The organism is Arthrobacter gandavensis, from assembly GCF_015355785.1.
GTDB lineage: Bacteria > Actinomycetota > Actinomycetes > Actinomycetales > Micrococcaceae > Arthrobacter_B > Arthrobacter_B gandavensis_A.
Genome location: NZ_JADKYW010000005.1, coordinates 1100586 through 1157504, shown reverse-complemented (window position 1 = coordinate 1157504; position 56919 = coordinate 1100586). Strand labels below are relative to the sequence as shown.

The 56919-nt window shown below is 66.4% G+C and carries 52 protein-coding genes and 1 pseudogene (2 of these 53 running past the window's edge); 35 read left to right on the top strand and 18 right to left on the bottom strand.

Going from position 1 to position 56919, the window contains the following annotated elements:
- The 14 genes from ITX31_RS10555 to ITX31_RS10490 all read left to right on the top strand — a co-directional run.
- A protein-coding gene (locus tag ITX31_RS10555) for an MFS transporter (RefSeq protein ID WP_194783315.1) crosses the window boundary here: on the top strand, positions 1-748 show its 3' portion. Its footprint begins 458 nt before the window's first position; 748 of the gene's 1206 nt are visible here — the last part of the coding sequence; its start codon lies off the left edge, out of view; it ends in the stop codon at positions 746-748.
- A 99-nt stretch (positions 749-847) separates the two neighbouring features.
- Entirely contained in the window at positions 848-1903 is a 1056-nt protein-coding gene (locus ITX31_RS10550) for an ATP-binding cassette domain-containing protein (protein ID WP_194783314.1), read from the top strand.
- Positions 1900-2736 (top strand): ABC transporter permease, encoded by an 837-nt coding sequence (locus tag ITX31_RS10545; RefSeq protein ID WP_194783313.1) that lies wholly within the window; start codon positions 1900-1902, stop codon positions 2734-2736. Before ITX31_RS10550 ends, ITX31_RS10545 begins: the two co-directional genes overlap by 4 nt.
- 30 nt (positions 2737-2766) lie before the next feature.
- Positions 2767-3714, top strand: a complete 948-nt coding sequence (locus ITX31_RS10540) for an ABC transporter ATP-binding protein (protein WP_194783312.1) — start codon at positions 2767-2769, stop codon at positions 3712-3714.
- Positions 3711-4562, top strand: coding sequence for an ABC transporter permease (locus ITX31_RS10535; protein WP_194783311.1), 852 nt, complete (start codon positions 3711-3713; stop codon positions 4560-4562). The genes ITX31_RS10540 and ITX31_RS10535 overlap by 4 nt, the downstream gene beginning before the upstream one ends.
- Positions 4563-4726: 164 nt before the next feature.
- Positions 4727-5683 (top strand): ABC transporter ATP-binding protein, encoded by a 957-nt coding sequence (locus tag ITX31_RS10530; protein ID WP_194783310.1) that lies wholly within the window; start codon positions 4727-4729, stop codon positions 5681-5683.
- Positions 5680-6555, top strand: a complete 876-nt coding sequence (locus ITX31_RS10525) for an ABC transporter permease (protein ID WP_194783309.1) — start codon at positions 5680-5682, stop codon at positions 6553-6555. The genes ITX31_RS10530 and ITX31_RS10525 overlap by 4 nt, the downstream gene beginning before the upstream one ends.
- Positions 6556-6717: 162 nt before the next feature.
- The gene (locus tag ITX31_RS10520) at positions 6718-7992 is read left to right on the top strand and encodes a M18 family aminopeptidase (RefSeq protein ID WP_194783308.1); all 1275 of its coding nucleotides are present in this window, start codon (positions 6718-6720) and stop codon (positions 7990-7992) included.
- Between the two features lie 212 nt (positions 7993-8204).
- On the top strand, positions 8205-8510 hold the full coding sequence (gene rpsF / locus ITX31_RS10515; RefSeq protein ID WP_091600910.1) for a 30S ribosomal protein S6: 306 nt from the start codon (positions 8205-8207) through the stop codon (positions 8508-8510).
- 68 nt (positions 8511-8578) lie between these two features.
- Entirely contained in the window at positions 8579-9127 is a 549-nt protein-coding gene (locus ITX31_RS10510) for a single-stranded DNA-binding protein (RefSeq protein ID WP_154579185.1), read from the top strand.
- A 103-nt stretch (positions 9128-9230) separates the two neighbouring features.
- Positions 9231-9470, top strand: coding sequence for a 30S ribosomal protein S18 (gene rpsR / locus ITX31_RS10505; RefSeq protein WP_003800144.1), 240 nt, complete (start codon positions 9231-9233; stop codon positions 9468-9470).
- An 18-nt stretch (positions 9471-9488) separates the two neighbouring features.
- Positions 9489-9938 carry a 50S ribosomal protein L9 gene (rplI, locus tag ITX31_RS10500; protein WP_194783307.1) on the top strand — a complete coding sequence of 150 codons (450 nt, stop codon included), beginning with the start codon at positions 9489-9491 and terminating at the stop codon, positions 9936-9938.
- A 569-nt stretch (positions 9939-10507) separates the two neighbouring features.
- On the top strand, positions 10508-11887 hold the full coding sequence (gene dnaB / locus ITX31_RS10495) for a replicative DNA helicase (protein ID WP_194783306.1): 1380 nt from the start codon (positions 10508-10510) through the stop codon (positions 11885-11887).
- Between the two features lie 45 nt (positions 11888-11932).
- Positions 11933-12556: a hypothetical protein gene (locus ITX31_RS10490; protein WP_194783305.1), complete on the top strand. Its 624-nt coding sequence runs from the start codon at positions 11933-11935 to the stop codon at positions 12554-12556.
- A 10-nt stretch (positions 12557-12566) separates the two neighbouring features.
- Here ITX31_RS10490 and ITX31_RS10485 read toward each other — a convergent pair whose 3' ends face one another.
- Entirely contained in the window at positions 12567-13163 is a 597-nt protein-coding gene (locus ITX31_RS10485; RefSeq protein WP_194783304.1) for a helix-turn-helix domain-containing protein, read from the bottom strand.
- A gap of 116 nt (positions 13164-13279) precedes the next feature.
- On the opposite strand from ITX31_RS10485, the gene ITX31_RS10480 reads away from it, so the two are divergent.
- Entirely contained in the window at positions 13280-14302 is a 1023-nt protein-coding gene (locus ITX31_RS10480; protein ID WP_194783303.1) for an NAD(P)/FAD-dependent oxidoreductase, read from the top strand.
- On the opposite strand, the gene ITX31_RS10475 is transcribed toward ITX31_RS10480, so the two are convergent.
- Positions 14299-16335 (bottom strand): APC family permease, encoded by a 2037-nt coding sequence (locus ITX31_RS10475; protein ID WP_323745646.1) that lies wholly within the window; start codon positions 16333-16335, stop codon positions 14299-14301. The genes ITX31_RS10480 and ITX31_RS10475 overlap by 4 nt on opposite strands.
- Positions 16336-16751: 416 nt before the next feature.
- On the opposite strand from ITX31_RS10475, the gene ITX31_RS10470 reads away from it, so the two are divergent.
- A complete protein-coding gene (locus tag ITX31_RS10470; RefSeq protein ID WP_194783302.1) occupies positions 16752-17465 on the top strand; it encodes a transglycosylase family protein in 714 nt (237 codons plus the stop codon).
- Between the two features lie 88 nt (positions 17466-17553).
- Here the strand turns inward: ITX31_RS10470 and ITX31_RS10465 are convergent, their stop codons facing one another.
- Both ITX31_RS10465 and ITX31_RS10460 read right to left on the bottom strand, forming a co-directional pair.
- Positions 17554-17847: a MoaD/ThiS family protein gene (locus tag ITX31_RS10465; protein WP_194783301.1), complete on the bottom strand. Its 294-nt coding sequence runs from the start codon at positions 17845-17847 to the stop codon at positions 17554-17556.
- Positions 17844-18947, bottom strand: a complete 1104-nt coding sequence (locus ITX31_RS10460; protein WP_194783300.1) for a WD40/YVTN/BNR-like repeat-containing protein — start codon at positions 18945-18947, stop codon at positions 17844-17846. Before ITX31_RS10460 ends, ITX31_RS10465 begins: the two co-directional genes overlap by 4 nt.
- A 147-nt stretch (positions 18948-19094) precedes the next feature.
- Here ITX31_RS10460 and ITX31_RS10455 point away from each other — a divergent pair, with 147 nt between their 5' ends.
- The 5 genes from ITX31_RS10455 to ITX31_RS10435 all read left to right on the top strand — a co-directional run bounded on the left by ITX31_RS10455 (position 19095) and on the right by ITX31_RS10435 (position 23709).
- Positions 19095-20012 (top strand): DUF4031 domain-containing protein, encoded by a 918-nt coding sequence (locus tag ITX31_RS10455; RefSeq protein WP_194783299.1) that lies wholly within the window; start codon positions 19095-19097, stop codon positions 20010-20012.
- Positions 20005-21255, top strand: a complete 1251-nt coding sequence (locus ITX31_RS10450) for an MFS transporter (protein WP_194783298.1) — start codon at positions 20005-20007, stop codon at positions 21253-21255. Before ITX31_RS10455 ends, ITX31_RS10450 begins: the two co-directional genes overlap by 8 nt.
- Positions 21252-22610 carry an MATE family efflux transporter gene (locus tag ITX31_RS10445; protein ID WP_194783297.1) on the top strand — a complete coding sequence of 453 codons (1359 nt, stop codon included), beginning with the start codon at positions 21252-21254 and terminating at the stop codon, positions 22608-22610. The genes ITX31_RS10450 and ITX31_RS10445 overlap by 4 nt, the downstream gene beginning before the upstream one ends.
- 52 nt (positions 22611-22662) lie before the next feature.
- Entirely contained in the window at positions 22663-23253 is a 591-nt protein-coding gene (locus tag ITX31_RS10440) for a hypothetical protein (protein WP_194783296.1), read from the top strand.
- 63 nt (positions 23254-23316) lie between these two features.
- Positions 23317-23709: a hypothetical protein gene (locus ITX31_RS10435; RefSeq protein ID WP_194783295.1), complete on the top strand. Its 393-nt coding sequence runs from the start codon at positions 23317-23319 to the stop codon at positions 23707-23709.
- Positions 23710-23722: 13 nt separating this feature from the next.
- Here ITX31_RS10435 and ITX31_RS10430 read toward each other — a convergent pair whose 3' ends face one another.
- The 3 genes from ITX31_RS10430 to ITX31_RS10420 all read right to left on the bottom strand — a co-directional run bounded on the left by ITX31_RS10430 (position 23723) and on the right by ITX31_RS10420 (position 27646).
- Complete coding sequence (locus ITX31_RS10430; RefSeq protein ID WP_194783294.1) at positions 23723-24127, bottom strand: hypothetical protein; 405 nt, start codon at positions 24125-24127, stop codon at positions 23723-23725.
- 187 nt (positions 24128-24314) lie between these two features.
- On the bottom strand, positions 24315-26873 hold the full coding sequence (locus ITX31_RS10425; protein ID WP_194783293.1) for a S1 family peptidase: 2559 nt from the start codon (positions 26871-26873) through the stop codon (positions 24315-24317).
- Between the two features lie 203 nt (positions 26874-27076).
- Positions 27077-27646 (bottom strand): CGNR zinc finger domain-containing protein, encoded by a 570-nt coding sequence (locus ITX31_RS10420; RefSeq protein ID WP_194783292.1) that lies wholly within the window; start codon positions 27644-27646, stop codon positions 27077-27079.
- A gap of 100 nt (positions 27647-27746) precedes the next feature.
- Here ITX31_RS10420 and ITX31_RS10415 point away from each other — a divergent pair, with 100 nt between their 5' ends.
- The gene (locus ITX31_RS10415; RefSeq protein ID WP_194783291.1) at positions 27747-28808 is read left to right on the top strand and encodes an EamA family transporter; all 1062 of its coding nucleotides are present in this window, start codon (positions 27747-27749) and stop codon (positions 28806-28808) included.
- 96 nt (positions 28809-28904) lie between these two features.
- Positions 28905-29834, top strand: a complete 930-nt coding sequence (locus ITX31_RS10410; RefSeq protein ID WP_194783290.1) for a cytochrome b/b6 domain-containing protein — start codon at positions 28905-28907, stop codon at positions 29832-29834.
- A gap of 23 nt (positions 29835-29857) precedes the next feature.
- Here ITX31_RS10410 and ITX31_RS10405 read toward each other — a convergent pair.
- Positions 29858-30826: pseudogene (locus ITX31_RS10405) on the bottom strand (IS481 family transposase).
- Positions 30827-30935: 109 nt separating this feature from the next.
- Positions 30936-32480 (bottom strand): long-chain-fatty-acid--CoA ligase, encoded by a 1545-nt coding sequence (locus ITX31_RS10400; RefSeq protein ID WP_194783289.1) that lies wholly within the window; start codon positions 32478-32480, stop codon positions 30936-30938.
- Positions 32481-32767: 287 nt separating this feature from the next.
- On the opposite strand from ITX31_RS10400, the gene ITX31_RS10395 reads away from it, so the two are divergent.
- Entirely contained in the window at positions 32768-33481 is a 714-nt protein-coding gene (locus tag ITX31_RS10395) for a ScbR family autoregulator-binding transcription factor (protein WP_228529277.1), read from the top strand.
- A gap of 463 nt (positions 33482-33944) precedes the next feature.
- Here ITX31_RS10395 and ITX31_RS10390 read toward each other — a convergent pair whose 3' ends face one another.
- The 5 genes from ITX31_RS10390 to ITX31_RS10370 form a co-directional block, all read right to left on the bottom strand.
- On the bottom strand, positions 33945-34826 hold the full coding sequence (locus ITX31_RS10390) for a manganese catalase family protein (RefSeq protein WP_194783288.1): 882 nt from the start codon (positions 34824-34826) through the stop codon (positions 33945-33947).
- A 1021-nt stretch (positions 34827-35847) separates the two neighbouring features.
- A complete protein-coding gene (locus ITX31_RS10385; protein WP_228529137.1) occupies positions 35848-36810 on the bottom strand; it encodes a glycosyltransferase family 2 protein in 963 nt (320 codons plus the stop codon).
- On the bottom strand, positions 36807-37862 hold the full coding sequence (locus ITX31_RS10380) for a glycosyltransferase (protein WP_194783287.1): 1056 nt from the start codon (positions 37860-37862) through the stop codon (positions 36807-36809). The genes ITX31_RS10385 and ITX31_RS10380 overlap by 4 nt, the downstream gene beginning before the upstream one ends.
- The gene (locus tag ITX31_RS10375) at positions 37859-38926 is read right to left on the bottom strand and encodes a glycosyltransferase (RefSeq protein WP_194783286.1); all 1068 of its coding nucleotides are present in this window, start codon (positions 38924-38926) and stop codon (positions 37859-37861) included. The genes ITX31_RS10380 and ITX31_RS10375 overlap by 4 nt, the downstream gene beginning before the upstream one ends.
- Positions 38923-39948, bottom strand: coding sequence for a glycosyltransferase family 1 protein (locus ITX31_RS10370; protein ID WP_323745645.1), 1026 nt, complete (start codon positions 39946-39948; stop codon positions 38923-38925). Before ITX31_RS10370 ends, ITX31_RS10375 begins: the two co-directional genes overlap by 4 nt.
- A 217-nt stretch (positions 39949-40165) precedes the next feature.
- On the opposite strand from ITX31_RS10370, the gene ITX31_RS10365 reads away from it, so the two are divergent.
- On the top strand, positions 40166-40645 hold the full coding sequence (locus ITX31_RS10365) for a CinA family protein (protein WP_194783284.1): 480 nt from the start codon (positions 40166-40168) through the stop codon (positions 40643-40645).
- Between the two features lie 81 nt (positions 40646-40726).
- Here ITX31_RS10365 and ITX31_RS10360 read toward each other — a convergent pair whose 3' ends face one another.
- From ITX31_RS10360 to ITX31_RS10350, 3 genes are all read right to left on the bottom strand, one after another.
- The gene (locus tag ITX31_RS10360; protein ID WP_194783283.1) at positions 40727-42376 is read right to left on the bottom strand and encodes a RecQ family ATP-dependent DNA helicase; all 1650 of its coding nucleotides are present in this window, start codon (positions 42374-42376) and stop codon (positions 40727-40729) included.
- Positions 42377-42447: 71 nt separating this feature from the next.
- The gene (locus tag ITX31_RS10355) at positions 42448-43332 is read right to left on the bottom strand and encodes a dihydrodipicolinate synthase family protein (protein WP_194783282.1); all 885 of its coding nucleotides are present in this window, start codon (positions 43330-43332) and stop codon (positions 42448-42450) included.
- A 69-nt stretch (positions 43333-43401) separates the two neighbouring features.
- Positions 43402-44079 (bottom strand): response regulator, encoded by a 678-nt coding sequence (locus tag ITX31_RS10350; RefSeq protein WP_194783281.1) that lies wholly within the window; start codon positions 44077-44079, stop codon positions 43402-43404.
- A gap of 173 nt (positions 44080-44252) precedes the next feature.
- Between ITX31_RS10350 and ITX31_RS10345 the strand changes: the two genes are divergently transcribed.
- From ITX31_RS10345 to ITX31_RS10330, 4 genes are all read left to right on the top strand, one after another.
- A complete protein-coding gene (locus ITX31_RS10345) occupies positions 44253-45728 on the top strand; it encodes a Na+/H+ antiporter NhaC family protein (RefSeq protein WP_228529136.1) in 1476 nt (491 codons plus the stop codon).
- A 7-nt stretch (positions 45729-45735) separates the two neighbouring features.
- A complete protein-coding gene (locus ITX31_RS10340) occupies positions 45736-47304 on the top strand; it encodes an N-acyl-D-amino-acid deacylase family protein (protein WP_194783280.1) in 1569 nt (522 codons plus the stop codon).
- A 70-nt stretch (positions 47305-47374) separates the two neighbouring features.
- Entirely contained in the window at positions 47375-48718 is a 1344-nt protein-coding gene (locus tag ITX31_RS10335; protein WP_194783279.1) for a diaminopimelate decarboxylase, read from the top strand.
- A 58-nt stretch (positions 48719-48776) separates the two neighbouring features.
- Positions 48777-49844: a serine hydrolase domain-containing protein gene (locus tag ITX31_RS10330; RefSeq protein WP_194783278.1), complete on the top strand. Its 1068-nt coding sequence runs from the start codon at positions 48777-48779 to the stop codon at positions 49842-49844.
- A gap of 574 nt (positions 49845-50418) precedes the next feature.
- Here the strand turns inward: ITX31_RS10330 and ITX31_RS10325 are convergent.
- Positions 50419-50997, bottom strand: a complete 579-nt coding sequence (locus ITX31_RS10325; RefSeq protein ID WP_228529135.1) for a GNAT family N-acetyltransferase — start codon at positions 50995-50997, stop codon at positions 50419-50421.
- Between the two features lie 142 nt (positions 50998-51139).
- On the opposite strand from ITX31_RS10325, the gene ITX31_RS10320 reads away from it, so the two are divergent.
- The 6 genes from ITX31_RS10320 to ITX31_RS10295 all read left to right on the top strand — a co-directional run.
- Positions 51140-52660: a SulP family inorganic anion transporter gene (locus tag ITX31_RS10320; RefSeq protein WP_194783277.1), complete on the top strand. Its 1521-nt coding sequence runs from the start codon at positions 51140-51142 to the stop codon at positions 52658-52660.
- A 160-nt stretch (positions 52661-52820) separates the two neighbouring features.
- Positions 52821-53705, top strand: a complete 885-nt coding sequence (locus tag ITX31_RS10315) for an amidohydrolase family protein (protein ID WP_194783276.1) — start codon at positions 52821-52823, stop codon at positions 53703-53705.
- Complete coding sequence (locus ITX31_RS10310; RefSeq protein WP_194783275.1) at positions 53702-54877, top strand: acyl-CoA dehydrogenase family protein; 1176 nt, start codon at positions 53702-53704, stop codon at positions 54875-54877. Before ITX31_RS10315 ends, ITX31_RS10310 begins: the two co-directional genes overlap by 4 nt.
- Before the next feature lie 14 nt (positions 54878-54891).
- Positions 54892-56337: an ATP-binding protein gene (locus tag ITX31_RS10305; protein ID WP_194783274.1), complete on the top strand. Its 1446-nt coding sequence runs from the start codon at positions 54892-54894 to the stop codon at positions 56335-56337.
- A 48-nt stretch (positions 56338-56385) separates the two neighbouring features.
- The gene (locus ITX31_RS10300) at positions 56386-56859 is read left to right on the top strand and encodes an RNA polymerase sigma factor (RefSeq protein WP_416354806.1); all 474 of its coding nucleotides are present in this window, start codon (positions 56386-56388) and stop codon (positions 56857-56859) included.
- Positions 56856-56919: the start of a methylated-DNA--[protein]-cysteine S-methyltransferase gene (locus ITX31_RS10295; RefSeq protein WP_194783272.1), read on the top strand. The gene runs 536 nt beyond the window's last position; only the first 64 of its 600 coding nucleotides appear in the window; its start codon is at positions 56856-56858; its stop codon lies beyond the right edge, outside the window. Before ITX31_RS10300 ends, ITX31_RS10295 begins: the two co-directional genes overlap by 4 nt.

Here is a 56919-nt window from a genome sequence, read left to right as displayed (position 1 = left end):
CGGTGCCGGCCTGTCCGCCCTGGACGTCAGCCTGCCCGTGCACCTGATCGGAATCGTGGTGATCGCCGTCGTGCTGGTCACGCTGGTTCCCCGCGCGTTCCTGCCGGATTCCCCGGAGATGCTCCATCCGCACGATGGAGGCGCACCGAAGCCTTCCAGTTTCAGCGCGTGGAAAGAGGGCCGTACGCTCCTGATTGGCGTCGTCGTCCTGGGGGCGGCACTGACCGAAGGCGCCGCGAACGACTGGGTGGCCAAGGCCACCGTTGACGGGCTCGACGCCTCGGAGGCGGCCGGTGCAGTGATGTTCGGAGTGTTTGTTGCCGCAATGACAGCCACCCGCTGGTTCGGTGCTCGCCTGATCGACCGCATGGGCCGGGTCCGCGCCCTGCGGCTGTGCATGGGCGCTTCGCTGGCAGGACTGATCCTGTTTGTGTTTGCCCCCACCCTCTGGCTGGCCGGGATCGGCGTCATTCTCTGGGGCATCGGCGCCGCACTGGGCTTCCCCATGGGGATGTCCGCTGCCGGCGATGATCCTGCCCACGCCGCGGGGCGCGTCTCCGTGGTCTCCACCCTGGGCTATACGGCCTTCTTCGTCGGACCTCCGCTGCTCGGTTTCCTCGGCGAGCTCTGGGGGCTGCGCAACGCGCTGCTCGTGGTCGGGGCGGCCATGCTGATGTCAATTGTCTTCGCGCCGGTTGCGGCCGAGCGCACGGAGGAGGACCTGGCGGCCGGAAAGCCTGTCTCTTAGGGCGCAATGGCAGCCAAAAGTCCGGCACTCCTGTCTTCAGGACCGAAACTGTCCGGATAACCTCTATCCAGCGGGTCCTGGCGGTCCTAACCTGTTCGCATGTCCCTTCCCTCAAATCCCAATGACCAAGTGCGTCCGGTCTCGGAAGGCCGGCGCGATCCGCTGATCCAGGCACGCGGCTTGAAGAAGATCTACAAGTCCAAGTCGGGTCCGGTACACGCCCTCGACGGTCTCGACATCGGCGTGCCGGAAGGCACTGTCACAGCGCTCCTCGGTCCGAACGGTGCCGGAAAAACAACGGCGGTCAAAGTGCTCACCACGCTCATCAGGCCCAATGCGGGGACCGCCTCCATCGACGGGATCGACGTCACCGCCAGGCCCAAGGACGTCCGCCGGATCATCGGCGTTTCCGGCCAGTACTCCGCGGTGGACGAAAACCTAACCGGAATAGAGAACCTCCGGATGGTCGGCAGGCTCTACCACCTCCCCGCGGCGCAGGCCCGGCAGCGTGCCGGTGAACTCATCGAGCAGTTCGACCTGGCAGATGCCGGCAACCGGCCGGTGAAGGGCTACTCGGGCGGCATGCGCCGCCGGCTGGACCTCGCCGGAGCGCTGGTGAACAACCCCCGCGTCCTCTTCCTGGACGAGCCCACCACCGGCCTGGACCCGCGCAGCCGCCTGGCACTTTGGGACGTGATCAAGTCCCTGGTGTCCGCCGGAACCACCCTGCTGCTCACCACCCAGTATCTGGAGGAGGCAGACCAGCTGGCGGACACGGTGGCTGTGATCGACGGCGGCAAGGTCATTGCCGAGGGCACCTCGGACCAGCTCAAGGCCAGGATTGGCGGACACCGGGTCGCCGTCGCGCTCGTCGAAGGATTTGATGCCGGCACGGCCCGCGAGATCCTGGCCCGCCACGGCAGCGGCGAGGTCCATGCCTCCGCTGACGGACGCGCCCTGGAAGTGGCGGTTACCGAGGGTCCTGCTGCACTCCAGCGGGTCCTTCAGGACCTCGGGGCGGCAGGAATACAGCTTCACGACGCCGGTATCCGGCGCCCCACCCTCGACGATGTGTTTCTGAAGCTCACCGGACACACCGCCGAGGCAGACAACGAAGAGGCAGAGGACGCCGGGAAAGCGAAGGCAGCACGATGAGCACCGCAACCGCCGCAGCCGGGTTCGGTTCCGGGACCACCGCAGGCAGCTGGATCTCCGACGGCTGGACCGTCACCAAGCGGAACATGATCAAGATCCGCCGCACACCGGACATGATCGTGTTTGCCGTGCTGCAGCCCATCATGTTCGTCCTGCTCTTCAGCCAGGTCTACGGCGGATCCATCCAGGTGGCGGGCACCAACTACACGCAGTACCTGATGGCAGGCATCTTCGCGCAGACAGTGGTGTTCGGTTCCACTTTCTCCGGATCGGCCATGGCCCAGGACCTGAAGGAGGGAATCATCGACCGGTTCCGCACGCTGCCCATGAGCCCTTCAGCGGTGCTGATCGGACGGACCAACTCCGACCTGGTGCTGAACGGAATCTCAGTGGTGATCATGATGTGCACCGGCCTGCTGGTGGGGTGGCGCGTCAACACGTCCTTTGACTCCTTCCTGGCCGGGGTGGGACTGCTGCTGCTCTTCTCCTACGCCTTCAGCTGGGTCATGGCCCTGCTGGGCATGTCAGTGCGCTCCCCGGAAGTGATCAACAACGCCTCCTTCATCATCCTGTTCCCCATCACCTTCATTTCCAACGCGTTCGTGCAGAGCTCCACCCTGCCGGAGCCCCTGCGGACCATCGCTGACTGGAACCCGGTATCCGCACTGGTCCAGGCGGTCCGGCAGCTGTTCGGAAACCTGGGATCCACTCCGGTGCCGGATACCTGGCCCATGCAGAATCCCATCGCCACCGTGCTGATCGGTTCCGCCGTCATGCTCGTGGTGTTCGTTCCGCTGGCGGTCCGCAAGTTCGAAGCGGTGAGCTCACGCTAGACCCCGCTCCTTCGACCCAGAGGACTGAGCATGATTGAGGCACATGAACTCTCCAAGCGCTTCGGCGGCAAGACGGCCGTCGACGGCGTTACTTTCAACGTCCAGCCCGGCAAGGTGACCGGTTTCCTCGGCCCGAACGGGGCGGGTAAGTCCACCACCATGCGGCTGATCGTGGGCCTGGACCATCCCAGCTCCGGGAGCGTCAGCGTCAACGGAAAGCCGTACGCCAGGCACAGGATGCCGCTGCATGAAGTCGGTGCGCTGCTTGAGGCCAAGGCCGCGCACCCCAGACGGTCCGCCTACAACCACCTGCGGGCCCTGGCGGCGACCGAGGGCATACCGGCCGCGCGGGTTAACGAGGTCATCGACCTCACCGGGCTGGGCCCGGCCGCCCGGAAACGGGTAGGCGGCTTCTCCCTTGGCATGGGCCAGCGGCTGGGCATTGCCGCGGCACTGCTGGGGGACCCGCAGACGCTCATCCTGGACGAGCCCGTCAACGGTCTGGACCCGGAAGGCGTTAAATGGGTGCGCTACCTGGTCAAGGGACTCGCCGCCGAAGGCCGTACCGTGTTCATCTCCTCCCACCTGATGAGCGAGATGGCAGTCACCGCAGACCACCTGATCGTGATCGGCCGCGGCCGCATCCTGGCCGATGCACCGATCGAGACCGTCCTTACCGGAGGACGGACTGAGCGCGTCCTGGTGCGGACGGACGACGCCGATGCACTGGCGGCCGCGCTGGCAGCCGACGGCGCGGAGGTCCGCAGGGAAGCGTCGGATGAGCTGACCGTCCTCGGCATGCCTGCACGCCGCATTGCCGAGGCGGCTTTCAGCAGGGGCATCCTCATCACCGGGCTGATACCGCAGCAGGAGACCCTCGAAGATGCCTACCTGGAACTGACCGGGGGCGAGGTCGAGTACCAGTCGCAGCAGATCGGCGCCCAGGCGCTCCCGGCGAATGAAGGACAGAGCACATGAGCACAGCGGCAGCCCCCCGGTCCCGGCCGCAGCGCATCCGGGGAGGTCCGGTCACGTTCGTCCGGGTGCTGCGCTCCGAATGGATCAAGACGGCAACGGTTCCTTCCACAGTCATTCTCCTGGCGGTGACTTTCGCGGTGACGATTGGCCTGGGTGCACTCGTCGCCTGGGGGCTGGTCCAGCTGGCCAGTGACCCTGAGTCCGGCCCGCCGCAGGGAATCGGCCAGTCCCTGCAGAGTGCGGCGTACGACGTCCCGGCCTCCGGCCTGCCCTTCGGCCAGCTGCTCATTGCATCCTTGGCGGTAGTTCTGATCGGCTCCGAATACACCACCGGAATGATCCGCTCCACCATGGTGGCCGTGCCCACGCGCGTCCCGGCGCTGCTGGCCAAGACGCTGGTCATCGCGGTCGTCTCCTTCCTCGTGGGCGTGCTGTCGGCTTTCGTGACGTATTTACTGGCACAGCCGATCCTCGCCGGTTCGGACCTGGACTTCGGACTGGACGCGGACTGGGTGCTGCCCTCCATCTTCAACACCGGCACCGTCCTGGCACTGATCGCCGTCATGGGCGTGGCCATCGGCGCCCTGCTGCGCAGCACTGCGGGGGGAGTGGTCACTCTGGTCGGTGCCCTCTTTGTGCTGCCGATCATCGCGGGACTCCTGACCGGACTGGCGGACTGGGTGGAGGACGCTGCGCGATTCCTCCCCAGCAATGCGGCGGCACAGCTGGTCGCCACCCGCATCCAGCCGGACGCCTTCAACCAGGTTGAAGGCGGCCTGATCCTCGCCGGGTGGGCGGCCGTGCTGCTCGCGGCGGCGGTGGTGGTCATTCGGAAGCGGGACGTCTAGAACCGGTCCGGGCGGCACCCGCGGCTAAGGGTCCTCCCTGAGTCATCCCTAAGGGGGACGCCGGTTTTGCCCTGATTCATCCTTTGGGCCGGTCCGCCGCAGACGGCGGACGCATAGTGTGGGACTACACCCCCGTACTCGTACGCTCCAAGATGAGGATCACCATGATCGAGGCACGCGGCCTCTCCAAGCGCTACGGCAGCAAAACCGCCGTCGACAATATCTCCTTCACCGTCGAACCGGGAAAAGTAACCGGCTTCCTGGGCCCGAACGGTGCCGGAAAATCGACGACCATGCGGATGATCGTGGGACTGGACCGTCCCACCTCCGGAAACGTGACCATCAACGGCCAGCCCTATGCCAGCCACAAGGCCCCGCTCCATGAGGTCGGCGCCCTGCTTGACGCGAAGGCGGTGCACACCCGCCGGTCGGCCTACAACCACCTTCGCGCGATGGCCGCGACGCACGGCATCTCCAATAAGCGCGTCAACGAAGTCATCGAACTCACCGGGCTGGGCACGGTTGCCAAGAAGCGTGTCGGCGGGTTCTCGCTCGGCATGGGCCAGCGCCTCGGCATCGCCGTCGCCATGCTCGGGGACCCCAACACCCTGATCCTGGACGAGCCCGTCAACGGTCTCGATCCCGAGGGCGTGCTCTGGGTCCGCAACCTGGCCCGCGGCCTGGCTGCTGAGGGACGCACCGTCTTTCTCTCCTCGCACCTGATGAGCGAAATGGCCGTCACGGCAGACCACCTCATCGTGATTGGGCGCGGACGCATCATCGCCAACGCGCCGATCCAGGAGATCATCGACGGCGGCGGCCGCCAGCGCACCCGGGTGCGGACGGACAACGCAGCGGACCTCCTGCCCGTCCTTGAAGGACAGGGCGCAGAGATCAACCGGCTCGAGGACGGACTCTTCGAAATCAGCGGCGCCGACTCACGGTCCATCGCGGAGATCGCCTTGGACCGCCGGATCCTGCTCACCGAACTGACCCCCATGCAGGTCTCGCTTGAGGACGCCTACATGGAACTCACCCGGGATGACGTCGAATACAAGTCCCACGGATTTAGCCAGGAACCGGCTGCTGCCGAGCCTGTTGTGGAAGGAACCCGCGCATGAGCACCACAACCGCACCCGCGCCGTCCCGCCGGACCGCCCGCACCGACGGCGGCGGTGTCAACTTTGCCCGGGTCCTGCGCTCGGAATGGATCAAGGTCACCACCCTGCCCTCCACCGTCATCCTGCTCTCCGTAACCCTTGTGGTGATGGTGGGGCTGGCGGCACTCGTGGCCTGGAGCTGGGCCACGACCGCCCAGATGCTCTCGGATGATCCAAGCATGGGACCCGCCGTGGGCGTTGGCCCCGGCATGGACCTGCAGGCCATGGTCTATGACACCCCGGCATCGGGCGCGCTCTTCGGCCAGCTGCTGATCGCCGCGCTCGCGGTGGTCCTCGTGGCCTCTGAGTACAGCACCGGCATGATTCGCTCCACCATGGTGGCTGTTCCCACCCGCACGCCGGCTCTGCTCGCCAAGGCGATCATCATCGCCGTGGTGGCCTTCGTCATTGGAGTCGCCGGAGCCTTTGCCAGCTTCCTGATCAGCCAGCCGCTGCTGGCACCGGAAAACCTGGACTTTGGCCTGGACGCCCCGTGGGTGCTGCCCAGCATCATCAACACCGGAACACTCCTGGCAGGCATCGCGATCATGGGTGTAGCCACCGGGTCACTGCTCCGCAGCACCGCCGGCGGTGTAGTCACCATCATCGGCGTGCTGTTCGTCCTGCCGGTAATCATCCAGCTGATCTCCGGCCTGGCGGACTGGATTCCCGACGCCGCTCGGTTCCTGCCGAGCAATGCAGGAACCCAGCTGGTGGCCACCAACATTGGCGACGGTGCCCTGAACCAGCTTGAAGGCGGACTGGTCCTGGGCGGCTGGGCAGTTGTCCTGCTGGTCGTGGCGCTGATCGTCACCAAGCGCCGCGACGTCTAGGCGCAAAAGACTTCGGTGAAGACGACGGCGGAAGAACGGCCGCCGCCGTCTTCACTGAAAACCCCTCCACAACCCCCGGTGCACGGCACCGGGGGTTGCTTGTCTCCACGGGCAGACGGCCGCCGGTTACGCGGGCGACCCCGGCTCTGGTTGAATCGGAGCATGTCTGACGCACTGGCCCACGTAAAAGACCTCGGCGAATATGTAGCCGCTTCCCCCTCCAGCTTCCACGCCGCCCGAACGGCAGCAAACCGGCTGCAGGCCGCCGGTTTCACCGAGCTGCACGAAGACTCGGACTGGCCGTCAGCCCCCGGCAGATACGTTGTGGTCCGCGACGGCGCATTCATTGCGTGGATTGTTCCGGAGGGTGCCGCGGCAGTCACCGGTTTCAACATCTTCGGCACCCACACCGACTCACCCACCTTCAAGCTCAAGCCCTCTCCCACCACAGGAAAGTTCGGCTGGCTGCAGGCCGGAGTGGAGGTCTACGGCGGGCCGCTGCTCAACTCCTGGCTGGACCGCGAACTGGAACTGGCGGGGCGGCTGGTGACGCTCGACGGTGTCGAGCACCTGGTTGCCACCGGTCCGCTGCTGCGCTTCCCGCAGCTGGCCATCCACCTGGACCGCGCCGTGAACGAAGGCCTGAAGCTGGACAAGCAGCAGCACATGAATCCGGTATGGGGGCTCGGTGACCCGTCTGCGGCAGATCTGCTCGGACTGCTTGCAGCCAGGGCGGGTGTGGACCGCGGGGACATCGGCGGGTACGACGTCGTTGCCGCCGATACGCAGCCTGCCCGGATTTTTGGTGCCGATGCTGAATTCTTTGCCTCCGGCCGGCTGGACAACCTTTCCTCGGTACACGCCGGAATCCGTGCGCTGGAGTCCGCTGCCGCGTCGAAGAGCGGCGGATCGATCGCCGTGCTGGCTGCCTTCGACCACGAAGAAGTGGGCAGCGGAAGCCGTTCCGGGGCGGCAGGCCCGTTCCTGGAAGACGTCCTCGCGCGCATCAGCGCTGGCCTGGGCCGGGGAGCGGCGGATTCCCAGCGTGCCTTCGCTGCCTCCTTCTGTATTTCCGCCGACGCCGGCCACGCCGTGCACCCGAACTATGCTGAGCGCCATGACCCGGCCAACCGGCCGGTGCTGAACGGCGGGCCCCTGCTGAAGATCAACGCCAACCAGCGCTATACGACGGATGCGCCCGGTGCTGCCTACTGGGCCGCGCTGTGCCGGGAGGCAGCGGTTCCCTACCAGGAGTTCGTCTCCAACAACTCAATTCCCTGCGGCTCCACGATCGGGCCGTTGACCGCGACCCGCCTGGGGATCCGCACCATCGACGTCGGGGTTCCGCTGCTCTCGATGCACTCTGCCCGCGAAATGGCCGGCGTCAACGACCCGTTCCACCTCTCCCGCGCCGCAGAAGCATTCTTCGTCCGCTAGCCGGTGTGGTGCGGGACCGGGCACTGTCCACTGGTGAACTTTGGAACCGGGAAAATCCGATAGGATAGTGAAGTCTGTGCTGTCAGCTTCGGCTGGCAGGCTTCCGGGCAGAACGCGGGTTCACCGCCGGCCCGGGACGCTAAGACAACGCTAAAGAACCTCCTGTTACGGAAAGACCGTGACCGTATAGCCCAAAGGAGGTGGGTTCACAAATGCGTGCTTATGAACTGATGGTAATCATCGACCCCGAGGTCGAAGAGCGTACCGTGGAGCCTTCGCTCGACAAGTTCCTCAACGTTGTCCGCAACGAGGGTGGAACCGTCGACAAGGTGGACATCTGGGGTCGTCGCCGCCTGGCCTACGACATCAAGAAGAAGTCTGAAGGAATCTACGCAGTGGTTAACTTCACCGCCAGCCCTGCAGCTGCTGCTGAGCTTGACCGCCAGCTTGGCCTCAACGAGACCATCCTGCGTACCAAGATCATCCGCCCCGAAGACCAGAAGGTTGTTGCCGAGTAATTTCGGTCCATCCTTTATTCGTCAACGAAAGGTCCGGGCACACCGGACCGAGACACCAGGAGGCATAAATGGCAGGCGAGACAACGATCACCGTGGTCGGCAACCTGACGAACGATCCGGAACTCCGGTTCACCCCGTCCGGTTCAGCAGTGGCGAACTTCACCATTGCCTCGACGCCGCGCACCTTCGACCGGCAGTCCAACGAGTGGAAGGACGGCGAAACGCTGTTCCTTCGTGCGTCGGTCTGGCGTGAAGCTGCGGAAAACGTCGCCGAGTCCCTGACCAAGGGAACCCGCGTCGTCTGCCAGGGCCGCCTGAAGTCACGTTCGTACGAGACCAAAGAGGGCGAAAAGCGTACCGTCATGGAGCTTGAGGTCGACGAAATCGGCCCCTCGCTTCGTTACGCGTCCGCTAAGGTCACCCGCACCCAGCGCTCCGGCGGTGGCGGCGGTGGCTTCGGCGGCAACGCCGGCGGCGGCTTCGGCGGCAACTCCAATTCAGGTTGGGGAGGCCAGCAGCAGCAGTCCGCACCCGCGGACGATCCCTGGGGTGCCCCCGCAGGCGGCAACTCGGGCGGCTGGGGAGCCGGTCCGGATTCCAACGATCCGCCCTTCTAAGCAATACCCAAGTGCCGCAAGGCACAACCTCTGACGGCAACCGCCGTCGAGCCCATCCCGTGGAATTGATCCACGGGCTCCACTAGACATAAGGAGCTCCACGATGGCTAAGGCTGAACTTCGCAAGCCCAAACCAAAGTCCAATCCCTTGAAGGCCGCTGACATCACTGTCATCGACTACAAGGACGTAGCATTGCTGCGCAAGTTCATTTCCGACCGCGGAAAGATCCGCGCTCGTCGCGTAACTGGCGTCACCGTGCAGGAACAGCGCAAGATCGCACAGGCAATCAAGAACGCCCGTGAAGTTGCCCTCCTGCCTTACTCCGGCGCTGGCCGCGGCTAAAGGAAAGGAACCTAACTCATGGCAAAGCTCATTCTGACCCACGAAGTCACCGGTCTCGGTGCCGCAGGCGACGTTGTTGAGGTGAAGGACGGTTACGCACGTAACTACCTGGTGCCCCGCGGCTTCGCTCTCACCTGGACCAAGGGTGGCGAGAAGCAGGTTGAGTCCATCAAGGCTGCCCGCGCCGCCCGCGAGCACGCTTCGCTGGAAGACGCCCAGAAGCAGGCTGCTGCACTCTCCGCCAAGCCGGTCAAGCTGACCGTCAAGGCCGGCGAGTCCGGACGCCTCTTCGGCACGGTCAAGCCCGCTGACGTTGCCGCTGCCGTTGAAGCTGCCGGTCTCGGCAGCATCGACAAGCGCAAGGTTGAACTGCCGACCCACATCAAGTCGGTTGGTTCCTTCCAGGCCAACGTCCGCCTGCACGACGACGTTGCTGCCGTCATCGACCTCGAGGTCGTTGCCGGCTAGCAGCGGTTGAACGCGAACTGCGGAATCAGCAGCGCCCCCTCCTCTTGCTGAGGCGGGGGCGCTGCTGTGTTATCCGGACCCCTTTGCGTAGCAAGCAAGCTGAGGGTTACGAGTAATTCCAAGTAGCTCACAAGTATGTGGATATCAGCTGTGGATAACATCCTCTGTATGCGTGATTTGGGAATCTGTCAACCTGAAGGTTGAGCCTGAAAGTTGACCAAAATAGGTGCCTTTGCACAGGTGTGGAGAAGTGAATCTCCTAGTCAGAGCCAGAATTTCCAAGAAACTAATTTCTTTTCCACAGTCTTATGCCCAACCTGTGCACAAGACACGCCGAGTTATGAACAGACTATCCACAGCTCCTGTGGATAACTCGTTTGTTGAGGGGCCCTTACGGGGCTACGGTTGCGGTGGACTCCCTCATCGGCGCCCCGAAGCATGGTGAGGGCACGGCGGGCAAATAAGCCCAGTGTCAGTGCCGCCGGCTAGAAATGCAGCGAGCCTTACACCTCTTTCGGGTTCTGCCAGACGGGACCCGTAGATAGAACATTCTTGGAAAGGGTGGCCTCGTGTCGCTTGCACATGCGGATTCCGCTGAATCAACCCGTACTCCCGATTTTGGCCGGACTCCGCCCCAGGACCTGGTAGCGGAGCAGTCGGTGCTTGGCGGCATGATGCTTTCCAAGGACGCGATCGCCGACTGCGTTGAGGTGCTGCGCGGCGTGGACTTCTACCGTCCCGCCCATGAGGCCATTTATGAGGCCATCATCGATTTGTACGGCCGCGGAGAGCCGGCGGATGCCGTCACCGTATCGGATGAGCTGACCAAGCGCGGTGAAATCACGCGCATTGGCGGTCCGGCCTACCTCCACACGCTGATCCAGTCCGTTCCCACGGCGGCCAATGCAGGCTTCTACGCCGAGATTGTCCGTGAGCGCGCCGTCCTGCGCCGCCTGGTGGACGCCGGCACGAAGATTGTCCAGCTGGGCTACTCCCATGACGGCGAAGTGGACGACCTGGTCAATGCAGCGCAGGCGGAGGTCTATGCCGTCGCGGAACGCCGTACGGCGGAAGACTATGTTCCGCTGAAGGACATCATTGAAGGCACCGTGGACGAAATCGAGTCCGCCGGACACCGCGGCGAAGGAATGACCGGCGTTCCCACCGGCTTCTATGAACTCGACGAACTGACCCAGGGCCTGCACGGCGGCCAGATGATCGTCATCGCCGCCCGGCCAGCCGTCGGCAAGTCCACCTTCGCGCTGGACTTTGCCCGCTCCGCTGCCATCAAGCACAACATGACCACGGTCTTCTTCTCCCTGGAAATGGGCCGGAACGAGATCGCGATGCGCCTGCTCTCTGCCGAGGCCACCATCGGCCTGCAGGACCTGCGCAAGGGCACCATCAAGGATGAGCAGTGGGGCAAGATCGCCACCACTATGGGCAGGATGAACGATGCCCCGCTGTTCATTGATGACAGCCCCAACATGTCCCTGATGGAAATTCGGGCCAAGTGCCGGCGGCTCAAGCAGCGGCACGACCTGAAGCTCGTGGTCCTGGACTACCTGCAGCTGATGTCCTCCGGGAAGCGCGTAGAATCCCGCCAGCAGGAAGTCTCGGAGTTCTCCCGTGCACTGAAACTGCTGGCCAAGGAACTTGAAGTACCGGTGATCGCCCTCTCGCAGCTGAACCGTGGTTCCGAACAGCGCACCGATAAGAAGCCGATGGTCTCCGACCTGCGAGAATCAGGCTCGATCGAGCAGGACGCGGACATGGTGATCCTGCTCCACCGCGAAGATATCTATGACAAGGAGTCGCCGCGCGCCGGCGAGGCGGACGTGATCGTGGCTAAGCACCGTAACGGTCCCACCAAGACCATCGTGGTCGGATTCCAGGGCCATTACTCGCGCTTCTCCAACATGGCCGTAGAAGGCGGCTCCGGCTTCTAGCCGCAGCCGTGAGCAGTTTCAACCCCAACTCCCAGGAGATCCGCCGTGCCGAAGTCCAAGCCACGCAAGAAGGCCGTCCACAAGAAGAAGCAGGCCCGCCGAGCGGAGCACGAAGTCAACGCGATGCTGCGTGGGGAGACCGCCTACTTCAGCGACGACGCCGATGCACTGCTGACCGCCCGCGGCTGGATCGGTGAAAGGACCCAGCCAGGCGGCGCTGACCAGGGCGATGCGTGGTACTGGATGCCCTCGCAGCTGCCCGCCTACCTGGAAGAGGGAGAACCGGTGCCCACCTCCATCTACCCCTCAACGGAGACCACCTTCGTCGCCCAGCTGGCGACGCCGGACGGTTCGGTTCCGCCCGAGACGCAGGTCGAATACGGTTCCCTGGCGGAATTGGAGGCGGACCTGGAGCGCCTCGAGGCCTACCGTGTGCCGGCCGGGAGCTGGACCGTCCTGCCCGGAGCGGAAGAGGGAACACCGGCCGATCTGATCGACTCGATCTCCGAGGAATGGGAGCTGATCGCCGAGCTCATCCACTACCCCTACCGCGACGGTGATGAGTCCCGCTCCTTCGCCGTCGTCGAGCAGGCGGCGAAGGACGGCCGGCTGACGGACTATGCCTACCGGTCCATCCTTGCCGGGCGCGGAGCCGCCCCCGCAGAATAGGGGCTTCAGGTCAGGACCGCTTCCGGGGATCCGCGGGCCTGGCCCGCAGGTGCGCCTTCTCGCCCTGCGGCCCGAAGAGCGCCAGGAACTCCACGGCTTCCGGGCCGGCGTTCCCCATCCAGTGCGGCACCCGGGTGTCAAACTCGGCGGCTTCCCCGGCGCCCAGTACGAGGTCGGATTGTCCCAGCAGCAGCCGCAGCCGGCCGCTGAGCACGTACAGCCATTCGTAGCCGTCGTGGGTCTTCGGGGTCGGGACGGCCGGATCCTTGGCCGCAGGGAGAATGAACTTGAACGCGCCGATTCCGCTGGCCTGCTCCGTCAGGGAAACGACGGTGGCCCCCTGGCGCCGGACTGACCGCATGTGTACACGCGGATCTCCGGTCCTGGGGCCGCCCACCAGCTCATCCAGGGTGACGGCGTAGATCCGGGCCAGCGGCAGCAGCAGCTCCAGCGTGGCCCGCCGCTGGCCGCTTTCCAGCCGGGACAGGGTGCTGAGGGACATCCCCGTGGCGTCCGCGACTTCCGTAAGGGTTTTTCCGCGGGCTGCGCGCAGGGACCGCAGCCGGGATCCGATCCCGGCTACGACGGATCGGTCGTCTTCGTTCATAGCCCGATCTTGCCATACTGGCAAAACTTGTTGTCCGCCCGCAGGGGTGCCCGGGAGACTGGCACGCAGAAGGCCGGTGCAGATGCCGGACGAACGGGCCAAGGAGTTTGATGATCATGCAGAAACCAGTGCAGGCAGCCACCCAAACCGCAGAGTACGACGTCGTCATAGTAGGCGGTGCCGCCGCGGGACTTAGCGCAGGGCTGGCACTTTCGAGGGCACGGCGGAAGGTGGCGGTGGTCGATTCGGGTGAACCGCGCAACGCTGCCGCGGGACACATCCACAACTATCTTGGCCGCGAGGGCGCCGCTCCCGGCGAGCTCTACGCGGCAGGCCGGGAGGAAGTCCGCAGCTACGGCGGAACCATCGTGCCCGGGCGGGCGGAGAACGTGGAACGTGACGGCGACGGGATGTTTCGAGTCATTCTGGAGGACGGCAGGACACTGGCCTGCCGCAAGGTCCTGGCCGCCAGCGGAGCCCTGGATGAACTGCCGGCAATACCGGGCCTGTCGGATTACTGGGGCACCGCCGTGCTGCACTGCCCGTACTGCCACGGCTGGGAGACGGATGGAAAGACGCTCGGTGTGCTGGCCTCGGACCCGGACGCCGCCGTGCACCAGGCGCTGATGTGGCGGCAGTGGTGCGCGGACATTGTACTTTTCCTCAACGGCACGGGCGCACCGGGCGAAGAACAGGAACGGCAGCTGTCAGCTCGCGGAATCCGGGTGGTGGACGGCCCCGTAGCCGCGGTGGGGGGTGACGGCGCCGGCCTGGCCGGAGTACGCCTGGTATCGGGGGAGTTTGTGTCCCGCCAGGCCCTCGTCGTGCTGGCAAAGCTGCGTGCCCGGGACGGTTACCTTGCAGGAGTGGGACTGGCCGCGGAGGAACAGTACTTGGGGGACCTGGCCATCGGAACTGCCCTTCCCGCAGAGCCCAGCGGTGCGACTTCCGTCCCAGGTGTGTATGCCGCAGGCAACCTGACGTCCCCCATGACGCAGGTCATCGGAGCTGCCGCCGCCGGGCTGGCTACGGCCGCGGCGATCAACGCCGAGCTCATGGCAGAAGACACGGCCGCCACCGTGGCAGCCGCCGGACAGGGAGCGCTGCACGGACACGGAAGCGGCCCGCTGCTGCGCTAGGTTCCGGGTGCCTTGGCCTCCGGGCCCGGCGGCACGCCAGGTGCCGGCGAGGCGCCCGGACGCGCTTCGCGCGGCGCGCCCGCTGCTTCACGGCTGGAAGCCAGCTGCCACGGAACACTGGCCACCATGATGCCCGGTTCAAAGTGCAGCCGCGCCTTGATCCGCAGCGCCGTCTGGTTGTGTACTAGCTGCTCCCACCAGCGCCCGACGACGTACTCGGGAATGTAGACCACGAACAGTTCACGCGGCGACGCGCGGCGGGCTTCCCGGAGGTACGCCAGCACCGGCGAGACGGTTTCCCGGTAAGGGGAAGAGAGGACGGTCAGCGGAACCGGAATATGCAGCCGCTCCCATTCCTGGACCGTCTTCTCCGTCTCGTCCGGATCGATGTCCACAATGATGGCGTTCAGGCTCGACGGGCGGGACGCGCGGGCATATGCCAGCGCCCGCAGGACGGGTTTGTGGACCTTGGACACCAGGATGACGGCATTGACCCGGCTCGGAAGGGCCAGCACGGAAGGATCTTCTTCAACCCGGAGTTCATTGGCCACGGCTGCATAGTGCCGGCGGATGCTGTCCATCACGACGTAGAGGAATGCCATGGCTAACAGGGCAATCCAGGCGCCATGCTCGAATTTGGTGACGATCACGATGACCAGTACCAGGGCTGTCATGCCGAACCCGCACGAATTGATCAGCCTGGAACGGACCATCCGGTGCCGGTTCTCAGCTTTCCGCTCGGTGCGCAGCTTTGCCGTCCAGTGCCGGATCATGCCCAGCTGGCTGGCTGTGAAGGAGACGAAGACGCCGACGATGTAGAGCTGGATCAGCCGGGTCACATCCGCGTTGAAAATCAGGATCAGGACCAGTGCTGCCAGCCCGAGGACGATAATTCCGTTGCTGAAGGCAAGCCGGTCACCGCGGGTTCGCATCTGGCGGGGAAGGTAGCCGTCCTTCGCCAGCACGGACGCGAGGATGGGGAAACCATTGAAAGCCGTGTTCGAAGCAAACACCAGAATCAGGCCGGTGGAAGCAACCACAACGTAGAAGAGCAGCGAGCCGTTCCCGAACACGGTCTCGGCCAGCTGGCTGATGACCGGATGCTGGATGTAGTCCTGTACGGGTGACCCGTCCAGCAGCAGCTGGGTGGCCGGGTCCTGGACGAAGTGCACTCTGGTGAGGGTTGCAAGGGTCAGGATGCCGGCTAGCATGGCGGCTGCCAGACCGCCCAGCAACAACAGGGTCGTGGCCGCGTTCCGGCTCTTGGGTTTCCGGAAGGTTGGCACCCCGTTGCTGATGGCCTCCACGCCGGTGAGGGCCGCGGCCCCGGAGGAGAAGGCGCGCAGCAGGAGGAAGGCTCCGGCCAGGCCGGTCAGTCCCGCATCGAGTCCGGCCTCCGGAACCAGTTCGAAGTCTGCCGAAGGCGCCTGCGCCAGGGTGCCGGTGGCGGATTGGAAAAGCCCGATGGCGCACATTCCCAGGACCGAGGCGAGGAAGAGGTAGGTCGGCACAGCGAAGACGGAGCCCGCTTCCTTCACTCCGCGCAGGTTGATGAGCATGAGGATAATCACGCCGGCAGCGGCGAGCAGTCCCTGCCGCCCGTGCAGTGCCGGTACGGCGGTGACCAGGTACTGGGCGGCTGAGGACATCGAAACTGCGACGGTGAGGACGTAGTCCACCAGGAGTGCGGAACCTACCGTCAGCCCGGCCCGCCGGCCCAGGTTTTCGCTGGCGATCTCATAATCGCCTCCGCCGGAGGGGTACGCATGGACGTTCTGGCGGTAGGAGGCAACCACCGTCAGAAGGACGACGATGACGGCGAGCCCCACCCAGGGGGACAGTGTTACCGCGGCAACTCCGGCGAGAGCCAGGGTGAGGAGGATTTCGTCCGGGGCGTAAGCGGCGGAGGAGAGTGCATCCGAGGCATACACAGGCAGGGCCACGCGCTTGCGCAGCCGGGTGTGGGAGAGCTGCTCATTACCGTAGGGACGCCCCACCAGAATGCGCTTGAGCGCATTGAAGAATGTGAGCACGAGGACAAACCATAGACCGGTTGCCGGACCAAGTCCAGACAGTCTGAAACCTGTCTTTTCACGTCCTGTGGCCAAGTGCACAATGTGCCGCTCGATCCGCATGAGCAAGCGGATCACGCCGGTGGTTTCACCCCTCCAACGAAGGTCTCAATTTGATATCGATTTGTGTCTTCCCTAGGTTGGATGAGTGCCCGATACACGGGCGGTAGCCGGGTCCCGAAAGAGCTGAACCTGATCCGGCCGGTACGCACCCATCCGATGGTGCTGCCGAGACAAATTGCACCGTGCCCCACGCCACCGCGCGTCGCCGCTGTGGGAGCACTGAACCAGACCTCTAACAGTCGGGGGTAGGCGACGGCGTTATGAAGCCCGGGGACGGGCGGAGCGCAGGTGGGCCTCAGGAGCAGATACAGCTAATGAAGAACTCGAAGATCACCCGTTACGTCCGTCGTGGACTCGCTGCCGCTGCCATCACTGGCGCCGGCGCTGCCGGCCTCGCCGGCATGGCCGCTCCGGCCAACGCAGCCTCAATGGACTGGGATGCCCTCGCACAGTGCGAAAGCGGCGGTAACTGGGGCATCAGCACCGGTAACGGATTCTCCGGCGGCCTGCAGTTTACGCCCAGCACCTGGGCGGCATTCGGCGGCACCGGCGACCCCTCCAACGCAAGCCGTGAGCAGCAGATCGCTGTTGCCGAGCGCGTGCTGGCCGAGCAGGGCCCCGGCGCCTGGCCTGCCTGCACTGCCAAGCTGGGCATGACCGGCGCTACTGCCAACCCGCAGGCTGCGGCTCCGGTGCAGCAGGCACCCGTTGCCGAAGCCCCGGTCCAGACCTACTCGGTTCCGGCGGAAGCCCCTGCCGCACCGGTTGAGACCTACGTTGCTCCGGTTCAGCCTGAAGCGGTAGCACCGGTAGAGGTTCCGGCTACGTCGCAGGGCCCTGCCGCTGCGGTTCCGGCTCCCGCGGTCAGCGGTGAGACCTACACCGTCCAGGCCGGCGACACCCTGTCCACCATCGCCGAGAAGCTCGGCATCGAAGGCGGATGGCAGGCTCTTTACGCAGCCAACTCCGGCACCGTAATCCACCCCGACCTGATCCTCACCGGACAGGCCCTGCAGCTCCCGGCCTAACCGGTACCTGCAGCGAAAACGGCCGGACACCCCGCAGGGGTGTCCGGCCGTTCTTCCGTTAACGTCCGCTAGGCGCTCAGGAGGATCCTCAGCCGCCGGCGATGGACTGCAGGATCAGCACTTCGGCCCCGGGGCCCACCTCACTGTGCTGGCGCTCGAGGCCGCGGATGTCCTCGCCGTCCACGTATATATTGACGAAACGCCGAACATCTCCCCGCTCATCGCGGATGCGTCGTTCCAGCACGGGATAGCGGATGCCCAGCCCGTCCAGCAGCGAACCAACCGTCAACCCCGCAGCCCCGGGAACGCGGAGCTCCCGGGTACCGCCCGCTGCAGCTGCCAGGACATCCGGAAGCAGGACCCGGACTTCAGCGCCGCTCACGGTCCCGCAGTTCCGACGGCGGCGGCCCGGACACAGAGGACGTCCGGAAGGTTGGAGGTCACAAGGGCAAAGGTGTCGCCCTCGTCGGCGCTGGCGTATACGTCGCCGGCCCGGGTTCCGAAGTAGACCCCGGCCGTCGTGGCCGTATCCACCGCTGCGGCATCGCGCAGAACAGCGTTGTACTCGGAGGAGGGCAGCCCGGTATCCTGCCGGGTCCATGAGTCCCCGGCATCCGTGCTTCGATAGACGGCCAGCTCGCCGCCGGGCGGAATGCGCTCGCCGTCGGCAACCAGCGGAATGGTCCAGAGTGTGCCGCCGGTTTGCGGATGGGCCAGCATGACGAATCCGAAATCCGCAGGCAGGCCGCCGGCAATCGATACCCAGGTGTCCCCGGCGTCGTCACTGCGGTAGACCCCGTGATGGTTCTGCGCGTACAGGCGGGCCGGATCCGCTGCGTCCCGCGCCACCTTGTGCACGCACTGGCCGAATTCGGGCTCCGGATCCGGCAGGAAGTAGGCGGAGATCCCCTGGTTGCGGGCGGCCCAGGACCCTCCGCCGTCGTCGGAGCGGTAGACTCCGCCGGAACTGATTGCCACGTGCACGCTCTCGTCAGCCGGGCTCGGAAGAACCGTGTGCGCCGCCGCGCCGCCGTAACCCTCGCCCCAGTCCGGGCGGTGGGGATGGTTCCACAGTGCTTCATTCAGCTCGAAGCTGCTACCGCCGTCGGTGGACTTCCACACCGAGATCGGCTCGCAGCCGGCCCAGATGACCCCCGGCCGGTCGGCCGAGTCCGGCTGCAGCTGCCAGATGCGTCCCAGTGCCTCCCCGGTTTCGGGCGGAAAGGTAATGGCTCCCGCCTCGGGCTCGGTCCAGCTTTCGCCCAGGTCCTCGGAGATCACGACGGTTGGTCCCCAGTGGGGGGAGAGCAGCCCGGCCAGGATGCGCGGCGGAGAATGCCTGGTGTCCAGGGCAATGCTGGCTACCTCGTTCATGAGGAAGAAGGGCCCGCTGAGCTTCCAGGCCGTGCGGTCGCTGCTTCGTGCCAGCCACAGGCCCTTGCGGGTGCCGATGGCAAGGAGGGTGTCCCCGGTCTGAGTCATGGCAGATATTGGACCACCCGGGAGACAGCTGGACAAGGGAATTCCGAAGCCGGCAGGAGCGCACCGGTTAGGGGCCGGATGGAAAATGCGCGGCCGGTGGGCTAAGGATGGAGGAATGGTTGCTCCTGAATCCCTGGACGTGCACGCTTGATCTACATCGATCCGCCGCTCTGGCCCGCCCATGGGACGTACTTCTCCCACCTGGTCTCCGACTCCTCACGGGAAGAGCTCCACGCGTTCGCCGCCGCAGCGGGAATTCCGCGCCGTGCCTTCGACCGGGACCATTACGACGTACCGCAGCAGCGCCATGCGGATCTGGTGGCCGCCGGAGCCACACCGGTTGACGGCGCCACGCTGGTCCGTGCTCTGATTGCCGGCGGACTGCGGATTCCGGCCCGCGAACGGGCAGCATCACTGGTGCATCCGCTGCGCCGGCGCTGGGACTCACTCGTCCCCGGCGCGGAGGACCTGGGTGCAGAACTGCTGAACCGCTGGGGTGAGCCACACCGGCAGTACCATGACCGGCGGCACCTGTTGCAGGTGCTGGAAGCACTGCACCGGCTGGGCTGTTCAGACCGTCCGGTGCTCCTGGCCGCCTGGTTCCATGACTCTGTATACGACGGCATGCCGGGCGTCGATGAGGAAGCCTCGGCGGTGCTGGCGGAAGACCTGCTGCCGGCTGCCGGAATACCGGCCGCCGAAACCGCGGAGGCGGCCCGGCTGGTCCGGCTGACGACTGCGCACGATCCGGGACCCGATGACGAACGTGGGAGGATGCTCTGCGATGCGGACCTTGCAGTGCTGGGCCGGGCACCGGCAGCCTATGACCGATACGTGGCCGACATTCGGCGCGAATACCGTCATGTCGGGAATTCCGCCTTTGCTGACGGGCGGCGGAGGATAGTTGAAACGCTGTTCTCCCGGGGGCGCGGACTGTACCGGACCCCCCGCGGCGAAGAGCTCTGGGGGCCGGCGGCACGGGCCAACCTCGCCCGTGAGCTGGCCGGTCTGCGGGGCAGTTCCCCCGCCGGGACCGGCAGCGGATCCGGAGCTGACCGTGGCTGAACCAACAGGCTTCGCCGGGCACCTGCGCGGAAGCTCCGGATACCGGAGGGTACTGGTGGGTCTGGCGGCTGCGGGGTTGGCGACCTTCGCGCAGCTCTATTCGGTGCAGGGACTGCTGCCCCAGATCGCTGCGGACTTTGAGGTAAGTGCAGCGACGGCGGCGCTGAGCGTCTCGGCGGCCACGCTGGGACTGGCCGTTGCCGTCATCCCCTGGTCAGCCGCAGCGGACCGTTTCGGCCGCCTGCCCGTCATGCGCGCAGCGATCATCGCTGCCGTCATCCTTGGGCTGCTGGTTCCGCTGTCCCCTGATTTCCCCGTCCTGCTGGTCCTGAGGTTCGCTGAGGGTACGGCGCTGGGCGGCATTCCCGCCGTCGCGCTCGCCTACCTGAGCGAGGAAGTCAGCCCAGTCCACGCGGCAGTCGCTGCCGGCACCTATGTTTCCGGCACCACGGTCGGCGGGCTCTCCGGGCGCATTTTGGCGGCCCCGGTGGGTGAATATTCCACCTGGCGCATAGGTGTCGCGGCGGTGAGCCTGCTCGCCGCCGCGGCCGCCGTCGTGTTTATGCTCGCCGCTCCGCGGCAGCGCGGCTATGTTCCGCGTCGAAGGGCCGACGGCGGGACTTCACTGGCCTTACGCCTCGCCGTGAACCTTCGCACGGGACGCCAGCTGGTGCTGTACGCACAGGCCTTCCTGCTCATGGGCGGGTTCGTGGCCGTCTACAACTACCTGGGATTCCGGCTCGGGCTTGCACCCTTCAATCTGCCACAGTCGCTCGCCAGTTCACTCTTCCTGGCGTACCTGGCCGGCACCTGGTCTGCCCGCTTCGCAGGCAAGGCCTCAGGGTGGGTGGGCGGAGGGCGCCGCACCGTGCTGCTGGCGTGCACGGCAGTCATGGCAGCCGGCCTGCTCCTGACCTTGCTTGAGTCCCTTGCGGCCGTGATCGCGGGCCTGGTGATCTTCACCGCAGGTTTCTTCGGAGCGCATGCGGTTGCCTCCGGCTGGGTGCCGGTCCTGGCACCGGACGGCCGGGCCCAGGCGTCCTCCCTCTACAACCTCGCCTATTACACCGGTTCCAGCGCGGTGGGCTGGGCGGCTGGACTGTTCTTCGAAAGTGCAGGCTGGAACGGGCTGGCCGGATTCGTGCTGGGCCTGATGTGTGTTGCCGCGGTCCTGGCGTCGACCCTGCCCGGAGGTCTGAAGCGGCCGGGCAGCAACCGCGCCGGCCGTAGGCTGGAAACGTGAAAACCCGGACCACCGCGCAGAACCGGACACTAGGGCGGCAGATTCTTGCCCTGGCACTCCCGGCGCTCGGCGCACTTATCGCCGAGCCGCTGTTCCTGCTCGCGGATGCCGCCATTGTGGGCCATCTGGGCGTCGACCAGCTCGCCGGAGTGGGGCTGGCCTCCACCGTGCTCCAAACTGCCGTAGGGCTGATGGTGTTCCTGGCGTATTCGACCACCGGAACGGTGGCCCGCTTCCTCGGCGGAAACCGGATCCGCGAGGCCGTCGCCTCGGGCAGGGACGGCATTGCCTTGGCAGTCCTGCTGGGTGCGGTGCTCTCCACGGCGGGAATCCTGCTTGCGCCCTGGCTGACCGGCGCCCTCGGGGCGGAGGGGGACGTGCAGCAGTTCGCAGTGGACTACCTGCGCTGGTCCATGCCTGGGCTGACAGCGATGCTGGTGGTACTGGCAGCGACCGGCGTGCTGCGCGGCCTGCAGGACACCAGGACGCCGTTGGTTGTTGCGGTTGCCGGTTTCAGCGTGAACATTGGACTGAATTTCCTGCTGGTCTACGGCTTTGACCTGTCCGTCACCGGCGCTGCCCTGGGCACCAGCATCAGCCAGTGGGGCATGGCAGCGGCCTACCTGGTAATGGTGGCGCGGATGGCCAGAAGGCAGGGGGTCTCCCTGAGGCCTGCGATTGCCGGCATCACCGCGGGCGTGCAGGTTGGTTCCTGGCTGATGCTGCGCACCGCGAGCCTGCGTATTGCGGTCCTCGCCGCCGTCGTGGTCGCCACATCCCAGGGGGCGGTCTCCCTCGCAGCCCACCAGCTGGTCATGACGTTCTTCACTTTCCTGGCGTTCGCGCTGGATGCCCTGGCAATTGCGGCGCAGGCAATGATCGGCAAGGAACTGGGCGCCGGCAACCGGGCGACGGCACGGGAGCTGACCCGAAAGATGTCAGTCTGGGGAGTCGGTTTCGGGATCATCACCGGCGTGCTGCTTGCCGCCGCGGCACCATTCGCCGGCTGGATCTTTACCACCGATCCCTCGGTGGTCCGTGCCCTTGCCGCAGGCCTGTGGGTGCTGGCTGCGGCGCAGCCGGTCTGCGGTCTGGTTTTCGTCCTGGACGGTGTGCTGATCGGTGCCGGCGACGCCAAATATCTGGCACTGACCGGCGTGCTCAACCTGCTAGCCTACCTCCCGCTCCTTTGGCGGGTCCATGCCTCCGGCCTGGAGGGCAGCTCCGGAATTGCCTGGCTGTGGGCGGCCTTCGGCCTCGGGTATATGACGGCGCGCGCGGTGACGCTTTACTGGCGGGCGCGCTCGGATGCCTGGATGGTGACTGGTTCGGCAACAAACAACACGAACGACTAAGCTAAGAATCGGCCGGACCGGCCGTCAAGCAACCTGAAAGCGGAGGCTCGCCGTGGGCGCACCCCACCCCAAAGCACCCTGGGTTCCGATTCTTCTCCGTTCCGTGATCGCCGCGGTCTACGGCGGAATAACCATCTTCTGGCAGGAACCCACACTTGCCGTGCTCGCATTCGCGGGAGGACTGTACTTCGTCCTGACGGGCCTGAGCCTGTGGCGGATGTCCACGCTGGCCCGTTCCTGTTCGATCCCGCAGGTGCCGGGAGCGCTGCTGGCATCCGCAGCGCTATACGCCGCGGCGGGCATTGTTGTTGCGCTGGCCCAGTCCACCACAGTCTTTGCCTACGTGGGCGGTGCAGCCCTGCTGGTTGGCGGCCTCATCGAGTTCGCGTTCTGGTTCCGGATCCGCAAGGACTTCACGCCGGCACGTGACTGGCTGATCACCGGTGGCGCCGCGATCGGCGCCGCGGCGCTGATGCCGGCCTTCCTCGCCTTGGCAGAAAGCAGCCACGTCCGTGCGCTGCTCGGGGTCAGCGGCGGCTCTGCCGTCATCATCGCAGTGGTTCTCGCTATCTCCGGGCTGGGCCTGCGCCATGACGCCAGCCTGGCACCGGAAAGCAGCGAAGCGTCGAAGGCCGTAAACTAGTACCATCCGCGGCTTCTACCGAAGGTAGAAAACCGCCCAGCCGACAACGCAGGAGGACAAATAGTGGCGAAGAGCCAGCCCGGCGGGACGCAGAAACGGAACTCCGTGAAGGCCCCGCTGGTTTTCTCCGCAGTCCTGGCCGTCATTGCCGGCATTACCACCATGATCTTCGCCACTGGCGGAGCCACCAAGGATCTGCGCTTTGACCTGGGTCTTACCGCCGCAGGGATCGCGTTTATCGCCTCCCTGCTGATTTCCTCGCTGCTTCTGATGACCGAGAAGCCGAACCCGGATCACCTCAGTGAAGGTTCCGGTGTTAACCGGAACTCCGCCAAGATCCCCGGCGGTGCAGGCAGCGTCGGGGCACCGGCCCCTCGCAGAGGAAAGGCCTCTGCTGAAGACGGCGGCCCCGCAGGGTCGGAGCCGAACGACACCAAGGACAACGGCGGCCACTAGGCCAGCCTGCGAATCAGCGTTTCCGGCCCTTCCCGGACTGGTTTCTCTTAGCCCTCGCGGCGGCGGTCCCCGCCGCCTGAGCGGCCGGCGGGGATGCCGGTCCCTCCAACAGCTGGTCAAGGCCAGTCTCCTCCGCCAGGTCCAGCAGGGAGGCAGGCGCCTGCAACCCTTCCGGCTCTTCCGGGTGACGGCGGAAGCGGCGGTGCAGCAGCAGGGCCGCGGCTGCGGCAGCCGCAGCCAGCGCACTGGCCAGGGTTGCCAGCGCGTTGAGGTACAGCCACAGGAACATTAGTACCGAAGGTACTGATGAGGGCAGCTGCAGCAGGCCAAGGGCTGAGAGCAGCCAGAAAAACGCACAGATTCCCAGGACGCTCCATGCAGTCCGGGCGGGCAGGGCAGAAAGCAGCTTTTGCTCCATCAGTGGCTCCTGGAAGCTGGGGTGCCGTACTGCTCGACCCGTCAAGTCTAGTTTTCCGCCGCTGCCCGCTGGACCCCATCCGCGCAAAAGCGTCCTGTGGAAGCAAAACATTCCCCGCCGGCGCTGCCCACCGGAAGACCGGGTGCGCCGGGGGCCAGCACCGTGAGCCGGCCCCCGGAGGCACTACCTACCGGGCAGCACCTGCCGATCCGCGGGTACGACGGCGGCTGACGCCAATTCCGGCGGCGCCGCCGGCCAGCAGGACTCCAGCGGCGGAAAGCAATGCAGTCAGCGATCCTCCGTCAGCACCGGTAGCGGCCAGTCCGCCCGGCGTCCGGGTAACAGCCGCGGCCTGCAGTGCCGTCACCGCGAAGGTGGCGGAGGCAGGGGCCGAGCCCACGCCGTCGAGCTCCTGCACGGCCGTGACGGTGAACTCTCCAGGTGTCCAGCTTCCGGCCTCAACGCTCCAGGTCCCGTCCGCGGCGACCACGGCGGCGAGTGTCGCCGAGCCGGTGTCCACCTTCAGCGCCGCCCCGGCGATCCCGGTGCCGGAGATGGTCTTCGGCGCAGAAGCCTCCGTGAAGACTTCACCGTCGCGCAGCGACGTAATGCCCGGTGCGGGGTGCAGCACGGTGAAGGCTGCAGCTGCGGCGGCAGACCGTGCCTTTCCTGCAACGCCGTCCTGCGCAGCGGCCAGCGTGTAGTTGTCCGGCGCCAGCGCTTCGTCCAGGGTGGCGGAAAAGAAGCCGGAGCTGTCGGCGGTGGCCGTGAGCGTCCCGGCCGCTGCCAGCGCCCGGGCGCCGGCGTCTTCACGTTCCCGGGCATCGCCAAGCTGAATCTCCACGGTTGCGCCGGGCTCGGCGAGCCCCTCGACCGCACTGAGCGCGCCAAGGGCTGCGGACCCATCCGCTGGTGAGAGCAGTACCGGAGCGTCCAGCGCCGAATGCGCAGTGACGAGGTTGTAGACAGTGGTTGCCGACTTGTTGAACCCGTTGACCGCTCTAACACTGAAGCGGGTGGCTTCACCGTCCTGGACAGTCCGGGGAACCGGCATGGACCAGCTGCCGTCCCCTCCCACGGGGATCTCGCCGCCAACTCCTGCGACGCTGACCCGTACCACGGAGCCCGCCGGAGCAGTTCCGGAAAGCAGCTGGTCGGTGTACACGGTGTCACCGTCTTTCACGTTCAGTGCGGGCGCCTCCAGGAATGCGGCGACGGAATAGCCGGGCACGTAGGCCAGGGCGGTTGCCAGGTCCGCAGATCCAACCGAGTCGATCGCGCCGTCATCATCGGTGTCAAAGCCGGCGCTGACCAGCCCGACGGCGGTGCTGCCGCTAATTACCGGTCCGCCGGAGTCGCCGGGGGCGCCCTGGACGTTCGAGATGAATCCGGTCACCGCGCGGATATCCGCCGGGTCGGTTCCGTTGTTGTGGCCCGGGACGGCGAAGATGGCCAGTTCCTGGACCGTGCCACAGTCCCAGCCGGTGGTCAGCCCGGAACGGCACACCGGAGAACCGACGACGGGCGTACCCACTCCTGTGATTCGGGTGGTTGTTTCGGAAAGATCTGCACCGGCCCACTCGGTCACCTCCGGGCGCAGCTCAAGGTCGGTGTTGATTGAATCGATGACGGCCACGTCGGTGCCAAAGGTGGCCGGGTCCGGATTGTCTGGATTGACCGTCGCGTTCCCCGGACCGCCGAAGACCGAAGCGCTGAAGGTTCCCAGGGCCGTAGTGACCGCATCTTCCTGGGTTTGCGGTGCCAGCAGCGTGTTGTGGATCGTTCCGTCGAGCGTGCAGTGGCCCGCGGTAATGACGGCCGGATTTCCCGAGGGATCCCAGCCGTTGAAGCCGATGGAGCAGGCCGCATACCCGCCCCCGGCATCGCCGAGGAAGCCCTGCCCGCCGAATACCTCCTGGGCCAGCGGGGTCCCGGCGCCGGCAGCGTCCTGGATGGCCACGTTCGTGAAGCCGTGCGCGTAGTCAGCCGGGGACGGCGCAGACGCGGTGGCCATACGGGCATTGTCCTGCGCCCGGGACACTTCAGGATCGGCAACCCTGATAGTGAATCCGTCAGCGCCCAGCCCGATGGACTGCAATCCCTGGACACCGAAGGCGGCGATGTAGTCACGGGCGAGTTCGGCCAGGTCAGTTGCCGTGCGCCGGGGCTGGCCGTCATCGCGCACCATCGCATCTTCCGCCGGAGCAGGGGCCGGTTCCAGCGGCACCTCCGCCTCAACAGGTTTCCCGGCCGGGTCCTCGGCTGCTGCATTCTCGGCCGCCGGGTCTCCCGCAGCGGGGTTTTCCGTAGCCGGGTCCGCTGTCTCTGAGTCCTCTGTTTCCGGGACGGCAGGCGCAGGAGCCGGTGCGTCCGCACCGCCGTCACCGGCAGGAGGAGCCAGGAGGCGTGCACCCAGGGCCTCGGCCTGTGCCTGCAGTGCGGCGCCGGTGCCGTAAACCAGGATTTCGCCGTCTCGAAGTTCGAGTCCGGAGAAGCCCTCCGTGGCCCGGAGAGCCGGCAGGGCCGCGCCCGCGCGGCTGCCTGCCTCTCCCGCCGCCCGGAATTGCTCCTCGGTGATGCCGAGATCCCGAAGCAGTGCCTCCGCGAGTCCCGGGGGAAGCTCAGCAGCAGAGGCGGCGGCCGGCTGGTCCGGCACGGCGTCGGCACTGACGCCCGAACCTGGTGCGGCCTGGGCCGGCACTCCGATCAGAAAGGCTCCCGCAGCCAGCGCAGCGGCAGCTGCCATGGCCCGTACCGGTGCGGGTGTATCCCGCGTTGCTCTTTTCACGTTCTTGAACCCCCATTAGGCGCTGGCCAGCCGCAAATGAGCCGGGCACGCCGCAGGGGCCTTGTGGACCGGAGCTTCGAGACTGGAAGGTGAACCCGTCATCGGAGATGACCGGTCTGCCGGAGGGTAACTGGCAGAGTCCGCGAGGACAATTGGAAAAGCTACTTGTTTTGGTCCTCAAGTACCGGCGCCGATGACGCGAGACGGCGCCGGTACGCCCGAACGTGCTGCCGGTTGCCGCAGTTTCCGGTGTCGCAGTAGCGGCGGGACCGGTTGCGGGACAGATCGACGACGGCGTTGCCGCAGTCCGGTGCGGCGCAGGTCCGCAGCCTGGCCAGCTCGCCGGCCCGGACGACGTCGGCCAGTGCCATTGCCGCCTCCGTGGCCATCCGGTCAGCCAGCTCGGCTTCCGGAGGAGTGCAATGCAGGTGCCAGTCCCAGCCGTCATGCCGGACTAGCTGGGGGAGTGCGCTCGCCGCGAGGAGGAGGCGGTTGATTCCATCCACCAGCTCTTCCTCGCCGGCGGTCCACAAGGCGGTGAGCTCCGCCCGCAGGCGGTGAACCGCTTCAAGTTCCCGGGGTGTGTGGGAGCGGGATCCGGAGAACTGTTCCTGGGCCAGGAACCGGGTCAGTCCGGCGTCGTCTGCCAGTGGATCGGGATCCTGGGAACCGGTATTTACCAACGCCGCAGCGGTGGACAGCGCCACTTCGGTGTCATAAGTGAAAACCATCTTGACTCCTGACATTGGCGACTTTAGTGTCACTAGCATAGGCCCTCATAGCTCGTGACATGCCAGCCGGGAGCGGGCCCGTCCCCTGGAAAGGTCCTCCATGGCAAAATCCATCTCCCTGCGTGCTGCCGGAACGGTGCGTGCGCGCAACGCGGGGGCTTCGGGCCTGCTGATCGCGCTGCTCTCCTCTTCGGTCTTTGGCCTCTCGGGTTCCTTTGCCAAATCCCTCATGGAACAGGGCTGGACGCCCGCCACGGCAGTGGCTGTCCGGATGGGCGGAGCGGCAGCCGTCCTGCTCATTCCCGCCCTCATTGCGCTGCACGGGCGCTGGTACCAGGTGAGGCAGAACTGGAAAACCATCGGGCTCTTCGGCCTGGTGGGCGTGGCAGGCTGCCAGTTCTTCTACTTCAACGCAGTGGAGCGGCTCTCCGTGGGTGTAGCCCTGCTGCTGGAGTTCCTGGCACCGGTGCTGATGGTGCTGTGGATCTGGCTGCGGACCCGGCGCCGCCCCGGCGCGGCCACCATCGCCGGTGCCGCTGCCGCCGTCGTCGGCCTTGTCCTGGTGCTGGACCTTGGCGGCGACCTGCGCGTGGATCCCCTCGGAATCATGTGGGGCCTGGCCGCGGCAGTGTGCCTCGCCATGTACTTCTTCATTACCGCCAAGCAGAATGACACGCTCCCTCCGCTCGTGCTGACTACGGGCGGGCTGCTGGTGGGCGCGGCGACCATGGTCCTGCTGGGGCTCACCGGCCTGCTGCCTGTCGGATCCAGTACCAGCGACGTCGAACTGGCCGGCTGGGTCACGCGGTGGTGGGTGCCGCTGGTGGGCCTTGTGCTCCTCTCCACCGTCCTGGCCTACGTCACCGGCATCATCGCCGCCCGGGCCCTCGGTCCCCGCGTGGCATCCTTTATTTCCCTGACCGAAGTCCTGTTCGCCGTTCTCTGGGCCTGGCTCCTGCTTGCGGAACTGCCGCGTGCCGTGCAGCTGGCGGGCGGCGCCTTGATTGTCACGGGCCTCGTGCTGGTGCGCCTGGACCGCAAAACCGACCTGCCGGACGTATCCGGCGAGGCGGTTCCGGCCGAGGACCCTGAACCGGTTGAGGCCGGGCGGCATGACCAGCCGCTGGATCAGGGTAGGCTCACCGGCAGAGACAGGCACTAGGACAAACGGGAGCGCCACAACGATGTACCCTTCCACTTCGCATCTTCGCGGGAGATCCTGCCTGGCCGGTGGCAGCGGAGCCGTGGGGGCCGAAGCATGAGCCCCACGGCCGTCAAGCCGGCGGCGCGCTCCCGCTGGACCAAACTGATCTGGCTGATTCCGGCGTCGCTCGCCGCCCTTGCGCTGGTTGTGCTGGCAGCCCGGTGGCTGCGCGAAACCTCCGGCGGCCAGGAGTTCCTCAGCATGTACCCCGGGCACACGGAGCTGCCTGCCGGTGCTCCGGTTGGCCTCCCCGCCTGGGTGGGATGGCAGCACTTCCTGAACTCGCTGCTCCTGCTGCTGATTGTCCGGTCCGGGTGGCTGATCCGTACCCGCCAGCGGCCGGTGGGTTCGTGGACCCGCAACAACAAAGGGTTGATCCGCACTCGGAACCAGCCCAAGAGGATTAGCCTGGATCTGTGGTTCCACCTCAGCCTGGATGTGCTCTGGGTGCTCAACGGACTGATCTTCTACATCCTGCTGTTCGCGACCGGACAGTGGATGCGGCTGGTTCCCACCAGCTGGGGCGTCTTCCCGAACGCGGCCTCCACGGCGCTGCAGTACGCTTCGCTGGACTGGCCCACTGAAAACGGCTGGGTGAACTACAACAGCCTGCAGGTGCTCTCCTACTTCTCCATCGTCTTCATCGCCGCTCCGCTGGCCATCCTCACCGGCCTGCGGATGTCCCCTTCATGGCCCGCAAAGTCGAAGCGGCTCAACAAGGCGTTCCCGATCGAGGCAGCCAGGGCACTCCACTTCCCGGTGATGGTTTACTTCGTGCTGTTCATCGTCGTCCACGTGACACTGGTCCTGACCACCGGCGCACTGCGGAACCTGAACCATATGTACGCTGCCACTGACGGGACGGGCTGGACCGGATTCTGGTTCTTCGCGGCGTCGCTGGCGGTGATGGTGGCAGCATGGGTTGCTGCCCGCCCGCTGTTCCTGCGTCCCGTGGCCGCCCTGACCGGCAAGGTTTCCCGGTAGGAAATCCTGCCGGCCCGGGCGGGCTAGGTGTACTGACCTGAGAGGTTAGGTACGCGGCTGGCTGGTGGTTGGCCTTTGAGTGAGGTGTGCCCGCGGTGATGATTGTAGTCATGAAGCCATGCAGGAAAGGCCTGGAGTCTTTCCGCTTCTGACCGGTAGGGCCGGGCGTACGCCCATTCCTCTAGCATGGTGCGGTTGTACCGCTCTACCTTGCCGTTGGTTTGGGGGCGGTACGGGCGCGTGAACTTGTGCTTGATGCCAGTCCCGAGTGCCTCCGCGAAGGTGCGGGAACGGTAACAGGAGCCGTTATCCGTCAGAACCCGCTCAACAGTGATCCCGTGCGCGGCAAAGAAGGCATTCGCCCGGTGCCAGAAGCCCGCCGCGGTGTCCTTGCGCTCATCGCCCAGGATTTCGGTATAGGCCAGCCGGGAGTGGTCATCTACCGCGTTATGCAAAAAGGCATATCCAGGCCGCCGGTTGGCCTCGCTGCCAGTCTTGTTCCGGTTCCCGAGTGCCTTGCCCACCATGCGGTGTCCGCCGCCGTCAGGGATCCGCCCGAGTTTCTTGATGTCCACGTGAACGAGGTCCCCGGGTGCCGCGTGTTCGTATCGGCGGATGACCCGGCCCGTGGCCCGGTCCTGCCAGGTCAGCCGTGCTAGTCCGTAGCGCGAAAGCACCCGGTGCACTGTTGAGGGATGGATCCCCAACCGGTATCCGATCCTTGCCGGGCCCCACCGCCTGTTCACACGCAGGCCAACGATGCGCCGTTCGGTCCGGCTGCACGTCCGGCCCGGGCTGTGGTGTGGTCGGCTGGAGCGATCAGCCATGCCTGCCGGGCCCAGCTCGCGGTATCGTGCCGCCTACCGGGCCGCTGTGGTGGCCGAGACCTGGAAACGTTCAGCTGCCCGCCGTAAAGACCACTGGTCCTCAACGACGCAGCGTGCCAGCTGCAGGCGGCCTCGGGGCGTGAGTGTGGCATTAGCATGGGACATGGAAGACCTCCGGGTTGGTGTGCTCTAGACAAGCTCCACCTCACCCGGAGGTCTTTCTTATGTCACCCTGCCACGCCGTAGCTGTCTCTAACGTCCGTGGTCAGTACACCTAGGCGTCTGCGGCCGTGGCCGGCACGCCTGACTGCTCATCGCGGATTTGGCGCTTGAGGATCTTGCCGGTGGGACCCTTGGGCAGCTCGTCGGTAAAGATCACCCGGCGCGGATACTTGTAGGCAGCGAGCCGGTCCTTGGCGAACTGCCGGATCTCCTCGGCCAGTGCCTGCCGTCCGTCATTCCCAGCGCCTGCGGCGTCGGGTTTCAGGCCGATGACCGCGGCTACTTCCTCGCCGTTGAGCTCATCCGGTACCCCAATGACGGCAGCCTCGGAGACTGCCGGATGTTCGTAGAGCACTTCCTCGACCTCGCGCGGGTACACGTTGTAGCCGCCGCGCAGGATCATGTCCTTCTTGCGGTCCACTATGTAGATGTTCCCCTCGTCGTCGAAGCGGGCCAGGTCTCCGGTGCGGAACCAGCCGTCAGGAATCGCTGCTTCGGTCGCCTCCTGGTTGTTCCAGTACCCCTTCATCACGCCCAGACCGCGGACGGACAGCTCCCCGATCTCTCCAATCGGCACGTCGCGGCCCTCGCCGTCGAGCATTCGCACCTCCATGCCGGAGACAGGCCTGCCGATTGAGCCGGGCCGCCGGCCTCCGCCGGGGAGGTTGAAGGACACGATAGGGGAGGTTTCGGACAATCCGTAGCCTTCGAGGAGGTCGATGCCGAAAACCTCCTCGAACTCCCGCAGGACTTCCAGCGGCATGGGCGCGCCGCCGGTGATCGCGCCGCGCAGCGGGGAGGTGTCCGTCTCCGAGAGCTTTGGGTGGCGTAGCATCGCTATGTACATGGCCGGCACGCCCTGGAAGATGGTTACCTTGTCCCGTTCGATGACCGCCAGTGCTTCACCGGGGTCAAACCGGGCCAACAGGCTGACCATGGCGCCGGCCAGCACCGCGGCGTTCAGGGCCGAGGTCTGTCCGAACACATGGAAGAAGGGCAGGCCGCCAAAGATCACGTCACTCGCCTGCGTGTCCAGGAGGTCCCGCGCCACCTCGGCGTTGCTGCGGAGGTTGTCATGGGTGAGGGCGGCACCCTTGGGCCGCCCGGTGGTTCCGGAGGTGTAAAGGATGACAGCGACGTCGTCCCCGTCCACTTCCGCAACTGAATCATCCGCCTCGCTGTCCGCGAGGAGCTGCCTGAAGCTCCCGGTGTTGACGGGAATGACGTCGACCCCGCCGGCCTCCCGGGCGCCGGCAGCTGCTTCCGGGAGCATGAGTTCGAACGCAAAGAGCAGTGCGGCCCCTGAATCCTTCAGGGTGTGGGCCACCTCTCGGCTTTTCAGGAGCGGGTTCATCGGCACCACCACCGCCCCATACCGCAGCACGCCGTAGTACACCGAAGCCATGGGCGGGATGTTCGGCATCATGAGTGCCACGCGGTCTCCGCGCTGTACCCCGCGGGCGCGGAGCAGCCCCGCCACTCTTGCGCTCATCACGTTCAGCATCGAATAGCTGATGACCGTGTCGTTGATCCGCAGGGCGGGACGGTCGGGTACCCGTGCAGCGGTTTCGGTCAGGATTCCAGCGAGGTTGGGCATGAACGATCTCCTTTGATCGGGCCCGGGACGAGCCGCACTGCTGCGAGGCTACCAACCTGCCGCCCCGGGGGGGGAATGCCTGGCGGGCCGTCCCGCCCTCTATATGGCCGGCGGCACCGCGTATGTCGCCGATCCGGTAGGCTCGCGGGTGCTGACGGTGGAGTCGGAGTCCGGAGCGGTGGGTCGCAGTGACGGCCCGCCCGCCGTACCCAATGAGCTTCCGGCTCTGCGGTGAAGGTCAGCCGGGGAGCGGGGAACCACCGTAACCCTTTTCCGTCTTGATTGATTTGCATCTACCTTGGACGTGGGGGCAGTGCCGACCGAAGGACCGAACCATCAGAGATCTGCAGGACAGGGCGAAAGCCACACGCGATGCCATCCTCGCCGGCGCGGCGTCGGTTTTCGAAGAGATGGGCTACGGCCGGGCCTCGCTAAGCCAGGTGGCGGAACGGGCCGGGGTCACCAAGGGCGCCCTCTACTTCCACTTTCCGTCCAAGGAAGACCTGGCCCGGGCTGTCATCGCTGAGCAGCACGGCTACATCACCGCGGACAATACCGCGGTACTGAACCTGGGCCTGCCTCCGCTGGAGTCCATGATCGTGCTGTGTCGGAGGTTCGCCGAGAACCTGCTCCGGCAGCCCATCGTCCGGGCGGGAACCCGGCTGACCCTCGAGGCCTCGATTTTCCATGAGGACGTCCGCCAGCCCTACGACGACTGGGTTGAGGTGATGGCGCGCCTCGCCGGCCAGGCACAGGATCAGGGGCAGCTCCGGCAGGACCTGGACGCTCCGGCCTTCGGCCGCCTGGTCGTGTCCGCCCTTGTTGGCGTGCAGATTACGTCCGCAGTGCTGACAGGCCGCTCGGACCTGTTGGAGCGGGTTGAGCAGATGTGGGAACTGATGCTCCCCGGCGTCGTGGTTCCTGCGCTCGTTGACAGGATTGGTTTGCTTGTCCGGTATTCCCCGGGGAGCGGCCAGCCGCCGACGGATTCGAAGAAGTAGTTGCCTCCAAGTCAAAAACCGGTCAACCGTCTTGTTTTAATCTCGCTAAGCATTTAAGCTCTGGGCTGTGGGGGGGTACTGGGAGAAAAACCGGGAGCCTCTTCCCGCCTGTCCCGCTCGTTGTGTGGACGCAGCGGTGTGTGACGGGGGCGGGATGAGTACCGGCTCCCCGGTTCCGCAGTAGGGGAGGGCGGGTGGAGGCTTGTGCCGCCACCCGCCTGTGCTGTCTCCCGGCTTGAAGCCTAGGAAGAGGCCGCCGCCGCTTCGCGAGCACCGGAGAAGCAGCCAGCTGTCGAGCGTGCCGGCTATGGCAATGAGCACCAGCGCGGCCAGGATCCCGGAGCGCTTCAGGCCATCGGGGCCAGCGATATGTACAAATGTGCATAACCATGCCCTCTGCAGAGTGCAAGGAAAAAGGCAGGCGCCAAGCTGCCCGCCTTCGTCCCGTCCGCCGCGGCGGCGCTTATTCCTTCTTCAGTTTGTCCTGCACGGAGCCGGCAATCTTCTCTACCGTGTTCGGCAGTTCAGTGGTCCCGTAGTAACGCGAATCCGGGTGGGTGGGCGGTGGCATCGGGGCCGACGTCGTGGGTCCGTCGTGATACGTAAACTCGCCCTTGCCGTCGGGCGTGGGGCCGGAGGCCCACGACCCTTCGGCTGCGGCGGCACCGTCGGAGAAGTTCAGGTACTGGTAGGAGACGGACCTTTCCTCCTTCTTGAGCGGGAAGTTGCTCGGCACCGGCAGGCTTTCGGTGCCCTCCTCCTGCAGCTCGCGCGCAGCGGCCAGCCACTGGTTTTGGTGCATGGTGTCCCGCGCCAGCAGGAAGGACAGCATGTCCCGGACGCCGGCGTCGTCAGTCATGTGGTAGAGCCTGGCAACCTGCACCCTGCCCTGCATCTCAGCGTTGGCATTGGCCGTGAAGTCGGCCAGCAGGTTCCCGCTGGCGGTGATGTAGCTGCCCTGCCAGGGGTTTCCGTTGCTGTCCACAGGACGGGCACCGGCGCCCGCGACGATGGCCTGCTGCATGTCCGTGCCGCCGATGACCGCGGCAATCGCGGGATCTGACTGGACGGCATCTTCGGTGATTCCCAGCGGCGCCTTCTCCAGGAGCTGGGCGATCATGGTGGCGAGCATTTCCACGTGGCCGAATTCTTCTGCTCCGATCCCGAAGAGCAGGTCCCGGTACTTGCCCGGGATGTGCGTGTTCCATGCCTGGAAGCTGTACTGCATGGCCACAGTGATTTCGCCGTACTGGCCGCCCAGGACCTCTTGGAGCTTCCGGGCGTACACGGCGTCTGGCTGGTCCGGGGTTGCTTTGAACTGCAGTTCCTGTTTGTGAAAAAACATTCTGCCCTCTCTAAGCCGATCGGACGATCCGCCGCCGGTGCGACCTGTTGGTGGCCGGAAGCGGCGAACCCTTGGTAATAGAAACTAGCTACTTTCTTGATTCTGCGAAAGTGCTAAGTAAGCTTATATTACGTGTTAACGACCTTAGGGCATGCTGATGGAGAACTGTCACGGCGAAGGGGGTTCCGCGCCTCCGGCTGCCTATATTCTTCCGCTGAAACGCAGAGCTCCGGGTGGGCTCGAAGACCTTCCGCAATACTTGGAACGGGTGGCTGAATGGGCCGAAGTCCTGGTTATGGACGGCTCGCCGCCGGAGGTTTTTGCCTCTCATTCCCACGAGCTTCCTCACGGCGTGCGGCACGCGGCGCCGGCATTTGCCTGCTTGAACGGTAAGGTTGCCGGCGTCCTAACCGGACTTGACCTGGCCCGGGCAGAGCTTTGCGTCATAGCTGACGACGACGTGCGCTACACGGAGGAGGCGTTCGGGCGGGTGGTGACACTCCTGAAGGACGCAGACGTTGTCCGGCCGCAAAACTATTTCGACCCCCTGCCGTGGCACGCCCGGTGGGACACCGCCCGGACCCTCCTGAACCGAGCCCTGGGGGCGGACTACCCCGGCACCCTGGGCGTGCGCCGGTCCGTGCTGCTGAGGGCAGGCGGCTACTGCGGCGACGTACTGTTCGAAAACCTTGAACTGATCCGCACCGTCCAGGCCGCCGGGGGCGTGGAAGTGCGGGCCTCGGACCTCTTCGTGGCCCGCCGTCCGTGCAGTGCACGGCATTTCCTGACCCAGCGCGTGCGCCAGGCCTATGACGGTTTCGCGCAGCCGCTAAGGCTGGCCGCTGAGCTCGCGCTGCTCCCCGTCCTGGCAGCTGGAACCTGGCGGTATCGCCCCTTTCCTGCAATTGCCGCAGCGGCAGCCGCCGGCCTCGCGGAACTGGGCCGGAGGCGCTGCCGCGGTACGGATGTGTTCCCGGCGTCGTCGGCCCTGTGGGCGCCGGCCTGGGTGCTGGAGCGCTCCCTAACTACCTGGGCGGCGCTGGGACAGCGTCTCGCCGGCGGAGTTCCCTATGCCGGGGCGCGGATCAGCAAAGCGGGCCATTCGCTCAGGGAACTGCGGCGGATGCTGCCCCGGCGCACCCCGGTGCCGGTCCGGCACGTCTTCGGCCAGCTCACAGCGCTCGGCCCCGGTCCCGCCGCGGATGAGTCCGCGCTGCCGAAAGGCTGTCAGCCAGCCGCCCATGGGCCAGGCTCCCCACCGTTCGTAGAAGAGGTTGGCGTTGCGGACAATGTCCGCCAGATGCTGCACCGGCGGATCTTCCGTGGGATGCCACTGGTGGTAGGCGCGGGCGGCGCCCACCCAGGCGAGGCCGACGCCGCTGCGCCGGGCGAGGCGGGCAAAGTCGGTGTCCTCCCCGCCGTAGCCGGTGTAGTCCTCGCAGAAGCCGCCGATTCGCCGCCAGGTTTCGGCAGTCACGGCGAAGGACAGGGACCAGAACAGGTCCGGGCTGTCGTCCGGAACCACCGTCCCCGGTTCCGGTGCAGGCCGGACCGGATGGGGGTTGTCCAGCCGGGCCAGCCCGGAGAGGTCATATCCGTCCGCTCCCGGCGGATCCAAGTAGGTCACCGGCCCGCAGAGCAGCCGGCCGGCTCCCGCAGGATCCCTTGCCGCCTGCTCGTAACCGGAGAGGAGCTCCGGGGCAGGGAGGCAGTCCACATCCAGGAAGACCAGCAGTTCTGCCCCGCGCCCCAGGGCGGTTTCGGCCCCCCGGTTGCGGGCCCGCGCCAACGGCAGGTTTCCGCCCGTGGAATCCACCCGGAGGACGGTTCCGGCCACGTCCGGATGAGGCGGCGGAATCTCCGGATCATCCATCGCGACCACCAGGTAGTCTCCAGGCCGGACGGTTGAAGCATGCAGGGCCTGCTGCTGGGCGGCGAGGTGCGCATGCCGGCCGTGTGCCAGGGTTATGACGGCGGTTTTCATGCCCCGGCTCCGGACCGTACGGCTGCGGCGGACGGTAAGCCTCCATGGAGCCCGCGGTCAGTGGGAAGCGCGGTTATCCCAGCTGTCCGGGCGATGACCCGGGCGGCCCGTTCAGCACCTTCGCCGTCGTTCCACACAGTCCACTTCCGTCCGTCGAGCCGGGCGGCGGCTTCCAGCACGGCGCCCCAGTCCTGCCGGGCGAACCCGGAGGACACAATCACGGGAACGTCCATTCCCGCCAGCGCCTCGCCGGTGGTGGCCTGTTCCCGGTAGGGGCGGTCCTGCGGAACTACTACCGCCGGCACTCCGACGGCGGCAACATCCGCCAGTGCGCCCTGCCCGGCATGGGTAACCACGAGGTCAGCCGCGGCCAGGTAGGGCAGCGGATCGGCCGTGCGGTTCCCTGCGGTGGTGCCGAGCGGCAGCCACTCCACGCCCGGTGTCTGGCTCCGGGCGTCACGCAGTGCGGCGTCATCCATTCCGCCGCCGCCTGAACCGCCGAGCACCAGGACGCGGGATATTGGCCCCGGAGCCCGTCCTTCGCGGACCGGGATTCCCGAGATGGCCCCCACCGCCTGGACCGGCACGTCCCCGTCCGTGTGCAGCATCTTCGGTGCTTCGGGCGGCCAAGCGGCGATCACCGCATCTGATATGCCGAAGCCGATGGTGTGCGGCCGGTCATTCCGTACCCCCGGCAGGGCGACGGTGACTATTGGAACGCCGTGCAGCCGCGCCAGCAGGGCCGCTTCCACGGACACGTCGGCAACGATCACGGCCGGATCGGTCTCCTGGATCCAAGTGGAAAGCTGCGCCATCCGGGCCCGCATCCCCGGGTCCCGGGCGGGGACCCAGTGGAGGAAACCGTTGGCACCAACGCTGCGCGGCGCAGCGGAGTTGTCATCCGGTTCGAGCTGAACCCATCCGCCCTGCCAGCCGGCGGGCCGGGGCAGCGTAGACAGGCCGGTAACGCACCCGGCTGGCAGGAAGGCGGCAATTGCCTGCGCGCGGCGGAGGTGGCCCATGCCGTGGTGATGGATGTAATACCCGATCATGCGGCGGCCTTCAGGGTGCTGGCCTCCTGAAGCAGCGTTTCGTACTCATCCACCATCCGTTCGTGCGAGCAGAACGACTCCGCCCGGAGCCTGGCTTCGCTGCGGTCCAGGGTGCAGGCCGCCTGGAGGGCGCCGGCCAGGCTGGAGACGTCGTCGGGCTCCGCCAGCCGGCCGCAGTGCTCCGTGAGGATTTCAGGAAGGGCGCCGCGGTGGAAGGCCGCAACCGGCGTGCCGGAGGCCAGGGCCTCGGCCGCCACCAGTCCGTAGGGTTCATCCCAGCGGGGCGTGACCAGCGCGGCACGCGCGTTCCCGACGGCGGCGCGCAGCCGCACGTGGTCCAGGTGTCCCAGATACCGGATGTCCTCACTGAGCAGGGGTTCGATCTCGGTCCGGTAGTACGCACGGTCATAGATGGGTCCGGCAAGGTCCAGCGGGATCCCCGCGGTGCGGGCCGCGCGGATCGCCAGGTGCGTGCCTTTTTCCGGCACGATCCGCCCAAACCAGATGGCCGGCCCGCCGCCCGGGCCGGGCTGCCATGATCCGGTATCCACACCGTTGCGGATGGCAGTGCTCTTCACCAGCGGTGCCCAGGCGTTGCTGGTGTGGGCGCTGACGGCAATGAAACGTGTCAGCGGCCCCCGCACCTGGATGGCGGATTCGAGCCAGCCCACCGGGGGAGTGTGCAGGGTGGTGATCAGGGGAATCCGCAGCATCCGGGACATGGCCACAGGCAGGTGGTGGATGCTGGTGTTCAGGACCGCGTCGTACTTCCGGTCGCCGTGTTCGGCGAGGTCCAGCATCAGTGACAGATACGCATGGTGTTCGCCCATCCATTGCTCGGGCAGGGCGCCGACGTCGTTCCTCGCCGCGTCGCTTGACTCGAACACGGGCACGTCCAGGAACTCGACGCCCAGCTTGGGGTCCGATCCTTCGGCCGCGAAAAGCGTGATGTCATGGCCGCGGGCGGTGAGGGCGGAGACCAGGGCGTGGGTGTGCGCCTCCAGTCCGCCGGCGAAGGGTTCGGCGATGGGGAACCGGGAGGGACCAATGATGCAGAGTCTCATTGCAGCACTCCGGTGCGTGCCAGGAGCCGGGCGTAGATCCTGGAGTGTGCTGCAGCGACGTCGTTGCGCTGGGCGGCGCGGTCTGCGGGAGCCAGGGGTGCAGGCAGCCCCGCGCTGCGGGCCGCGCGGACCGCTGCTCTAAGGGATGCGGCGTCCAGGCCGGCTTCGTTGTGGGTGTAGCCGAACACCGGACCCTGGTCCGCGTAGAAGCCGCAGTCCGGTGCCGCGACCACCGTGCCCAGGTCCCGGCAGGCCTCCAGCCAGCCCGAATGGGTCCCAAAGCGGTAGGGCAGCACCGAGAGATCGAGGCTCGCCAGATACTCCCATAGCCGGTCATCCGGCAGGAAGTCGTGGATGCGAAGGTCCAGCGGCCCGCCGGCTGCTTCCTCCGCTTGGAGGAACGCTGCCAATTCGGCGTCGTACCGTGCGCCGTCGCGCTGGAGCACGTCGCAGTGTCCGTTGACCTGCACCACCATGCCGCCGTCCTCCCGCGCCAGATCGAGAAGTGTCCGGATGACGGGCAGTGGTTCCATGCTGGCGCGGAGGCTCTTGACGTGGACCCCCACCCGGTAGGGACCTCCAGTGGTCCGCGGCCGGCGCGCATAGTCCGCCATAGTGTCCAGCTCGACGACGTGCGGGTGGGGAATGACTTCGGCCTTCCGGTCCCAGCGGCGCTCGATTTCAGCGGCGGCGCCCTCCGTGAGCGTGATCAGGGCGTCGGCGCCGGGGATGAGCACATCCAGGTGCGCGTTGTGCGCGGCGGGGGATTCATGGTGGGGATTGCGCAGGTCATGAACGGTGTAGATCAGCGGCTTGCCATGCCGGCGAAGTGCGGTGACGACTTCCTGCAGCGAGGCCGGTTCCTGCGCGTCGAAGCCAAAGTGGATGTGGAAGACGTCGAAGGAGTCGTGGTTCGCGTCGATCCATCCGGTATTCAGCATGACCGGGGGCCACCACTTGCCGGTGGCTGGGTTGTCCGGGGAATCGGGATCCGGATCTGGCAGGCGGTGAACCTCGGGCACTCCGGGAAGATTTCCCTGCGCCGGACCAAGATGGTGGATGTAGACATGTCCTGCCGGAACACTGGCGACCCGAATACGGTTTGGTGGCAGCAACCTGGGACCCCTTTTGGTTATGGCGGACGCCCGTGCATCAGGGCGCTGCCGTGCGAGTGGTGTAAATAGTAAGTACCGTTAGTAATCAATAGCATACGAACGCTGAAAGGTGGCAAAGCCCTAAATGGACGCAGTGGAAAACGCGCTGGAAGAACTCCCGCACCGGATCGCAGAGGAAGTTGAACGGGCCAAGCTCATAGTGGGACTCGCTGAGTCCCTGACCTGCGGAAACCTCACCGGCGCCCTGGGTAAGGGCGGCAACAGCGGCGAATGGCTCAGCGGGGGAATCGTTGCCTACCTGACGGAAATCAAGCAGACCGTGCTGGGGGTCAGCGACGGCCCTGTGGTTAGTGCACGCTGCGCCGAGGAGATGGCCGCCGGCGCCGCGAAACTCTTCAACGCGGACCTGACCATCTCTACCACGGGTGCTGGAGGCCCGGGCCCGCTGGAGGGCCAGCCGTCCGGAACCGTCTTCATCGGCTGGAGCCTGCGGGGCGAAACCGGCTCGGCCAGGTATTCCTTTGACGGTGAACCGGCGGAAGTCCTGGAGAAAACAGAAGCCGCGGCGCTGGAGAAGCTGTACGAGCTGGCGCAGAACGCGTAGCGGGTCCGGACCAGCCCGGCGCCCGCCCTGCAGGCCTATGGCGCCCGGCCCGGCAGCCATGCTGCCGGGCCAAACCGGCCATCAGGCCGGTTCCAGCAGCCCCTTGTCCAGCACCAGCTCCACGGAGAGGGTCTTGTAGCCTTCGGACTCGAAGAGCACCGTGACGGTTTCATCCTCGTAGCTCATGACCATTCCCGGCCCCCACTCAGCGTGGATAACGCCGGACTGCAGGGGAAACGGCTGGGGCGTCTCTGACTCCCCGGGACCCAGTTCTTCGCCGTTTGCTTCCGCGCGCTCGCAGTTGTCGCAGTAGCCGCACATATCCGGAGCGTCTTCACCGAAGTAGTTGAGCAGCAGCCGGCGCCGGCATTCACCGGTTTCCGCGTACTGACGCATCATCTCCAGCCGGGATTCCTCGATATTCTGGCGCTTCTCGGAGAACTCCAGGGCTGCCCTGACCGCGGTCTTGGCGCCCACCCCGCCCCGGGCCAGGTAGCCGTCCTCAGAGACGGCGACCGAGCCGGACTGCTCCAGCAGGCCCAGCAACGATGCGAAGCGGCGCGGATTCAGGTCCAGCTCGTCGCGCAGCTCCGCTGCGGACACCGGCTCGCTGCGTTTCTTCACCGCCCGGAACAGCCTCACCAGCGCTTCTTCATCCGGTGCCTTGGCCGCAAAGAACCGGCGGATTCCCAGGTCCTCGGTGCGGTAGTGCAGGAAGATCTCGGTGGGCTCGCCGTCGCGCCCCCCGCGGCCGATCTCCTGGTAATAGCTGTCGATGGAATCGGGGATGTCCGCATGCACGACGAACCGGACATTGGGCTTGTCGATGCCCATGCCGAAGGCGGTGGTTGCCACCACGATGTCCAGCTCATCCGCCAGGAACTGTTCGTGGATGCGGTGCCGGTCCTCATGGCTGCGGCCCGCGTGGTACGCGTCGGCCCTCAGCCCGGCCTCTTGGAGGGCCTCGGCGTATTCCTCGGTTTCCTTGCGCGTGGCCACGTACACGAGTCCCGGGAAACGCAGCGTCCCGGCCTGCTCCAGCACCGCGCGGCGCTTGTCCTCAGCGTCCTCGTAGCGCGCGGCGGCCAGGTGCAGGTTGGGCCGGTCGAACCCCAGGGAAATTTCCTGCGGGCTGTCCACACCCAGCTGTTCACCGATCTCTGCCCGCACCGGGGGTGCTGCCGTGGCGGTGAGGGCAACCACGGGCTTGCCGAGTGCACGCACCAGCTGGTCCAGCTGCAGGTAATCCGGGCGGAAGTCATGTCCCCAGGCGGAAACGCAGTGCGCCTCATCGATCACTATCAGGGACACCTCCAGTGTCCGCAGCTGATCCAGCACTTCCTCCCGTGCCACCTGCTCCGGGCCCAGGAAAAGGAATTTGGCCTTCTCCGGGCCTTCCTCCCGGGATGCAGCTGACCAGGCCTCCTCCCAGTAACCCTGCGGCTGGGCTGAATTCAGCACGTAGGCGCGCGTGGCGCCGGTGGCTTCGTTGATGCCCTCTGCCTGGTCACGCTGGAGCGCGATCAAGGGGGAAATGACGACGGCGGTGCCCGGCAGGGCCATGGCGGGCACCTGGTAAACGGCGGACTTCCCGGCGCCGGTCGGCATGACGCAGATGACGTCCCGCCCGTTCACGGCGGCCTCCATCGCCTCGAGCTGGCCGGGCCGGAAGTCCTCCCAGCCGAAGACCTCCGAGGCGGTGCGCTGCAGGTCGGCGCGGGATGGTGACATGGGCATTCCTCCTGGGAATTAAGCGGATTATCAGCTTACTGATAAAGCTGCCTGCCTGTCGCCTCGGCGGCCTACGCCAGGGCGAGCTCCTCGACGACGCCGGCAACCCGCAGCCGGTCCCCGGCGTCCAGTCCCCGGACAGGAAGCGGCAGGCATGCCTGCGGCACCAAACCCAGGTGCTCGGCGACGGCCGCGATGACCCGCACGCTGCCGTGCTCCGCAAAGAGCTCCCACAGCGGTGACAGGCGGGCTAACTCCGCCGCGGCATCGTCGGGGCGGCCCTTAGCCACGGCGCGCATGATCCGAACGGCCGGCTCCGGCAGCGTGCCGGCCACCGCTGAGTACCAGGCATCGCATCCAGCGTTCAGCCCGTGCGCCGCAGCCGCGTCGCCGGAAATCCCAATGGTTACATGTTCCGGAACTACGGCGCGGACCTCTTCGACCCGGGACGGGGCCGCTGCAGCGGAGACCGGAGGAATCTTGATGGAGGCTATGCCCGGCAGCTCCGCGATCCGTCCGTAGAGCGCGGTGCTGAACGTGAAATGGGTGGTGCCGGGATTGTCATACACAATGACCGGCAAATCGGTGGCGGCGGTGACATCGCGGAACAGGCCGAGGACGTCGTCCTCCGTCAGGCGCTGGTAGCTCACCGGAGCAAGCAGGATTCCCGCGGCAGCAGCATCTTCCGCGCAGCGGACATTGACCAGCACCTCGGAAGTCCGCAGTGCACCCACCCCCACGATCAGCGGTTTCGCTCCGGCATTTGCGGCAGCCAGCTGCACCACGCGCCGCCGTTCTTCCGGGCTCAGGTAGGCGTACGATCCGGTGGAGCCCAGCACCGCGATTGAATCAACGTCCGAGTCTGCCAGCCGGTTCACCAGAGCGGAAAAGGAAGCCTCATCCACGGCGTCATTCCGCAGCGGGGTCAGGGGAAAAGCGCTCAGGGCGGTAAACATGCAAATTCCTCTCGGGGTGTGCCTGCTACCCGCTTCGGCCATCTTGCCGCGGGGCGCAGCATCCGGATGTTAGAACAAGTCCTGTCGGCTGCGGAGTCCGAGCTTCTGCAGGATGCTGCTGACGTGCGACTTTACTGTTGGAATCTCGATAAAAAGTTCGTTGGCAATTTCCGCATTCGTGAAGCGCTGGAGCATAAACCCCAGGATTTCCCGTTCGCGAGAAGTGATCCGGGAGCCCTGCACCCGTTGTTCGAGGCCCTCAAGCTGTTCGGCACTCTCCGACCCCAGAATCCAGACCCTGCGGCCGGACGCTATAGCGCGGATCGTGTCCAGCAGCCGGCTCGTTTTCTCCCCTTTGTGCAGGAAGCTGTCGGCACCGGAGAGATACGCCGACGAAGCGTCTTCACGGGAATTGTAGGACGTGTAAATCAGCACGTGCGGTGCATCGGTGGCATTCTTGATTTCTCGGCATAGCTCCACGCCCCGCAGTTCCCCGCCCAGCCGCAGCGGGAGAATGACCACGTCAGGGCGGACATCTTTCACCGCTCCGAGAGCCTGTAATTCCGACGACGCCTCACCGCAGACCTCCAGGTCCGGCTGCGCTTCCAGCACGGTCCGCAGCCCCAGCCGCACGATCGGATGGTCTTCCACCAGAAGAATCCTGGTCAGCGCTGCCTCCGGAAGGATCTCCGTGAGCTGCGTGCCGCCGGGCGAGGGGAAAGAGCCGTGCGTCGTGGAATGTGTCACCGGACCAGTTTCCGCCCGTTAACCGCCCGTCACTAATTTGGCTCTGAACTTTACGCCCAATCTCATCCTCGAAGACTGATCTTTTTCCCAGGCATCCTGCCTAGCGTCGAGACAGGAATATCCCAGACCCGGGAGACACGCCCCCAGCCCCGGTTAATAAGGAAGAAAACCAGATGATTATGCGCAGACACGTTGAACCTCAGCCGGCGCAGGGCGCCGGCCGGCCGGAGAGCCCGGGCTCCACGGCGGTTTCCGCCGCAGAAAGCGGGAACACACCGGCGCGGACCCGCATGCTGTGGTCACTGGCAGTGGCCGGGCTGCTCGCATCACTGGTGGGCGGTCTCTCCGCGGGAGCCCCCACGCTGTGGGGCCTGCTTCCCATTGCCCTGTACGCCGTTCTCTGCCTGCTCGGCATGGACATTGTGGTTGCCACGCTCGTGGCGCTCCTCTCCGGTGTCCTGGTCCTGCACCCCACCCCGGTGGAGTTCAGCGTCCTGCTGGGGGACTCCCTGGCGGACCTGGTCACCATGATCGGTCTGATCATCATGCTGGGCGCCGGCGTTGGCGAGGTGCTGAAGAAGACGGGTGTGGCCACCATGATCGTCCGTGGAGTCATGCGGGCGGTCGGGGAGAACAACCCGGTGGCCGTGATCTTCGGGGTGATGATCTCCACCGGCCTGCTCGTGGCCAGTCTGGGCACCCTTGCCGGGGCACTCGCCATTGCGGCGCCGATCCTGCTGCCGATCGCCGCCCGGCTGGGCTTCACCCGCTCCGCCACGGCATCGATGATGTTCATTGGCGGCTGCGCCGGCCTGGCCGTGGCCCCGTTCGCCGGCTCAAACGTCGCCATCATGTCCGCGGCCGGCGTCGGCTACCTTGACTACCTGCTTTACGGTGCCGGACCGCTGGCCCTGTTGTCCCTGGCGCTGGGCCCGTTCATCGTCCAGTGGATGCAGCGGCGCACCGAAAACACCGGCGACCACTATCAGTCAGACGAGGCCGCAGCGGATGACGCCGCCGGGCCGGCCCGGGCCGGGTTTACCACCATCGTGTTTGCCCTGGTGCTGGCTGCCAGCGTGGCGTATGCCATTGTCACGGCAGCGGGCACCGCCTTCCCGCTGCTGGCCCTGCCCGTCATCGGCATCGCCACCGGACTCGCCGGACGGCTGGGCATTACCCAGACCATGGCCCTGATGTACAAGGGCGCAGCGTCGATGGTCAGCATGTTCATCCTGTTCTGGCTGTTGGCGGCGCTGTTCATCATTATCGACAGGCTGGCTCCGTTCGACGTCGTCCTCGGATACTTCGAGGTGGGACTGGCCGGCAGTTCCGCCTTCGTCTTCGCGGTGCTGATCGCACTGCTCGGCTGGGTGGGGGTGCCGGGCGCCACCGCCGCGCAGGTGGTCCTGCTGCACAAGGTCTTCGGAGCTCTGGGCACCAGCCTCGGCATCACCCCGGCGAGCTGGATCATCATCCTGCTCTTCGCCTCGAAAGCGGACACCTACGGTCCATTCCCCAACGCCAATATGGTGGGCGTGATGGGTCTGGCCCGCTCCCAAAACCTGAAGAACATGATGATCACCGGCTGGATGCTGCTGATCCCGGCCTGCCTGATGTACGGCATCATGCTCTTCATCCAGACTCGATAGGGACCCCATGACCACCACGTTTGACCTGGCCATCAACAACGCACGCATCATCGACGGCACCGGAGCCCCGGCCCGGAGCGGCGCCGTCGGGATCCGCGGCGGCAGGATCGCCGCCGTCTCCGATACGGTCCTGCAGGCCGCCGCCGTCATCAACGCCGGCGGACAGGTGCTGGCCCCCGGCTTCATTGACCTGCACTCGCACGCGGACTTCACGCTGGGAACCGACCCGCAGGCACTCACCCAGATCAGCCAGGGCGTCACCACCCTGCTGACCGGCAACTGCGGGAGCTCCCCGTTTCCGTTGAAGGATGTAGACGCGCTGAAGAGCGCGGCGTCATTCCTCGAACCCGTGCTGCCCTGGGACTGGCAGGATGCCTCCGGTTTTGCCGGCAGCCTGGCCGCTGCCCGGCCTGCCGTCAACACCGCGCTGCAGGTGGGCCACAGCGCCCTCCGGCTGGCAGTGATCGGTGACGAACAGCGGGCACCGGCGCCGGGTGAACTGGAGCAGATGCAGGACCTGCTCCGGGAGGCTGCTGCCCAGGGGGTGAGGGGTTATTCAACCGGACTGATCTACGCACCGTGTTCCTATGCCAGCACCGAGGAGGTCACCGCGCTGGCGCAGACAGCCGCCGACTGCGGGATGCTTTACTCCACCCACATGCGCAATGAGACGGACCACCTGCTCGAGGCCGTGGCGGAGGCCATCGCCGTCGCCCGGGCCACCGGCGTGCGGCTGGAAATCTCCCACATCAAGGCCATGGGTCCGCGGAACCACGGCAAAGTCGCTGACGCCCTGCAGCTGATGGCCGATGCCCGGGCGGAAGGGCTGGACGTCACGGCAGACGTGTATCCCTACACGGCCTCCAGCACCACGCTGAACTCACGGCTTCCGGACTGGAGCCTCGACGGCGGCGGGCCGGCGCTGCTGGCCCGGCTCGCCGATCCGACCGAACGCCGGCGGATCAGCACCGCGCTGGCACAGCGCTTCGAAGGCGAAATCGACCCGGCAGGAATCGTCCTGGCCAGCATGCCGCAGGGGAAATACTCGCCGTGGATCGGTCACCCGCTGACGGACGCTGCGTCCGCCGCCGGACTCTCTCCGGCAGACGCGGCCCTGGATGTCCTCGCAGAGCACCGGGCAACCGTGGCGATCGTTAACCACGCCATGGCCGACGCCGATGTCGAGGCCGCGCTGCGGGATCCGTTCGTCGCCGTCGCCAGCGACGGCTGGATCATGACGGAGTCCGGTGCGGGAACCCCCCACCCGCGCAGCTTCGGAACCTTCACCCGGGTGCTGGGCCGTTACGTCCGGGAACTGGGCACCATTTCCCTGGAGGAGGCCGTGCGCAAGATGACCTCGCTGCCCGCCGGCCGCGCCGGCCTGACGGACCGCGGAACCATCGGCGTCGGAAAGGCGGCGGACCTGACGGTCTTTGACCCGGAATCGGTCGCGGACCACTCCACCTACAGCGAGCCCTGGCAGCTCTCCACCGGCATCACACACGTTGTCGTGGGCGGGGAAACCGTCTGGGCCGACGGCGCGGCGACGGGCGTCCGGGCCGGACGCGTCCTTTAGGGGGGCCGTGACAGTGCACGGGCATGGAACAGTACACGAAACGAGAGTTGGGAACGGGATTTTGGAAACAATGAGTGGGCCTGCACGGCGGGAAAGAATCCTGCAGGCCGCGGTGGCCGGGGGGCTGCTTGAGCCGGAGGAAATACCGCTGGCCGCGTTCCTGGACCTTGACCTGGCCGCTGAGAACGTCGCTGCCCTGATGCGCGCTTTCCCCGCCGGGGTCCAGGTGCTGCACGCGTTTGCCGCGAAAGCGAACTCCATTGTTCCGGTCCTGGCCGGGCTGCGTGACCTCGGCATGGGCTGTGAGGTGGCCAGTGAGGGGGAATTGGCCCAGGCGCTGGCCGCCGGGTTCTCCCCGCAGGAAATCGTCTTCGATTCCCCCGCAAAGACCGCCAGGGAACTGCGTCAGGCGCTCGCCGCCGGCATCGCCCTGAACATTGACAACTTCCAGGAACTGGAGCGGATCAACGCGATCCGGACGCGGAACCCCAGCGGATCTTCCCTGGGCCTGCGGATCAATCCGCAGATCGGCCTGGGCGGAATCGCCGCGATGAGTACGGCCGGCGCGTCCTCCAAGTTCGGTGTGCCGCTCCAGGACCCGGGGCTGCGCGAGCAGATCCTGGCTGCGTACGCCGCGGACCCCGCGATGAACCGGATCCATACCCACGTGGGATCGCAGGGCTGCCCCCTGCCGCTCATCGGTGCGGGCATTGCCAAGGTGGTGGACGTGGCGGAGGAAGTGAACCGGCGCGCGGGTTTCCAGCAGATCAGGACAATCGACATCGGCGGCGGCCTGCCGGTCGACTTTGAGTCCGATGAGCCGGTGGCTGCCTTCGATGCGTATGTTGCCCAACTTCAGGAAAGCGCTCCCGCCCTGTTCAGCGGCGGCTACTCCGTGGTGACCGAGTTTGGCCGCAGCATCCTGGCCAAGGCGGGGTTCACTGCGGCCTTCGTGGAATACACCAAGGTGTCCGGCGGCCAGCACATCGCGATTACCCATGCCGGTGCGCAGGTTGCCACACGCACGGTGTTCATGCCGGAAGCCTGGCCGCTCCGGGTCTCCGCCCACACCGCGGACGGCAGCCGGAAAGCCGGCGCGGAGGTTGGCCAGGATGTGGCCGGGCCCTGCTGCTTCGCCGGTGACGTGGTTGCCCGTAACCGGGACCTGCCCCTGCTGGAACCGGGGGATCTGGTGGCCCTGCTCGACACCGGCGCCTACTACGCCAGCACCCCGTTCACCTACAACTCGATCCAGCAGCCGCCGGTTTACGGCGCGGCCCTCGAAGATAACGGCGGCGTCCGGTTCACCCTGCTCCGGGGGCAGCAGAGCATGGAGGCCCTGCTGGAGGCCAGCGGGAAGGTGTTGCACGCCGCGGACCGGACGCCCTGGCCGCGTGCTCTCGTGGCGGAATAGGCCGCCGTGCCGGCCTCCCCGGCGGGCACGGCGCCCGGCCGCACAGTACGATGCGGCTATGTTGTCCCACATCGACACGGAATCCGTGAACCGAATCCTCCGGAAAGCTTCTGTCGAGGAAGAGTTTTCCGGAACCATTCACCTGGCGCGCGGAGCCGAGGAGCTGTTCTCGGGCGCGTACGGGGTGGCATCCCGGCGGTGGAACGTGCCGGTTACGTTGGGCACCCGGTTCGACGTCGCCTCCGTCACTAAGCTCTTCACCGCGGTGGCGGTGCTGCAGCAGGTGGACGCAGGAACTCTCGCCCTTGATAGTCCGATAAGCCGGTTCGTTGAGCTCGAAGGCACCCGGATAGAGCCGGAGATCACCATCGGCCAGCTACTGACCCACACCTCAGGCATCGGGGACGACGCCGACGAGGAAGCAGGCGAATCCTATGAAGACCTGTGGACTGACAAGCCAACCTACACGGTCACCCGGACGGCGGATTTCCTGCCGCAGTTCGTGCATAAGGAACCGAACTTCGCCCCGGGCGCCGGCTGCCGCTACTGCAACTGCGGCTACATCCTCGCCGGGCTTGCGCTGGAGGCAGTGAGCGGCAGGAGCTACCGGGACTATGTGCGCGAACAGGTGTTCGCGGCGGCGGGCATGGAGGATTCAGGGTTCTTTTCAATGCGCGACGCCGTCCGGAATGTCGCGGAGGGCTGGGACCCGGTCCGCGATGAGGCCGGGACGGTGATCTCCTGGCGGCAGAACATTTTCAGCTACCCGCCCATCGGCTCGCCGGACGTGGGTGCCCACGCAACGGCGTCGGACCTGATCCGGTTCCTGGACGCCGTCCGGGACGGAAAGCTGCTGTCCGCTGAGTCCACGGCAGCGTTCCTCACGCCGCAGGTCAAGCACTCGGGCCTGGACGCCGGTGAGCTGCATTACGGCTTGGGGCTTGAGTTCCGGCTGGGTCCCACAGGCGAGGTCCGCTCGCTGTACAAGGACGGAATCAACGCCGGGGCCAGTGCCTTCCTGGGCTATTACCCCGATGCGGATGTGACCCTGGCGCTGGTATCCAACTCCGAAGACGGGGTGTGGGGACCGCTACGGGAGGTCACTTCCCTGCTGGAGGCTGGCTGACGGTCGGAGGCGGCCCGAGGCGGGGTGGCAGGAAGTTGGAAATGCTCACTCACGGTCTGAATGTCCCGGACGCGGTCGGCGGGTATCCACCCAGATACGCTCTGCTGCGAAAGCGGCTCGTTGGATGAGAAAGGGGAGAAGTCCCAATAGGCGATCATCCGGCGCTGATCAGACTCGTGCCAGTCGTTGGACTGCATGACTGCAAGCCTCCCTTCCCCGTCTTCAGCCAGTATCTGAACCCTCCGGTTTCGCCCCAGGTCTCCCGTGACCGTAACCCGGACAATGCCTGAGACCTCCGTGGCGGGCACGGACAGCACATGCTCCAACGGGGTGGCGGCGAAATTACTGGGGTGGCGGCGGATGCTCCTCCAGTTACCGCCGGGGCGTTCGTCAGACCGGCTGACCAGGGTCAGCATTCCGTCCTCGCTTGGCCGGACATTCCGGAGCTCGTACTCCCGCCCCTGCCAAGTTCCGAATTTTGCGGTGAGCTTGGACCCGTCGGCGCGCCATCTGCTGACCCCGGATACAAAGGTGCGTTCCTCTTCCAAGTGCTCTGCTTTCTTTTTGGGTGTGTCTAGTCTGCGGCAACCTTATCCGGCCGCAGCACCGCAAACACCCGCATGTCCCGCCGCTCACCGCCAGCCAGCGGATAATCCCGGCGCAAGCCTTCGGGCGCGTACCCGGCACACTCGGCGGTTCGGACCGACGCGGCGTTCCAAGGCTCAATGAACAGCTCGATGCGCCTCAGACCAGGCAGGGACCAGCCGAAGGCAGTCAGAGCGGCGAGTGCGTCGGCTGCCAAACCCCTGCCCCGAAAGCCAGGAGCAATGGCGTACCCCGCGCTCGCGTGTCCGTGTGCAAGGTGCTGCACCCAAAGCCCGCAGTGCCCCACCGGCAGGCTCGATGCCCGTTCTTCGATGGTGAAGGAGAAGCCCCGGCCTTCCCGGTGCCGGCCCTGCTGCCGTCTCACCCAGGCCAGCGCCTCCTGTTCGCCGGCGTTCAGCGGAAGCGTTCCGGTGGCGCACACATAGGGGTCCGTGGCCAGTGCCATCGCCATGCCGGCATCGCTGCTGTTCACCGGACGCAGCAGCACCCGGCCGAAGCCCGGGGCGCCGGCCGGCCACGGCGGCAGGGGCATGGCATCTTTCGGCATGGCACCCAGTATTGGGCACCGCGGCCGCCAGCGGCGACAAGCGGACCGGCAGCGGCGGCGGTAACCTTGAAGCGGATCCGATGAACGGCCCCGGCACTCCGCCCCGGCCGCCGGATTTCCCCGTACCCGAAATGGAACCGCCTTGTCCTTTCCTGCCGTCCCTTCACCGGAGACAGTCCCCGCACCGGACGCCCCCACCGCACGGCAGACCGTGCTGGGCACCCTGCGCTCGCCGCGCCTGCTGAAGACCGAAGTGCTTGCGGGTCTCGTCGTCGCTCTGGCACTCATCCCGGAGGCGATCGCCTTCTCGGTGATCGCCGGCGTCGATCCGCGGATGGGCCTGTTCGCGTCCTTCACCATGGCCGTCACCATTGCCTTCGTTGGCGGCCGTCCCGCCATGATTTCCGCCGCCACCGGGGCGGTCGCCCTGGTGATCGCACCCGTGGTGGCCATGTACGGCGTCGACTACCTGGTGCCGACGGTGATCCTCGCCGGTGTGCTGCAGATCCTGTTGGCCTTGGCAGGCGTGGCGAAGCTGATGCGCTTCATTCCGCGTTCGGTGATGGTGGGCTTCGTGAACGCGCTCGCCATCCTGGTGTTCTCCTCCCAGCTGCCTGAACTCATTGGCGTGCCCTGGCTGGTGTACCCGGTTGTCGCCGTCGGACTCCTCATCGTGTTCCTGCTGCCGCGGCGAACGACGGCGGTGCCCGCGCCGCTGGTCGCGATTGTGCTCCTCACGGTCGCCGCAGTGGCCGCGGGCTGGAACATTCCCACCGTGGGGGATAAGGGTGCGCTGCCGGACAGCCTGCCGTCGCTCCTTTTCCCGGACGTGCCGATGACTCTGGAAACCCTTGAACGGATCCTTCCCTACGCCGTGGCGATGGCCTTCGTGGGCCTGCTCGAGTCCCTGTTGACCGCCAAGCTGGTGGATGACATCACCGATACCCGCTCCTCCAAACCCCGTGAGGCGGCAGGGCAGGGCATCGCGAACATCGTCACCGGATTCTTCGGCGGAATGGGCGGCTGCGCCGTCGTCGGGCAGACCATGATGAACGTGAAGGCCTCCGGTGCGCGCACCCGCATCTCCACTTTCCTCGCAGGGGTGTTCCTGCTGATTCTGGTGGTGGTGCTGGGCGACGTCGTGGCGCTGATCCCCATGGCCGCGCTGGTCGCCGTGATGATCTTCGTCGCGTACGCCGCGTTCGACTGGCACAGTATCCGCCCCTCCACGCTGCGCCGCATGCCAAAGTCGGAGACCGCCGTCATGCTCATCACCGTGCTGGCCACGGTTCTCACGCATAACCTGGCGATCGGCGTCGGAGCCGGAGTGCTGGCCGCCATGGTGCTCTTCGCCCGGCGGGTGGCGCATTTCGTCACCGTGCAGCGCACCCTGGCGGACGACGGCGGCACCGTCACCTACCTGGTGCACGGCGAGCTGTTCTTCGCCTCCTCCAATGACCTCTATAGGCAGTTCGAGTACGCCGCCGATCCCGCGAAGGCGGTGATTGACCTGAGCGGCTCGCACGTCTGGGATGCCTCGACGGTGGCGGCACTGGATTCAATCACCGAGAAGTACCGGTCCCGCGGCAAAACCGTGGAAATTGCTGGCCTGAACCGCGCGTCAGCCGCCATTCGGGAGAAGCTGACGGGGAACCTGCCGTAGCGGGCGCACAGCAACCTCGAGAGGCCACTTACGGCTCTTTTGAGCGTTCAAAGGAGCCCTAACGGGCCTCTCGAGGGGAAGAGAACCGTTGACTTTCTCAACTATTGTAGACAGGATGAGGTGAACCCGCTGGTCAGCTACAACAGGAAGTGCCCCACCCATGGTTTACACACTCGGCCTCGACGTCGCGGCCCTGGATGCCATTGACACCCACGTCCACATTGAAGTGGATGATCACGGGCACAACGCCCTTCCGCAGCCGCTGGTGGACGCGGCATCCAAGCACTTCAAGACCGACGGCCCCCGTCCCGGGCTCGATGAGATCGCCGCGTACTACCGGGAGCGGAAAACGGCAGCCGTCGTCTTCACCGTGGACGCTTCCAAGGCCCTGGGCCATTCTCCAAACTCCAGCGAGGACATCGCCGAAGGGGCAGCCCGCAACAACGACGTCCTGATTCCCTTCGGCTCGGTGGATCCCACCGCGGGTGCCGACGCGCTGGCCCGCGCCAAGGTCCTAGCCGGGGACTACGGGGTGCGCGGCTTCAAGTTCCATCCCACCGTGCAGAACTTCGACCCCAGCGACCGCACGTTCTACCCGCTCTGGTCCCTGATCCAGGACCTCGGAGTGCCGGCACTGTTCCACACCGGCCAGACCGGCATCGGCTCCGGGCTTCCGGGCGGATTCGGCCTCAAGCTGGGCCTGTCCAACCCCATGCTGCTCGACGCCGTCGCCGCCGATTTCCCGGACCTGCAGATCATCATGGCCCATCCCTCCGTCCCGTGGCAGGACGAAGCCATCGCCGTGGCCACGCACAAGGCCAACGTGTGGATCGACCTCTCCGGCTGGTCTCCCAAGTACTTCCCGGCGAACCTGGTGCGGCACGCAAACTCGCTGCTGCAGGACAAGGTCCTCTTCGGATCGGACTACCCGCTGATCACCCCCGACAGGTGGCGGCGTGACTTCGATGCCCTGGACATGAAGGACGAAGTCCGCCCCAAGATCCTGAAGGAGAACGCCGTCCGCCTGCTCGGACTCGGATCATGAGCGGGCTCTACCCGGCAGATCGGTACGGCTACTCGGAACTGCTGACCGGCCCCGAGCAGGAAGCCCTGGCCAAACTGCGGGCCGTCCTGGACGAACAGGTTTCCCCGCTGCTGGCCGACTACTGGGAGGCCGGCGAGTTCCCGGAACAGGTCCGCCGGCCCCTGGTGGACCTCAACCTGATGGAACCCGACGGCGCCACCGACAGCCGTGGCCGTACCTCCGGACTCTACGGCGGGTTCCGAAACTTCGAACTGGCCCGCACGGACGCCTCGGTGGCCACGTACTACAACGCCCAGTCCGGCCTGTTCCGCTCCACCGTCCTGCACGGCGGCAGCACCGAACAGGCCGCCGAGCTGGACCCCGGGATCCGCTCCTTCGAGTACACCGGTGTCTTCGCGCTCACCGAACCGGAGCACGGTTCGGACATTGCCGGCGGACTGGCTACTTCCGCCCGCCGCGACGGCGACGGCTGGATCATCGACGGCGCTAAGCGCTGGATCGGAGGGGCCGGCACCGCTGATGTGCTGGCCGTCTTCGCGCGGGATGTGGCCGACGGGCAGGTCAAGGCGTTCCTGGTGCCGCGGCAGGCCGAGGGTGTCACGCTCACCAAGATCCTGCGCAAGACCTCGCTGCGGATGATGCAGAACTTCGACATTAAGCTCCGCGGCGTCCGGGTCCCGGACTCCGCACGGCTGGCGAACATCAATTCCTTCAAGGACGTTGCTGCCCTGATGCGCCGGCTGCGCTCCGACGTCGCCTGGATTGCCACCGGGATGCAGGCCGGCGCCTATGAGGCAGCTGTCCGGTACACCCTGGAGCGGGAACAGTTCGGCAAGCCGCTGGCCTCCTTTCAGCTTACGCAGCAGAAACTTGCCACGATGCTGGCCAACCTCACGGCGTCCCTGGGCATGGTGGTGCGGCTGACCCAGCGGCAGGAGGAAGGCATCTTCCGCGACGAGGACTCGGCCATGGCCAAGATGTTCACCTGCACGTCGCTGAGGGAGACTGTCGCGCTGGCCCGCGAAGTGGTGGGCGGCAACGGCATCACCCTGGACACCGGCGTCGCGCGTTTCCACGCCGATGCGGAGGCGGTCTACTCCTACGAAGGTACCCACGACATCAACGCCCTGATCCTGGGCCGCTCAATCACGGGAGTGGGCGCCTTCCGCTGATAGTCTCGGCGCGCATGGAGAAGAATCTTGCGGAGTTCCTGGCCAGCTTCAACACGGCCATAGAGCTGGCCCAGCAGCAGCGTACCCAGTCCACCGGGCGCGAAAGGCTCCGGGACGTTATCAGCCGGCATCTCGGAGTGTCCGCCCAGGACGTGCCCATCGTGACCGAGGAAATCCCCTTCCACCGGTTCGCAGACGTGGACATTGCGCTGGAACGGCTGGCGCTGGAGGACCCGGGGAACTCGCTGATCGGTCTGGGCGGAGGCCAGCAGCGGCAGCACCTGAGCCTCGCGGACGTGGCACAGGAGGACGGCTACGGCTTCATCAATGTAGGCCAGCCGGACTACGTCAACGTAGCCGTGGGCCCGCAGGAAAGCAGGGAAGCCGTAGCGTTGGGCATCCGGCTGTTCCGCCATGGCGGCGTGCCGGTGGCCGTGATGCAGCGCAACGGCAACGCCCAGACGGGCAGCCCGAACGTGAACCTCGCCGTCATGGCCCTGGAACGGTCCGCCGCAGCGGCGGTGCTGGCAGCAGTTCACGGGGACCTTAGGTCCAACAGCGTCCTGCGGGGACAAGTGGTGTCCCTGGGCTTTGACCCGTACGGCCAAAGCGGCGCCGGCGTCACATTCCTGGAACGGCCGGAGCTCTCCCGCGATGAGGTGATCCTGCCCGAGGGCGTGCTTGACCGCGTCCGCAGCCACGTCCTGGGGATCGCCGGGCACCGCGGCCGCCTCCAGGCGGCCGGGCAGCACCTCAAACGCGGCGTGCTGCTCTACGGCCCGCCCGGAACCGGCAAGACCCACACCGTCCGGCACCTGCTCAGTGAAAGCCCGGGCACGACGGCAGTGCTGCTCACCGGCGCGGCACTGGGCGCCATCTCCCAGGCCGCGAGCCTTGCCCGTGCCATGGCCCCGTCCCTGGTGGTGCTGGAGGACATCGATCTGGTGGCTGAGGACCGCAGCATGGGCCACGGCCCCCAGCCGCTGCTGTTCCAGGTCCTCGACGCGCTGGACGGACTCGACGCCGATGCGGACATCGCGTTCGTCATGACCACCAACCGTGCGGACGTGCTTGAGCCCGCCCTCGCGCAGCGGCCCGGACGGGTGGACCTTGCGGTAGAGATCCCGCTGCCGGACGAAGCCGACCGGATGCGGCTGCTGCAGCTCTACGCCCCGGCGGGCACGTTCTCCGACGCCGTGCTGGCAGAGGTTGCCGGAAAGGCTGAGGGGGCTACGGCGTCGTTCGCCCGGGAACTGATCCGCCGGGCTATCCTGGCAGCCGCGGAAGCCGGCGAGGAGCCCGCAGACGCACACCTGCTCTCGGCTGCGGAAGACCTTTCCGGCCAGCGGGAAGCCATGACGCGCAGTCTGCTCGGCGGTGCGGACCCGGCGGCCGGTTTCGCGGCGAACGGATCGGGTCCGTTTCCGGGCACATCCGGACCGGGTATCGCCTGGTCCTGAGGCAGCACCTCACAAACCGGGGCGGCCGCGCGTCTACAGTATGTGGAAGTGAAACCGTTCGAAGCGATCGTCAGGGAACACGGAGCCGTGGTGCTGCGCGTCTGCCGCGCTGTCCTGGGCCCGGACGACGCCGAGGACGCGTGGTCGGAGACGTTCCTCGCGGCGCTGCGTGCCTATCCCTCGCTGCCGCCGGGCGCGAATGTGCAGGCCTGGCTGGTGACGATCGCCAAACGCAAAGCGATTGACGCGACCCGGGCTGACGCGCGCCGTCCGGTTCCGGTCCCCGACTTGCCGGAGCGGGCCGAACCGGAGACCGCCGGGTTTGGGGAGCACGACGGCCTGTGGGCGGCGCTCCGGAACCTCCCGCAGCGCCAGCGCGAAACCCTGGCCTATCACCACCTTGCCGGACTGCCCTTCGCGGAGGTCGCCGTCATCCTGGGCAGCACGGAGGCCGCCTGCCGGCGTTCTGCCGCAGATGGCATGAAGAAACTGCGAACACTGGAAGCGGAGGACCTGCGATGACGCCAAACACCCTGGACATGCTCAGCACCGGTGAAGATGCCACGCTGGTCCGCCTGCACG

What these genes read in the sequence shown, in the direction of transcription:
- ITX31_RS10550 (WP_194783314.1), top strand. Translation starts at nt 848, where the DNA reads ATGTCCCTTCCCTCAAATCCCAATGACCAAGTGCGTCCGGTCTCGGAA.
- ITX31_RS10545 (WP_194783313.1), top strand. Translation starts at nt 1,900, where the DNA reads ATGAGCACCGCAACCGCCGCAGCCGGGTTCGGTTCCGGGACCACCGCA.
- ITX31_RS10540 (WP_194783312.1), top strand. Translation starts at nt 2,767, where the DNA reads ATGATTGAGGCACATGAACTCTCCAAGCGCTTCGGCGGCAAGACGGCC.
- ITX31_RS10535 (WP_194783311.1), top strand. Translation starts at nt 3,711, where the DNA reads ATGAGCACAGCGGCAGCCCCCCGGTCCCGGCCGCAGCGCATCCGGGGA.
- ITX31_RS10530 (WP_194783310.1), top strand. Translation starts at nt 4,727, where the DNA reads ATGATCGAGGCACGCGGCCTCTCCAAGCGCTACGGCAGCAAAACCGCC.
- ITX31_RS10525 (WP_194783309.1), top strand. Translation starts at nt 5,680, where the DNA reads ATGAGCACCACAACCGCACCCGCGCCGTCCCGCCGGACCGCCCGCACC.
- ITX31_RS10520 (WP_194783308.1), top strand. Translation starts at nt 6,718, where the DNA reads ATGTCTGACGCACTGGCCCACGTAAAAGACCTCGGCGAATATGTAGCC.
- rpsF (WP_091600910.1), top strand. Translation starts at nt 8,205, where the DNA reads ATGCGTGCTTATGAACTGATGGTAATCATCGACCCCGAGGTCGAAGAG.
- ITX31_RS10510 (WP_154579185.1), top strand. Translation starts at nt 8,579, where the DNA reads ATGGCAGGCGAGACAACGATCACCGTGGTCGGCAACCTGACGAACGAT.
- rpsR (WP_003800144.1), top strand. Translation starts at nt 9,231, where the DNA reads ATGGCTAAGGCTGAACTTCGCAAGCCCAAACCAAAGTCCAATCCCTTG.
- rplI (WP_194783307.1), top strand. Translation starts at nt 9,489, where the DNA reads ATGGCAAAGCTCATTCTGACCCACGAAGTCACCGGTCTCGGTGCCGCA.
- ITX31_RS10485 (WP_194783304.1), bottom strand. Translation starts at nt 13,163, where the DNA reads ATGAACGAAGACGACCGATCCGTCGTAGCCGGGATCGGATCCCGGCTG.
- ITX31_RS10480 (WP_194783303.1), top strand. Translation starts at nt 13,280, where the DNA reads ATGCAGAAACCAGTGCAGGCAGCCACCCAAACCGCAGAGTACGACGTC.
- ITX31_RS10470 (WP_194783302.1), top strand. Translation starts at nt 16,752, where the DNA reads ATGAAGAACTCGAAGATCACCCGTTACGTCCGTCGTGGACTCGCTGCC.
- ITX31_RS10460 (WP_194783300.1), bottom strand. Translation starts at nt 18,947, where the DNA reads ATGACTCAGACCGGGGACACCCTCCTTGCCATCGGCACCCGCAAGGGC.
- ITX31_RS10430 (WP_194783294.1), bottom strand. Translation starts at nt 24,127, where the DNA reads ATGGAGCAAAAGCTGCTTTCTGCCCTGCCCGCCCGGACTGCATGGAGC.
- ITX31_RS10425 (WP_194783293.1), bottom strand. Translation starts at nt 26,873, where the DNA reads ATGGCAGCTGCCGCTGCGCTGGCTGCGGGAGCCTTTCTGATCGGAGTG.
- ITX31_RS10420 (WP_194783292.1), bottom strand. Translation starts at nt 27,646, where the DNA reads ATGGTTTTCACTTATGACACCGAAGTGGCGCTGTCCACCGCTGCGGCG.
- ITX31_RS10415 (WP_194783291.1), top strand. Translation starts at nt 27,747, where the DNA reads ATGGCAAAATCCATCTCCCTGCGTGCTGCCGGAACGGTGCGTGCGCGC.
- ITX31_RS10410 (WP_194783290.1), top strand. Translation starts at nt 28,905, where the DNA reads ATGAGCCCCACGGCCGTCAAGCCGGCGGCGCGCTCCCGCTGGACCAAA.
- ITX31_RS10400 (WP_194783289.1), bottom strand. Translation starts at nt 32,480, where the DNA reads ATGCCCAACCTCGCTGGAATCCTGACCGAAACCGCTGCACGGGTACCC.
- ITX31_RS10390 (WP_194783288.1), bottom strand. Translation starts at nt 34,826, where the DNA reads ATGTTTTTTCACAAACAGGAACTGCAGTTCAAAGCAACCCCGGACCAG.
- ITX31_RS10385 (WP_228529137.1), bottom strand. Translation starts at nt 36,810, where the DNA reads ATGAAAACCGCCGTCATAACCCTGGCACACGGCCGGCATGCGCACCTC.
- ITX31_RS10380 (WP_194783287.1), bottom strand. Translation starts at nt 37,862, where the DNA reads ATGATCGGGTATTACATCCATCACCACGGCATGGGCCACCTCCGCCGC.
- ITX31_RS10375 (WP_194783286.1), bottom strand. Translation starts at nt 38,926, where the DNA reads ATGAGACTCTGCATCATTGGTCCCTCCCGGTTCCCCATCGCCGAACCC.
- ITX31_RS10365 (WP_194783284.1), top strand. Translation starts at nt 40,166, where the DNA reads ATGGACGCAGTGGAAAACGCGCTGGAAGAACTCCCGCACCGGATCGCA.
- ITX31_RS10360 (WP_194783283.1), bottom strand. Translation starts at nt 42,376, where the DNA reads ATGTCACCATCCCGCGCCGACCTGCAGCGCACCGCCTCGGAGGTCTTC.
- ITX31_RS10355 (WP_194783282.1), bottom strand. Translation starts at nt 43,332, where the DNA reads ATGTTTACCGCCCTGAGCGCTTTTCCCCTGACCCCGCTGCGGAATGAC.
- ITX31_RS10345 (WP_228529136.1), top strand. Translation starts at nt 44,253, where the DNA reads ATGATTATGCGCAGACACGTTGAACCTCAGCCGGCGCAGGGCGCCGGC.
- ITX31_RS10340 (WP_194783280.1), top strand. Translation starts at nt 45,736, where the DNA reads ATGACCACCACGTTTGACCTGGCCATCAACAACGCACGCATCATCGAC.
- ITX31_RS10335 (WP_194783279.1), top strand. Translation starts at nt 47,375, where the DNA reads ATGAGTGGGCCTGCACGGCGGGAAAGAATCCTGCAGGCCGCGGTGGCC.
- ITX31_RS10330 (WP_194783278.1), top strand. Translation starts at nt 48,777, where the DNA reads ATGTTGTCCCACATCGACACGGAATCCGTGAACCGAATCCTCCGGAAA.
- ITX31_RS10325 (WP_228529135.1), bottom strand. Translation starts at nt 50,997, where the DNA reads ATGCCGAAAGATGCCATGCCCCTGCCGCCGTGGCCGGCCGGCGCCCCG.
- ITX31_RS10315 (WP_194783276.1), top strand. Translation starts at nt 52,821, where the DNA reads ATGGTTTACACACTCGGCCTCGACGTCGCGGCCCTGGATGCCATTGAC.
- ITX31_RS10310 (WP_194783275.1), top strand. Translation starts at nt 53,702, where the DNA reads ATGAGCGGGCTCTACCCGGCAGATCGGTACGGCTACTCGGAACTGCTG.
- ITX31_RS10305 (WP_194783274.1), top strand. Translation starts at nt 54,892, where the DNA reads ATGGAGAAGAATCTTGCGGAGTTCCTGGCCAGCTTCAACACGGCCATA.